Origin of the sequence: Psychroflexus torquis ATCC 700755 (assembly GCF_000153485.2) — a bacterium.
GTDB classification, from domain to species: domain Bacteria; phylum Bacteroidota; class Bacteroidia; order Flavobacteriales; family Flavobacteriaceae; genus Psychroflexus; species Psychroflexus torquis.
Map to the genome: position 1 here is coordinate 2,998,351 of NC_018721.1, position 57,671 is coordinate 3,056,021.

Genomic DNA, 57,671 nt, shown 5'->3' on the forward strand with positions numbered 1-57,671 from the left:
GGGTTTTGGTGGTGAATTGAAAGTTTGGAGTAATTAATAAAAATAGCTAAACCAAAGGTTTAGCTAAGTGCTAATTTGAAAGTTCAGAACTTTGAAATCCTGCACTACGCATAGCCAAACGTTGTGCTTCATTGAATCCAAGTTCGATTGTCGAATTAATCGACTCTACCTTCAATATTCACCCTATAGACGCACTTATTGTAAAAATAGATAGTTTTAAATCTATTTAATTTGTGTATATTTGCTATATTAAGATGAAAATATGGCAATGCTAAACCTTATTCCGACAGAAAAGATTATTGAACGTCTTCGATATGAAAATCCATGGTGGATCACCAAAGAGATACCGAACACATATAGCTCAATGTCCAAGAGACTATATTTTGATCTCTTTTATCCATTCGTCCTTGAAAGGAGCATTAAAAGAGCTTTAGTTCTCATGGGTCCTAGAAGGGTTGGTAAAACAGTAATGCTATTTCATTGCATTGAAAACTTACTGAAAGAAGGAACAAATCCTCATAAACTATTCTTTATCGGAATTGACAACCCTATTTACGTCAATTTAAGCTTAGAGGACGTTTTAACTCTATGCAAAGATTCTTTAAACCTTGAAAACCTTAATGGTTGTTATGTCTTTTTTGATGAAATACAATACTTGAAAGATTGGGAAAGACATTTAAAAATATTAGTTGACTCATACCCTGAAACTAAATTCATTGTTTCTGGCTCAGCAGCCGCAGCTTTGAAATGGCACAGTACGGAAAGCGGAGCGGGTAGATTTACTGACTTCTTGTTACCTCCATTAACATTTCAAGAATATATCCATTTGAAAAAATTAGACCATTTAATTTTTGAAGGTGATATTCAATATGGAGACAAGGATATAAAGTATTGCTTAACTCATGATTCAAAAGTATTAAATAAAGAATTTCTCCATTATTTAAATTTTGGAGGATACCCAGAGGTTGTATTATCTGAAAAAATACAAGGCGATATGGGTAGATATGTGAAAAACGATATTGTAGACAAAGTTCTTCTTAGAGATTTGCCAAGCTTGTATGGAATCAAAGATGTTCAAGAGTTAAACAGGTTTTTCACATACATAGCGTATAATACTGGAAACGAATTCTCATATGAGACAATGTCTAGAGAGAGTGGAATTCAAAAAGATACATTAAAAAAATATCTAGAATATTTAGAAGCGGCATTCCTAATTAAGGTATTAAATAAGGTTGGAGTCAATGCAAAAAGATTAAAAAGAATAACAAGCTTCAAAGTATATCTTACCAACCCATCACTTCGCACTGCTTTATTTTCCCCGATAAGTGGAACAGACCAAGAAATGGGAAATATGGTAGAAACAGCAATTCTTTCACAATGGATGCATCGAGAGCAACTAGATTTAACATATGCTAGATGGAAAGACGGGAGAAATGAAGGTGAGGTAGATCTTGTTTTAGTAGATGATAAAAATTATAAACCTGTTTGGGGAGTGGAAATTAAATGGAGTAACCGATATTTTGATAAACCTCAAGAATTGAAAAGTTTAATTAAATTTTGTGAAGCAAATAAATTCGAAGCTGCTGTTGTCACTTCAATTGATAAAATTGGAATGAAAGAAATACAAGGTTTGAAATTCACTTTTCTTCCTGCTTCGATATATGCTTACAATATTGGAGAAATCACACTAAAAATGAAAACTAATAATTAAAAAAAAAACGAAAGCACAACAAAGTACTGTGGCAAAAAACAAGTAAAAACTCATTAATTTTTCACTAGAGTACCTCGATAGGTAGCATTGTACATCAAACCTGATTTAGCACTAGCAAAGGCTTGTTTTAATAACTTATTACAGACTGCTTTTTGCTCTTTCATTTAGCTACATTCTGCTCACAAATATCCCTACAAGCCTTGTTTTACCAGCCTGCTGGTAGGTTTACAGGCGTTAAAACTACACATGAATACTAAATCATGCAGTTTTTGATTTCCTATTTTACTGATACAGCTACGTCCATTTTACACTGCTTCCGCTTTTTCTAATCACTGGTGTTAGACCTGTATAACTCACTTCCACTTGTAAAACGGTCAAAGCCATCTGTCAAGACAACCAACATTACAGTTATTTTATTCCCGATCTCTGGTATCGTTTTTAAGCGTGTTAAAACATTATAATACTCTTGTTTGACTACTACTAATAATTTAGTTTTCTAAGGTTTTTATCTCCTTTTAAACTTGTTTTAAACTGCTTTCTAAATAGGGGAGTACCTGTATTCCTCTCATTATTTTTGAAAATAAATAGTGTCCCTAAAAATAATTACGGAAATTAAGATGACAAAAACCTGTGTTTCCCCTTTAATACCAAATTAAACCTATAATGTCCCAATAAATCGTTTCTTTTTCGCCTACTTTTTATTAAAAATAATTACCGTAGCTAAGGCTATGCTAATTATTTTTAACTTCAATCAATCAAAAAATAATTCAATTTATTTATGTGACATTATAAATTTAATTTGGCATGAGGAAAAAGATAAACGAGAGTGTTGGCAAACCTTCGGTGCATTAGAATCTTGATTGCAGCATTAGTAGTGGTTAATTTAAAGTCTCTTGGATAAAATGTATGAAAGTGTTAACTTAGATTAATAAAACTACCTAAATAGATATATACCCTATATTGAAGATTTTAATAGGGTTTATAAGGATGTTAGGCAACATTAAAAAAAACACCTTAAATTCAAGTAGTTAACTATGGGATTTTTAGATTTTTTAAGATCAAAACCTACAGATGAGAAACTGACAAAAAAATTAGTGAATTTTGTTTATAACAGTATTCAAGCTGAAAAAGAAGTTCGAGTAGAAGATGCGATATGTTTAATTTCAACAATTATTGCCGAAAGATGTATTGTGTTTACGAATGAATTTTCAATAAACGATCACGAATTTGAACCTGGTTCGGCAGTTTTTTCAGAGAAAATTAATGAATTACTTGTTGGACAAATCGCTGTCGAAAATTGGAAAGAATTGCCGAAAGAATGTGTTTTTTCGAAAATTAAAAGCAAAATTGATTCTCACTATGACACTAGTTCTTTCCCTTCTCTAACCGGAATTTTTGAAAAATATGCGGAAAATATTGGAAAAACGGAATGGGGAAGCCTGAATTTGTCTATTCCAGAAGATAACAAACCATCCTTTTTGCCTTTACAAGTTGGACATGAAACGAGAAAATTCATTGACAAAAACATAAATCTAGAAAATAACGAAAAGACATTGCAAATAGCTATTAACTCTATTTGCGAAATACTGATTGAAACTAAAATGGCTTTAGATCCATCAATTGCTTTGGTTATGACATTTGAAATTATAAACGGAATGTCTAAAACAGCAACGATGACTGACGAAAAAATGGCTGAATTAAAAACAGCGGAAAAATAAAAACGTTGCCTAAAAATCTGTATAGTTAATGGCTAGATAATGTTAAATTTGAAGTTCAGTTATTTCAATAAAGTTCTATAATAAACTGAAAAATTTGGCTCTTTAAAATGCCACTAATCATAGTGTGCCAAGAATCAACCATGGCAATACATAAAATGGTTGAATGCTGTGAATAGTGTCTGGTTGGAAATACAGCAAAATCAAAAATGTTTTTTTTTTTGCGATTTTTGTCTTTAATTTTAATCGCCCGATGCTATGGCATCACCTCATAAAATACAAAAATAAATCTCATCAAAAATAATTCATTTTATAAAATCTGCCTATTTCCAACCAGTCACTAGTTACGGAACTTGGGAATCTGCTTATGGATGATAGACTTGTGTAAGGCTACCGCATTAGGATTCGCTACAAGTCAAAGGGAAATATTCAATCGAAACAAGCGAGAGATAGTCCCGATAGGTATCGGGAGAAGTTGAAAGCAGAGGCGGACTCATTCGTAGTAGTGTTGATCCCGAAACTTCGGGAGTGTAATGGAACTGGAGTAAAGGGATGGGCTAATTTTTATTTACAATTTGCCAACTTGAAAAAGGATGAGCTTATATTTGTATACTAAATTAGAAGAGCCCTCGACAAAAACGGGGCAGGCTGTGTGAGGGGAGACTTTCAAGCACGGCGGTGTACTGAGCCTGCCTGTCGCGCCTTGGCAGGAAGACCTGTCGAAGTTTTCTGTGAGAGGCTTGGGGTGAAATTCCCCTTGTCTACTTGACCAGTAACCGTTGTGCTTCAGTTTGAAAAAAAATCGTGATTGAATTTTATAGTATCTTTATACTATGAAAAAAATTGAGCAGGGATTTATAATTGATAGGCTGACGGATTCAATTCTGAATACAATTTCTGGCGACAGTTTTCAAACAGAAATATCGACCCTAAAAAAGTCGGATTTGAAGAATATTCTCAAGAAAAACGGATGGAATTTTGATTGGAAAACCGAATTTAACGACCTGAAAAAAGAGATTTATAAATTGACAATTGTTAACAATCCCGATATTATTCAAGGACTTTTGAGTGTCACAATTGAGAGCGACCATATTTATATGGATTTGCTAGAAAGCGCACCATTTAATATTGGGAAAGAAAAACTTTATGAAGGTGTTGCGGGAAATTTAGTAGCGTATGCGTGCAAAACTTCTTTCCAAAAAGGGTACGAAGGATTTGTAGTATTTACGGCTAAATCACGACTAATCAAACATTATGAAGAAACTTTGGGAGCATATCATTTTAAAAACCAACGAATGATAATCGACACAGAACTAGCCAAATTTTTAATGACTAAATATTTTAAAACAAGATAAAATGGGACATATAGCAGAACCAAAAGGAGTTGATTTTTTGATTAAAAGTACGCCTTTGACCGACAAAGAAAGAGAAGAATTAAGCGAACATATAAAAAAGCGCAAAATTGAACTCGGAAAGAAGTCTGAGCCGAAACTAAGACCTCTCACAAAAGAAAGCCGAAAGCATAACAACGTATAAAAATAATAGGGTAATTGTCGCTTAACCCAAAGGTAAATCTACATTTGCGAGGACGCCAAATTTTTAATTTTGGCTTATTGATTAGAAAAGATAATAAGAAAAATTTAAAAATTCGGCTTGTGTATAATACGAAAAGTTAGTGTCTATTTACACGCTACGTTTCATAGTGTACCAAGAATCAGTCATGGCAATAAATAAAATGGTTGAATGCTGTGTATAGTGTCTGGTCGGAAATACAGCAAAATTAAAAATGTTTCTTTTTGCGATTTTCATCTTAAATTTTAATCGCCTGATGCTAATGCATCACCTCATAAAATAAAAAACAAATCTCATCAAAAATAATTCATTTTATAAAATCTGTCTATTTCCAACCAGTCACTAGTTAAGATGATGGTAGACCCATCAGAGTCATTGTACAGGCGATAGCTCTAAACCATCTAAAGTTGCTTTGATTAATAGTCTTGGTATTGAGCGTTTAGTAGAATCTAGTCCTAGGGATTAGCAGTTAGGAATAAAGGAGTTGAACCTGCCTATGCTGGCAGGCAGGCTAAAGTGAACCATTGAAGAGGTGTCCGCGAAAAATGGGGCAGGCAGAGAAGTATGAACCTCCAGTCAAAAGCTAGAGGACGAAGCGTTAATAAAATGTTCTGAGGGCATTTTTAGCGAACGAGCCAGCTGGCGTGAGGCATACGGAGTGAAAAGTAATGTTAGCAATAACATTACTTACAGAGATAACCTATTTATTTTCTGTAAAGTCCCGATATCTATCGGGATCATTCAGGTGGCAAAGCCTGCCCCGTTTTTTTCGGGGAACTTTACTTGGGCTTGGCTAGTGTCTGGTTGGAAATACAGCAAAATCAAAAATGTTTTTTTTTGCGATTTTTGTCTTTAATTTTAATCGCCTGATGCTATGGCATCACCTCATAAAATACAAAAACAAATCTCATCAAAAATAATTCATTTTATAAAATCTGTCTATTTCCAACCAGTCACTAGTTACGGAACTTGGGAATCTGCTTATGGATAATAGACTTGTGTAAGGCTACCGCATTAGGATTCGCTACAAGTCAAAGGGAAATATTCAATCGAAACAAGCGAGAGATAGTCCCGATAGGAATCGGGAGAAGTTGAAAGCAGAGGCGGACTCATTCGTAGTAGTGTTGATCCAGATAGCTGCTGGGAGTGTAATGGAACTGGAGCAAAGGGATGGGCTAATTTTTATTTACAATTTGCCAACTTGCAAAAGGAAGAGCTTATTTTCGTAAATTAAATTAGAAGAGCCCCAGACAAAAACGGGGCAGGCTGTGTGAGGGGAGACTTTCAAGCACGGTGGTGTACTGAGCCTGTCTGTCGTGCCTTGGCAGGCAGACCTGCCGAAGTGTTCTGCGAGAGGCTTGGGGTGAAATTCCCCTTGTCTACTCGACCAGTAACCGTTGTGCTGCATCCTAACAGACAGTTGCAACTCAATGAAATAAATGGATAAAAGAAAAAACATATTTGCAATTTTAATATCACCTGTGATTGGAGAAATATCATTTTTGATTTTGTTTTTTATAATTACACTAGTTGATAATGTTTTTCCGAAAGAAATGGATGGACCAATGATTGGAGATAGAATTTTGTATTATTTCTTCTTTCCAATTTTATTCGTTGGAGCATTGATTTTTCAAATAATTATTCTTGAACCAATATTTCGTAGATATAGAAAAAGGAATGAATTGAATAAATCATTAATAAAAAAGATATGTATAATTAGCATACTTAGTTTTTCAATTCTTTTTAGTTTACCTATGACCTTTGCATCAATATTTGGCAATGTTCAGTTTGAAGTTGTTGGAATTATGACTGAGTTTTTTGTGGCACTTGCTATTTGGTCATCTTATTTTATACCGAATATGTTATCATATTATTTATTTTATATTAAACAAACTGAAATGATAAAAAGAGATTGAAAATGCCAAAATCGAAATTAATATATCAAGCAAATCAAGAAGTTATAGGTAAACATTTGCAATCAAAAGAATGGGTGATGTATTCTGGTAAATTGACTATTTACGATAGAAAAACTAATCCCGTTATTCTTAGACTTAAAAGTGAAATATACGAGACTTTTATAGGTGAATTTATGGAAGAAAAAAAAGAATTTAAAGGAAATAATGTGTCTGATGTATATGGCAAGTTGGCAAAATGGTATTATAATAATGGAATAATTTTTCAAAATTAGAGAAAAAATAAAAGTAAGACAGCACCATGATACATATAGTTTATGGCAAGTGAAGTGCTAAATATGAGTGATTTAACAATAAATAAACATTGGTGTGAGTTGAAAGATTTGTGTTTCAAAACCGCCACAAAACCATTTACTTAATGTTAGCCATAAGTAAAACAGTACGTGTGAAATATTATTATTAAACATGTATTTTATTTATTTTACTACCTCCGTGAAAATAATTCGTTATGAATACTAAATTAACATTAACAATAGAAAGGGAAATCATTGAAAGAGCAAAAAAATATGCGAAAGAAAAAAATCGTAGCCTCTCTGATTTAATTGAAAACTATCTAAAAATATTAACCAAGGAAGAACACATACAAAAAGAGAAAATGCTTAATCCAGTTGTGAAATCTCTAAAAGGATCTTTTAAAACGTCTAAAAAATTAGATTACAAAAAAGAACTTAACAATAGGTTAGAAGAAAAATATTTATAAATGGATAATGTTTTAATTGATACTGATGTCATATTGGATTTTTTCTTTGATCGCAAACCATTTTCTGACTTTGCTACTCAAGTTCTTAATCTCTGTGAGGAAAAAAAATTAAATGGGTTTGCAACGCCTGTTATAATCTCAAATGTCTATTATTTACTTCGAAAAATTGGAAAACACGAAATTATAGTTGAAAAGATTAAGCAGCTGTTGACAATTATTGACATCCTAGAAATGGATAAAAATGTTGTTCTAAATGCTCTCAATTCTGATTTTAAAGATTTCGAAGATGCATTGCAAAATTTCTCCACAATTGAAAATGGAAGAGCTCAGATTATATTAACCAGAAACATAAAAGACTTTAAAAAAAGTAAACTGGCTATAATGACACCAGAAACTTATTTGAAAGGCACTGCCTGTAGCTAACAAAGCATATTAAAAATACGGCTATATTTTAACTTGCATTAAGTTTCGTACAAATAATTAACTTTCTTTAATTCTGAATAATCTGAACTCGCTTTCCTTGCTGCCCGCCCGCCAGAATGAATTGTCGGGTAGGTACAGAAAGCCAGCCCGACAAGTCATTCTGGCGGGGTACGTTCGGGTGGGTTCGCAGACGACTCAGTTATTTGGAGGAAAGAAGATATTGTTCGCATTCGCCGCTTCAAGCCGCACGGCTCCGCCAAGCCCTACTTTTCATTAACAAACTCATTACCATACATTACATTTAATTATGAAACTAACTTAAAAATAAATAACAAGAAAAGTCTATAACTGAATAACGAATGACTAAATCTAAAACATAACCTTTGATCGGAAAAAGAATAATTGCAGGTTTAGTAGATTATACATTTATTTATGGATTTCTATTTATTTACATTTATGCTTTTAGAGAACCGAATGAATCAGGTGGTTATAGTGTGAATGGAATTCCAAGCCTAGTCCCGATTTTATTTTGGGCGATAATGACAATTGGAATTGAACAATTAATGGGCAAAACGCTTGGGAATTCACTTTTTGATTTAAAACCGATTCCATTCAAAAAACCTCAAATTCAACTTTTAAGGGATCGAATAAAAACCTGTCATTTGGGCAATCTTTCAAAAGACATTTACTTGCTCCGATTGATATGTTTCTCTTTGGTCTAATTGGAATTTTAACGATTAAGAACTCTGAGAAAAACCAAAGACTAGGGGATATGTGGGCGAAAACTAGTGTTGTAAAAAACATCTGAATTCAAAAAAGCTGAATAGAAAAAACGTACGGTGACATTGCAAAAAAACAACGGTGGAACTATGTGTTGGCAAATAGTCGTTGCATTAGAATCTTGAATGCAGCATTTTTGGTGGCTAAATAAAAGTCCCTTGGGTAAAGTATACAAAAGTGTTAGTTTAGTTGAAAATAAAACAATGCCTTTAATAGATTTATCCTATGCTGAATATTTGAATAGGGTTTATAATGATATTGGCGTTAATTTTGCCTATACTAATCTAAAATAGAATAAAATTGAGAAAATTACTACTTGTACTACTAACGATCGGAATAATAAGTTGCAACTCGACTAAAAAAGAATCTAATTCAAAAGGAGAATACTCTGATATAAAAATTGTTGGAGCAATGAAAAGCGTAATGTGGAAAGGTGAATTAGGGAGTAAAATTGAATTAGACGCCATTTTGAACAAGAATGGACTCTATGGAATTGGACCTGTAAGCTATTTGGCGGGTGAATTACTAATAAACGACGGACAGAGTTACATATCGAAAGTAACTTCTGATTCTACAATGACAGTTGAGAAAAGTTTTGACATATCTGCACCTTTCTTTGTATATGCCAATGTAGGTGAATGGAACGAATTTGAATTACCATCAAATATTATATCAGTCCAAGATTTGGAAAAATTTATCGACGAAAAAACGACGAAACGCAAGCGACCATTTGTTTTTAAATTAAAAGGAGAAGTTTCAACAGCTATTATTCATTCTCAAAACTTACCAGAAGGAACCAAGGTCTCTTCACCAGACGATGCACATCAGGGACAAGTTAATTATAATTTGACCGAAGAAGAGTCTGAAATAGTTGGATTTTTCTCAACAGAGCATCAAGGAGTTTTTACACATCACGACTCATTTGTCCATATGCATTTAATAACTAAGGATGAAGATAAGATGGGGCATTTAGACGAATTGGAAATTGGTAATATGAAACTATATCTGCCTAAAAAATAAAAACTACCGCCAATAACTAAAGATTCATGTGGTCGGTAGAGCTTGTGCCAAATTTTTAGTAACTCAACATGAATGCCCAGATCAATCGGGGTCGACTGAACCGATTGTCTGTCGATTATTCTTTGGGGATTAGTGGGTTTTCGGGATGGTTTATCTGGGTAATACCAAATTAAACCAATAATGTCGCAATAAATCGTTTTACCGATACGAATTCGGCACAGGCTTTTTTCGCCTGCTTTTCATCAAAAATAATTACCGTAGCTAAGGCTATGCTAGTTATTTTTGATTTCAATCAATCAAAAAACCTGTGCTGAGCAACGTCGTAGCATAATTCAATTTATTCATACGGCATTATAAATATAATTTGGTATAAGACGAGTACTTGTTTCTTTATTGTGTAGTTCATGACCACTTAAGCTTATTCAAATTTAATTTGGTAGAAGTAGACTAGGCATCAAACTTTGTTCTGGTCAGGCTGTTGCTAATAGTGCAAAAAAAGTGGCATTAAACCAAAAAAAAAGCCTCTTGGATAAATTATACAAAAGTGTTAGTTTAGTTGAAAATATAAAAAACAGCTCCCTAAATAGAAATATATTCTATACTGAAGATTCAAATAGGGGTTATGCGGTTGTTAGCTATCATTTAAAATAAACATTCGTGAAAAAATTTAAAGTAAAAAATTGGAAAAAGCGTGGGTTTGAATTTCTATCAATTTTTATTGCTGTAATTTCTGCTTTTGCACTAAACAGCTGGAATGAAGATAGACGAGACGATAATTCTGGAAATAAAATTTTAATAGAAATAGCAAATGGACTAGAGAAAGACATTGAGGATATTAACCATAATATAGGTGGACACAAATATGGAATTTCAGCTTGTGTATATTTCAGAGACTTATTGCTTGATAAAGAAATTAACAGCGATTCTTTAATGTACCATTATTTAAATTTGACAAGAGATTTTGTTTCTATACAAAATGTAGCTGGTTACGAAACTTTGAAATCGCAAGGATTGGAGTTGATAAAAAATGATAGTTTGCGTCTTAAAATAATTTCTCTTTATGAATATGACTTTAATACTTTGAGAAAATTAGAAGAAGAATATTCAGAAATGCAATTCCAAGAAAGTTATTTTAAAGAAATCAATAATGATTTTGCACCAAATTTTAAGTTCAATGAAAATGGGAACATTACTGGAATTGATCTGCCAATTAAAATCTCGGAGGATAGAAAGAAAATTTTACTGCTGTATTTATGGAAAATTCAAACGAATAGAATTTTCATTTTAAAATATTATTCTGACATTGAAAGAAAAATAATAGCAATTCAAAAACATATTATGGCAGAAAAACGATAGCCATCAAAGAACTGAAGCAAATAATAATACTTTTCTTCATTATTTTTTGACACTATTTATCTAGGCTTGCAGATGTATAAACTGGATCTGTAAGTTTTTTTTGCTTATCATTCAATTACTTAACCACAAGAACTGAAACTATGTTTTATCATTGGGCAGGGCTGTTTTACTATAGCAAATGTTTGTTTTAACGGCTTATTTTAGTCCGCCATTAGTACAAGTTTTTTCCTTTGGTATAAAACGTACTTAAAGCTCTACAAGCTTTTAGATATTTACTGGTGTTAAACCTACATATGAATAATAAATTTTGTAGGTTTTGATTTCTTATTATACTGATGCGGCTACGTCCATTTACACTGTTTTTTCTTTCTCTAATAACAGGTCCCCTAGACCTTCATAACTCATTTCCAGTTGTAAAACGGTTAAAGCCATCTGTTGGATACTTCAGTTCGTTTTAGGCCAGTGATATCGGAGTCTTTGTGCCTGACATTTCGGATCAAAGCTAATACTTACGGTTTGATCTGTGCCAGTTGCTCTTGTGTTGGCGTTAAAGCGTATGGTTTTGTAACAGTGGTAAGGTTTTGATGCTCTTGTTTGATAATTATTAATAGGATGTTTTTTAAGGTTTTTATCTCCTTTTGAATATGTTTCAAACTGCTTTCCAAATAGGGGAGTGCCTTAATTCTACTCGTTATTTTTGAAAATAATTATTAACATGAAGATGATCAAAACCCGCGTTTGATTTATAATGAAAAAGAATAAGCCAATAGTGTTGGCAAACAATCGTCGCATTATAATCTTAAATGCAGCAATTTTAGTGGTGAATTAAAAGTCTCTTGGATAAAGTATACAAAAGTGTTAGTTTAGTTGACAGTAAAAACAAAACCTTTAATAGACACATATCTTATACTGAAGATTTAAATAGGGGTAATACGGATGATGTAAACAATTTGACAAAATGAAATCAAGAATACTATTTTTACTATCATTAACAATCCTTTTTTCTTGTTCTACAACCAAGGAAATTAAAGAAAATGGAACTAGTGTAAGTCAACTAAACGGAATTACAAAAGAATTCTATGAAAATGGAGATTTAAAAGTTAATTGGAACTACAAAAACAACCAATTGAATGGAATTTCAGAAGAATATCACAAAAACGGAACTTACTCTAAATGGAATTATGAGAAGGGACAAATTATTGAAGGAAAATCCTATTTTAAAAGTGGTAAACTCCTTCAAGAATACACTTTTAAAAACGGAACAAGAGACGGAACGGCAATCAGATATTATGAAACTGGAGAAAAAGAAACGATCTGGGAATTCGAAAATGACATTCTAATCAGCGGAATCGCATATTATCCTACTGGAGAAAAATGGACTGACTTTGAATATAAGAATGGAATTCCAGCAGGAATATCTACTGAATATTATAAAAGCGGGAAAAAGAAAATTGAGTGGAATTACAAAAATGGAGAGTTAAGCGGAGAGTCAATTGAATATTTTGAAAATGGGATTGTAAAAAAAATTCTCAACTATTAAAAACTAGTTACAGCATGGTTTATAATTGATTTGGCAAGTACTTATCTGTAAAATTTCTTCGGAATTCTCTCTTGTCAATATTTGTTTACTTATCCATATAACCGACAATACAAACTACTTTACTTACAATTATGAAAAAGATTTTAATTTTATTAATAATTTTATTCTCATTAGAAAATTATGGTCAAAACCATGCTTTTTATAATGACTACAGAAGTCATAAAAACATCATAGAGGGAACTTACTCCCAAAAAAGTACTTTAAAAACATATTTAGATTTGAAATTGCCAATTATTGATAATAATTCAAAATCTATAGAAATCAACAAAGATTTTGACTTTATCAAAATCAGCAAAAGTTCTGTAGTACTTTTTGATAGTCATAATGTTGAGATAATGAAACCTATTGGAAAAATTGAGAGAACAACTCAAGTGAAAATTGACTCAACTTTTTTTAAAGAAATCTATCGAGATTATTCAAAACCTTGGAGTACTTCATTCAATGTCTGGAATAAAATCACAATAAATGGAAAATCATATTATACCGATTATGACATTCACGATTCACAAGATATTGAAGACATTAAACAATTAAATCAGAAAGTTTTAATTGTTGGACAAAATACTGGTTATGATTATTTATATCACATGGGTTATCCTGAATATTACTTTCTTTTATTTTTAGATAAGAGTAATGAAGTCATTTTTGAAAGTGAAATTTTGGATATAAGAATTGGCGATGAATTTGCAATGAAAGAGGACTTTTTAAAAACAAATTGGAATGAAAAAACTGAAAATTTTGAAATTACTTTTTTCAAACAACTTGAAGCCGAAAGAAAGGAATTAGAAATTCATTGGAATGGAAAAGAAATAAAAATAGAAACTACCGCCAATAACTAAAGATTCATATGGTCGGTTCAGCTTGTGCTTTATTTTCGATAACTCAACATGAATGCCCAGATCAATCGGGGTCGACTGAACTGATTGTCTGTCGATGATTCTTTGGAAATTAGTTGATTTTTGGGATGGTTTTTCTGGGTAAGACCAGTACTTGTTTCTTTATTGTGTAGTTCATTACCACTTAAGCTTATTCAAATTTAATTTGGAAGAAGTAGATTAGGCGTCAAACTTTGTTCTGTTCAGGCTGTCGTTAGTATTGAAAAAAAAATGGCATTAAACCAAAAAAAGCCACTTGGATAAAGCATACAAAAGTGTTAGTTTAGTTGAAAATAAAAATGCACCTTTAATAGATATATACCCCATACTGAAGATTTGTATAGGGTTTATAGAGATGTTAGCAATAATTTAAAAAAAAGCATCCCACACTAGCTGGATTCAAGCTATAAATAAAATAGGATTGAAATATAAAATAGAAAAATAATGAAAAAGATTACTATTCTGACTTTAAGCCTAATTCTTACAATTCAACTATTCGGTCAAGATTCTCAAAATGTGTTTAAATCATTTACCGAATTTACAGAAATGGAACCTTCACAGAAGTTTGATTTTCAATTCAAGCAAAGAACTTCTGGAAATATATTTATGTCAGGTGGAATTAAAAATTATAGGATTGAGAAAGTAAAACCTTCCACATCTCTTGACTATTTGACAAAAGAAGCCTGGGGAGTTTTTGAAAAGGATTCTATTTTTATTAATAGCTATCCATACTCTAAATTGATTGGGTACAATAAAATTTCAGGAATAGGATACTATTCGTATTTTATTGGAGAGCCAGCGAAATTAAAGGAAGAACAATTGAAACTGGGGATAATTAATGAAGGAGAATCACAAAAAGGAGTTTGTTGTAAGACAAGTTTCGTGATATTACCAAATGGCATGGTAAAATGGTTGACTCCATCTTATTTGAAAGAACTAATATCTGATAATGCGGAATTGGTAGATGAATTGGAATCCCAGAAACTAACACCTGATAATGTCTATGACATGTTTACTATTCTAGATAAATACAATAAGACGAAGGAGAAATAACTATTGCCAATACGTAATATAGCAAAAAGTGGAGAAGCGTTTAATTGAAGCTGTTTTAGCCCGTTTCATCTTCATCTCGGTTTGATAGTGAATTGCTCGTAATCTATTTTATATTTCTAAAGTTATTCACGATTTAAAACCGAAATTATCAAAAATGAAAAATCTTCTTCCTTTTATCATTTCTTTCTTTTTGCCAGGAGTTGGACAGTTTATTCTGAAAGATTTTAGAAAAGGTGGAATTATTTTATTGTCACATATAGTTTCCACTTGTCTTATCTTAAATTTAGATTTCTTGAATTTACTTCCTTTTTGGTTTCCCCATATAATTACTATGATTTGGGCAATTTTTGATATTTATGACAAAATTGAAGAACGAGATGGGAAAAAATCCGCAACCAGATATCTTGCTTTTAGTTTACTTATTGTAATTATTTTATTTCCATTAACTCTTACTCTTTTAGCGGTTGGACTTTTTAAAGGAGCAGAGTTTTTTACGAATGAATATCTTAACGAAGACAGAACTAAAACAGAGATGAATAAAATTTCAACTGAATTAAGTCTTTATAAAAATCACTACGAAGTTTATCCAAAAAATTATGAATCATTTATCAGACAAAAACCTATTTGGGGAAGTTGGAAAGCAGACAGTTGGAAAAACCCATATAAATACGAATTAATTGATTCTATAAATTATAAATTAATTTCTGCTGGAAAAGATGGAATTTATTTGAATGAAGATGATATTATAAGAAAAAACTGAAAAACAAATTGCCTAGTAAAAAACTGAGTTAAAAAAAGCAGCACTTTTTTTCAATTAATTTTTGACACTATTTATTTAGGCCTTTTGATTTATAAACTAGATTTTTAAGCTTTTTTTTTGCTTATCAGTCTATTATTTTACCACAAGAACCGAAACTATATTTCATCATAGGGCAGGCCTGTTTTGCCATAGCAAATGTTTGTTTTAACGGCTTTTTTTAGTCCGCCATTAGTACAAGTTTTTTCCTTTAGCTACCATCCGCTCATAAACATCCCTACAAGCATTGTAGTAACTGCCTGCCGGCATGCAAGTTTATAAGCATTAAAGGCATATAAGAAGAGTAGGTTGCTCAGTTTTTAATTTCCTATTTTACCGATGTAGCTACGTCCATTTAACCTGCTTCCATTTTTTCTAATCACAGATGCTAGACCTACATAATTTCATAACTCACTTCCACTTGTAAAATAGTCAAAGCCATCTAATAGCCACTTAATTTCGTTTTAGGCCAGTGATATCTGAGTCTTCGTGTCAGGTATTTCGAATCAAATTGTGTCAATACTTACGGTTTGATGTGTGCCAGTCGCACTTGTGTTGGCGTTAAGGCGTTTCGTTTTGTACCAGTGGTAAAGTTTTGATGCTCTTGTTTGACTAATACTTATAGGTTGTCTTCTAAAGTTTTTATCTTCTTTTGAATATGTTTCAAATAGCTCACAAGACTACCGTGTTTATTGCTTTAACCCCATACCAAGTTATTTAAAGAAAAAAGTTAGAAGCTAGCAAAGACTAGAGAAATATGCCTTTTGGAATATGTTTTTTTACTTAACCGTTATAAAGTAGATAAAAATAACTCAGATAAAATGTATCCTTTATCGTGTTTATAAGTCTCCTTGGTGAACTTTAAAACTTAATATCATGAATAATTGTAAATGCACTAATTGTGATTGTACCAAATGTAATTGTGGAAATTGTTTGGAAAGCAATTGTCCTTGTACTAAATGTGAATGCAACAAATGCAGTTGTTGCTAAACCTAATAAAGGTTAGTGTAACAACTAATCTTTATTTATTTTTATAGCATGGAAACTCAAACGATTTGGGATAATTTTAATGAAGAACTCTATTTTTTTATCCTTAAAAAGGTTAAAAATAAAGACACTACAAATGATATTTTCCAAAATACATTCTTGAAAATTCATAAAAATTTATTCAAGCTTGAAAAAGAAGAAAAAGCGAGAGCTTGGATTTTCCAAATTGCTCGTAATGAAATAGTTAATTACTTTAATGAAGAATCTATTTACGTAGGGAAGTTGGATATAAATAAAGAAAATTCTTTACCAGAATACCAACATATATGCTGCTTTGATAAATTCATAAATGATTTGCCAGAAATCTACAGACAAGTCATTGAACTGATTTATATAAAAGGACAAAAACAAAAAGACAGTGCAAAAGAACTAGAAATAAGTCTTGAAAATGTTAAAGCAAGAATTAAAAGAGCCAAAGATATTTTAAAGAAAAAATTTAACGAATGTTGTAAATATGAGTTTGATAAAAATGGCAAGTTGATTGGTGAGTCTAATTGCTCTTCGTGTAACGGTATAATAAAATAGCTACTTGACAATTAATAAAGTAAAAGACAGCACTTTTACTTTATTAATTTTTGACACTATTTATCTAGGCTTTTGGATTTATAAATTGAATCTGTAAGTTATCTTTTTGGTTAGTATTCAATTATTCTACCCCAAGAATCGAGACATACGTTTTATCATATTCATTTTGAAAAAGCTGAACGATATTGTTTTATGTGGTAGGTTCTGATTTGCGTATGGTATATATTTAATCAATTTTAAAAAGATTTATGTATTCATTGAATACATATAATTTGTTTCGTTGTGCACCTGAAACTTCTTTTAAGACTTCTATTTCTTCTAAAGTATTAAGCAGCTTATAGGCTGTGACGTTGGATTTTTGAATAATTTTCCCCACTCGACTTACCTCTATAACAGGCTGTGTATACAAGTAATCAATAACTTTTTTCGCATCTCCACTTCGGTTTCCTAAACCTTTAATTTTAAGCTCCAATGTTTTTTGTAGCTGCATAATACCATCAAAAGTAGTTACTCCTTTTTTAGCCGTTTCAATGATGCCTGTAAGGAAAAACTTAAGCCATTGATTGATGTCATTGTTTGATCTCACACGCATCAAATTATCATAGTACAACAGTCTGTTTCGCTCAAAGAAATCAGAAAGGTAAAGTATGGGTTGTTTAAGAATACCTTTATTGACCAGATAAAGCGTAATCAAAAGTCTTCCTACTCTTCCATTTCCGTCTAAAAAGGGATGAATGGTTTCAAATTGATAATGAATGATGGCAATTTTAAGCAAATCTGGCAGATGATTTAATTCGTTATTGGCAAAATGCTCGAGGTCGGACATGATTTCTCCAATGGAAGTATGTACTGGAGGAATGAACATAGCATCATTAATAGAAGCACCACCAATCCAGTTTTGCGATATTCGAAATTCACCAGGAAGTTTGTTTGCTCCGCGCACGCCTTGTAATAGTATTTTATGCGTTTGTTTTATTAATCGAGAAGAAAATGGTGAAGTGTACAACAATTTTACCGCTTCGTTCATGGCTTGTATATAGTTCTGTACTTCTTCCCAGTCGTCTCTTTTATCTAAAGAAACCTCCTCTCTGCTTAAAAAAGCATCTTCCATATTGGTTTGTGTGCCCTCTATTTTGGATGACTGTGTTGCTTCTTTGGCGATGTGCATGCGAATAAACAAATCTATATTAACATATTCAGAATACATATCCAGTCGCCCTAACTGTCTATCAGCTTTACTCAATAAGCTTATGACTTCCATGCTAGAGATGCCCCGATCTCGATTTATTGGATTGGGTTGAAAGCTTTTATAGTAGCCTTGTTTGTGATGTATTTACCCGCAACAAATTTTTCCATCTTGCTTATTTACTTAAAAAATATACCCTTATTTAAGTTAAACGCATAAAAACTTAAATAACAAATTTATAAATTAAGCTGAATTGGTTTTTTATTAATTAAAAGTCCCTTAGATAAAGTATTCAAAAGTGTTGGTTTAGTTAATATTATAAATAACCTCCTATAATAGATAGATACCCATACTGAAGATTTGAATAGGGGTTATATGGATGTTGGTGTTCGTTTAAAATAAAATTGTACAAATTGTACAATTTTTTGTATCTTTGAATTGCAATGACTATGAAAATTTTAGAAGTTAAAACCAATTTAGAGACTAAATCCATAATCTCTTTGGTTACTAAAAATAAAGCAAAATTACCATCTATAAACGATGGGTGGAGATTTAATTTCAGTAAGCACTCGACAGGAAAAGATTACGAAACCTATATTCTCAAAACAGATAAGACACCTGAAATAATTGAAGGATGTTTAATCATAAATACTAAAACCCCATTTCAAGTCTATATGGCGTTTGTGGAAGTTGCCCCGCATAATAAAGGAAATGAGAAAAAATATGATAGAGTTGCTGGTTGTCTAATTGCCTTTGCTTGCAGACAAAGTTTTATTAATGACAAAGAAGGTTATTTAGCCTTCGATGTATTAGAAGACAAAAAAGAAAATGAATTACGATTAATGAAATTATACAGTCAAAAATACAATGGGGTAAGACTTGACAATTCTACAACAATGATTATTTTACCAAAGGGAAGTGAAAAATTGATAAACGAATTTTTAAAATAAAAGGTTATGAAAAAGACAGAAATCTTGCCTAAAGACATTTGGAATGATGAAAAACTCAATAATGTAAATGAGTTTATCAAGAATCATTCTGACAATCAATCTAAAGAAAGAAAAATCAAAAATAAACTTCTTTCTATTCAATATAAATTGGAAGATTATATAGAAAGAGATGATATCGAAGAAAATGAAGTGCTCGATATATTGGATTTTGTGAAAATGTATTTAAAAGCATTGGATATAACAAAATTGGATTTGGCAAACTACTTTGGAATGAGGGATAGTAATCTACATAAATATTTGACAGGAAAGAGAAAATTAAATCCAGAAATTGTATTAAAAATCAGTTCATTTTCTCACACCAAACCTGAATATTGGTATAGAGTACAAGTGAAGAATGAGCTTATGAAATTAAAAAAAGAAAGCGCAAAGGATTACGAAAAATACGATTATAAAAAATTATTATCATTATAAAAAACGCTTACTAACAAAAAAACTGAAGTAAAAAAAATACTCTTTTTGACTAATTTTTAGACGATATTTATCTAGGCTTTTGGATTTATAAACTGGATCTGTAAGCTCTCTTTTTTGTTATGCTTTAATTTCTATTGGGTTTAATTCCCCGAGGCTTGCCTCGAGTTTTGAGGAAAGTTTGAAAACGGATGGTTTTCATCAATCAAAAAAAAGCCCTCTAAATGCCTCGTGGGCTTGCCCCGAGGATTCTTTACTAGGGGAGCATCATTATTAAAGTACCTATTTTTCGAAAATAAATAGTATCCCTGAAAATAATTATGAATACGAAGATGACGAAAACCTGCGTTTGATCTATAAGGAAAAGATAGGTGAATAGTGCTGGCAGACAATTCGTTGGTTTAAAACCTTGAGTTCAACATTTTTAGTGGTGAATCAAAAATCCCTTGGATAAAGTATACAAAAGTGTTAGTTTAGTTAATATTATAAATAACCTCTTATAATAGATAGATACCCATACTGAAGATTTAATAGGGTTTATATGGATGTTAGGTGAAATTTGACAAAACATAAATAATTAATGAAAATATTTATTTTACATTCCTCTAAAAACGCTAATTACGGAAATGCACTTGTAAACCTTTTAACAGGAATTGGAATTAGTGGAGACCAAATAATTTTCACGAGTAATGATGCTTATGGAATCCCAATAGGACAAAACATATTTGATTGGCTGAAAAATCAGATAGTTGAAAAACCTTATGTTTTATATCTTCTTTCATCCGAATATTATAAAAGTGTCGCCTGTTTAAATGAAATGGGAGCAGCTTGGGTTATAGAAAATAAACATACTATGATTTTCACTCCAAATTTCAAATTAGATAGTTATGAATTTCAAAATGGAGCTATTGACCCAAGAGAAATCGGATTTTACATTAACAATAATGACAAATTAATTGCATTTATAGATTCATTAAGAACTGATTATAATGTGACAACAAATCCAGTTTTAATAAATCAAAAAATAAGAGAGTTTTTAGATGTAATTGGAAATTTTAATACAACCGCAACAACAGAAATAAAAAATGAAACATTAAAAAAGTCAGTAATCGCTGATGCAATTTTTCAAGGAAAGAAAGAAACAAAACTGACTGAAAAAAGTAATAATTCACCAAAAAAATACGTTGGAAAATCTCGGTTTTTTAACGATCTAATGTGTGGTAAATTGAAAGATGAAGAAGTAATTTTAACACATTATATAATAGACACAGCTAGATTTAGATTATTCACAGGTTGGCAAGAAAGTCAAGAATTAGATAAAATTAAAGCTTGGGAAGATGTGAATGGAATCAATAGTACGTTATCTGACAATTACGAGAGTGCATTGAGAAGGTTTGAAATGAAAAAGTTAATTTCTGTTTCCGCTGTGACAAGTGGTGGAAAAACTAAAGAGTTGCAGATAATTGAAGAGCTTCAAGATGAATTATTGGATTTGCCAACAGAGGTAGGTGAAAAAATAAATGAAATAGTTGATAACAATCTAAAAACAGAATCGGAACAGTTTAATCCAGACAACTGGAATTAAAAACTGCACCCAGCAAAGAACTGTGTTAAAAAAAACAACACTTTTTTTTTATTAATTTTTGACACTATTTATCTAGGCTTTATTGTGTATAAGCCTTAAAACTACACATGAATAATAAATTATGCTGTTTTTGATTTCCTATTTTACTGATGTGGTTACGTCCATTTACCCTGCTTCCATTTTTTCTAATCACTGGTGTTATACCTGCATAACTACAACGCTGTGATGCAGATTCAAACTTCGAAAACCCGTCTGTAAAGACAACCAACATTACAGCTGCTATATTCCCAATTCCTGGTGTCGTTTTTAGCCGCGTTAACACGTCTTGATGCTCTTGTTTTGTCTATGAGTTTATTGAATTTCTTTTCCCAAGTGGTTAGCGGCTTATTTTTATAGGCCTTTTTTAAAATATGATTTTTAAAATTTCGTTTTTTTAAAACCTCAGCATTTTTCTTTGATTGATAACCTTTATCTACTTTTAAAAGAATGTCTTCTGGTAAATCTGCACTGTCTAATACCTCTTCTAAATTTGCTATTTCATTGGTGCTTGCCTTTTGGTTAACACCGCTAAAACCAAACCTTCATTATCTGTAACGTTATGTTTTTAGCCAAACCTGTATTTCCCACCTTTCTTTAACCAAGCTGCATCTTTATCTACACTATCTCCTTACTCTTTAGTAAGTTTAACTTGCTGCTCATCTGTTCTATCCTCTGTAACTTTATGATTGGTTTTGCCTTTAGGTTTTAATAATGTGTCAATTATTTGACTCACTTTTTCCCAATCTAAAAGAAAGTTGATTTGTGTAAAGACTATTTTTTAAATGTTTCTTGTGCATAAATCACAAATACTGTCTGCTAAAGTGGAATTATAATATGTTTTTATGAAGGAAATACGAAGAATTAAATCACTGATGAACAATACTATAAAGCTAAAAAAAATAATTTATTTATGGCTTTTTATCTTGCCATGGTCTTTATTCTTATCTTGTATTTTTTGTATTAAAATCAACCAATCTACATTAAATAATCACCTATTTCATTAATACTTTTAGGAATGCACTAAAAAGAATTAATTTCATTAAATCATGAATGAAAAAAAACCATCCAAAAATAAAGGGAACTTATCAGAAAGGGATATTTGCACCAAATTTATAAACCCTGCAATTGAAAAAGCAGGATGGAACATGAGGACACAAGTGAGAGAAGAAGTTTCTTTTACAGATGGACGTATTATTGTTCAAGGTAAATTGTACACCAGAGGGAAAAGTAAAAGAGCCGATTATATCCTGTACTATAAATCGAACATTCCAATTGCAATTATCGAGGCTAAAGACAATAAAAAAGCGGTTGGCCATGGCATGCAACAAGCCTTAGAATACTCAGAGATACTGCAAATACCATTTGTATTTACTTCTAATGGAGATTCATTTGTCTTTCATGATAAAACAAGAACTGATGGAATTCTAGAAGAAGAGCTCACTTTAGATAACTTTCCTTCTCCTGAGACCTTGTGGAAGACCTATCTAAAGCATACCAATATTGAAACTCCAGAGGCGAAAGAAATCGTGGAGAAAGATTATAATGTGGATGATAGCGGAATGAGTCCAAGGTACTATCAACAAAATGCAGTGAATAGAACCTTAGAAGCAATTGCGAAAAAGCAAGAACGAATTATTTTGGTGATGGCAACTGGTACTGGAAAAACCTATACGGCGTTTAACATCATCTGGCGTTTGTGGAAAACAGGAATCAAGAAACGCATCTTATTCCTTGCCGATAGAACTGCGCTACTAACACAAACAAAGAATGGTGATTTCTCTCCTTTTGGAAATGACATCATGCATATTATTAAAAACAGAAAGATTGATAAATCCTATCAAATCTATTTTGCATTGTACCAAGGTTTAACCAGTACGGATGAAGATAAAAATGCCTACAAAGAATTTAGTCCAGAATTTTTTGATTTAATCGTAATTGACGAATGCCATAGAGGAAGTGCTTCTGAGGCTTCAGCTTGGCGAGCCGTATTAGATTATTTTTCTTCAGCAACACAAATTGGACTTACAGCTACACCAAAAGAAACCAAAGATGTTTCCAATATGGAATACTTTGGAGAACCTGTTTACACCTATTCTTTAAAACAAGGTATTGATGACGGCTTTTTAGCCCCTTATAAAGTGGTAAGAATTACTACTAATGTAGACGAAGGCTGGAGGCCTACGGCTGGTTTGCGAGATAAGTATGGCAATGAGGTTGAAGACCGTGTCTATAATTTAAAAGATTACGATAGAACATTAGCTATTGATGAACGCACTGAACTTATAGCAAAAAAAATTACTGAATATCTAAAAGCAACTGATCGCTACGCAAAAACCATTGTTTTTTGTGTAGATATAGATCATGCCAATAGAATGCGACAAGCATTGGTTAATGAAAATGCAGATCTAGTGGCTAAAAACTGGAACTATTGTGTAAAAATTACGGGGGACGATGAGGTTGGAAAACAGGAGTTGGATAATTTTACAGACGTTGAAGAACGTTTTCCGGTGATTGCAACTACTTCAAAAATGTTGACCACAGGAATAGATACTAAAATGGTAAAATTAATTGTTTTAGAATCTAATATCAACTCTGTTACCGAGTTTAAACAAATTATAGGAAGAGGGACACGAATTAGAGAAGCAGAAGGTAAAGTGTTTTTCACGATAATGGATTTTAGAAAAGCCACCAATATTTTTGCAAGACCAGATTTTGATGGTGATCCTGTACAAATTTATGAACCAGAACCAGATGAACCAGTAGTGCCACCAGATGAAGGTGACATTCCCCAGCCAGGTGAAAGCAATCCAAATGATCCGGAATCAGCTCTACCTTCAACACCAGATATATCCATCGATGGACAGCCTGAAAAGGTAAAAAAATATTTTATCAATCAGATTCCTGTTACTGTAGTTAACGAGCGCGTGCAGTATTATGGAAAAGACGGTAAGCTTATTACAGAATCTTTAAAGGATTACTCTAGAAAAAATATTGAAAAAGAGTTTGCTTCACTGGATGATTTTATTCAAAAATGGAATGACTCAGAGAAGAAAGAAGAATTGATCAAAGAGCTTGCAGAACATGGCGTATTGTTGGAAGCACTTAAGGAAGAGGTTGGCCAAGATTTAGACGATTTTGATCTCATATGCCACATTGCTTTTGATCAACCAGCCTTGACCAGACAGGAACGTGCTAATAATGTGCGCAAGCGTAATTATTTCACCAAGTACAGTGAAACGGCACAAAAGGTATTGAATAGCTTGCTGGATAAATATGAGCAAGAAGGGATCGGGTCCATAGAACAAGGTTCTATATTGAATGTACAACCCTTGAGCCAGATGGGTTCTGTAGTCGAGTTGGTTAGAGCTTTTGGAAAACGAAAAGATTTTGAACTAGCCATTAAAGAATTAGAAAACGAAATATATAATATTGCATAATTGAATATTTTAACCAAAATACAACAACCTGAGGGCAGGCGTCTTGAATTTAAAGAAGTACCACCCACAAATGCCGAGTTAGCAAGAACGATTGTTTCTTTTGCTAATGATGCTGGAGGCGAATTGTTTGTTGGAATAAAAAACAACCCAAGAGAAATTACGGGTTTACCGCAGCACCAACTAGATACTATAGAAAACCGAATAAGTAACATTGTAAACGATCAATGTACAATCATTGTTTTACCAGAAATTACCTTTATAGACCAAAAAACGATAGGGACCAGTATCTCTTTACAACCAGAAGAGGCTTACCAATTTGTATTGCGTCATATTTCACAAGGAACAGAGGACTACAAAGGGGTTTATAGAAATGACCGCTGGGAGTATCCTTTAATCGCCATTAGAGAAGTTATTAGAAATGCTGTAATTCATAGAGACTATTCACTTACCGGGAAAGATATTAAAATTGCCATTTTTGATGATAAATTAGAAATAACAAGTCCAGGGAAATTACTGCCTACTGTAGATTTTAATGATATGGACGCAGGACAATCAGACGTGAGAAACAAAGTGCTGGCACCCGTTTTTAAACGATTGGGTATTATAGAACAATGGGGAAATGGTTTACAGTTAATCGCAGACGATTTAAACGCATATCCAGAAATAGAATTGGCCTGGAAAGAAGCTGGAATCGCCTTTAGAGTCTCCTTTATTAAGAAAAACTATCAGGCGCAGCTAGAGTCACAGCTAGAGTTAAGGCACGAGTTAGAGCACGAGTTACAGCACGAGTCTTTATTCTCAAAAACACTACAAATTGTAGCAACAAAGACAAGTGCTACCAAAGAGATAGCACTAGCTTTGGGGCAAAAAAACATATCAGGATACCTAAAGAAAGTTATAGGGAAATTACTAGAACAACAACTTATAGAATGGACCATCCCTGAAACTCCTAAAAGCTCCAAACAACAATATAAAATAACAAAAAGAGGTGTTGCATTTTTGCAACTCCTCCATAAAAAAAACGAATGAGTAACATAGTAATCAACATAAAAGGAATACGCGATATCATGCGTAAGGACACAGGAGTAGATGGAGATGCACAACGCATCTCACAAATGGTATGGATGCTTTTTATGAAAATATTTGCCGACAAAGAAGAAGAATGGGAAATTACCATAGACAACTATGAATCTCCTATTCCCGAAAACTTAAAATGGCAAAATTGGGCGGCAGACGATGAAGGCTTAACAGGTGATGCCTTAATGGACTTTATAGAAACCGATTTGTTTCCAGCCTTAAAAAATTTAGATATTACGATTAGCCCTCAAGCAAGAATTATACGTGCCGTTTTTGATGACACCTATAATTACATGAAAAACGGGACACTCTTCCGTCAAGTGATTAATGTGATCAATGAAATCGATTTTAACAACTCTACAGACAGTCATTTGTTTAACGATCTCTATGAAACCATTTTAAAAGAACTGCAAAGTGCTGGTTCTTCAGGTGAGTATTATACACCTAGAGCAGTCACACAGTTTATGGTAGATATGGTAAATCCACAATTGGGAGAAAGTGTATTAGATCCTGCTTGTGGTACTGGTGGTTTTTTAACCTGTACTATCGATCATGTAAGAGCACAAGTAAAAGATGCTACCGACAGAGATGTATTGCAAAAGTCCATCCGTGGTATTGAGAAAAAACCATTGCCGCATTTACTGTGTACCACTAATTTAATGTTGCATGGTTTTGATTTGCCTGTAGTGCGCAGGGATAATTTATTGAGTAAACCCTATGCCGATTGGGGTACAAAAGACAAGCTGGATATCATACTCTCCAATCCACCTTTTGGCGGTGTAGAAGAAGATGGAACCGAAACCAATTTCCCTGCTAAATTTAGAACCAAAGAAACAGCCGATTTATTTTTAGCCTTAATCATTAAACTCTTAAAAAATAAAGGACGTTGTGCGATTGTATTGCCAGACGGTACTTTGTTTGGCGAAGGCATGAAAACACGACTTAAAGAAGAACTCTTAGATAAATGCAACCTACATACCATTGTACGATTGCCTAATGGTGTTTTTAACCCCTACACAGGCATTAAAACCAACCTGTTGTTTTTTGAAAAAGGAACCCCTACTAAAGAAGTTTGGTATTATGAACATCCGTATCCTAAAGGAGCCGTAAGCTATAATAAAACCAAACCCATACATATTAAAGAATTTGATGTAGAAAAAGCCTGGTGGAACAATCGTGAAGATGAAAAATTCTCTAAAAATGCATGGAAAGTTTCTATTGAAGAGATTAAGAAAAGAGGTTATAATCTGGACATTAAAAATCCACACCAAGAAGTAGATACCTTGGCAAGTCCAGAAGTATTGTTAGAGAAATATACCGCTACAGAACAAAAAATTTCCACGATACAAGATAAGATTATAAACGTATTAACCGAAGCTCTAAAGTAACCCAATTCCTGCGAAAGCAGGAATCTTAAACACGCTATGCAACTACTACAACACTTTAAAGAACTTACGGTCCAGCCTAAAAATGCTCAAGAATTAAAAGGCTTGATTTTGCAATTGGCCATTCAAGGTAAATTGACGGCTAATTGGAGGGAAGAAAACCCAGAAGTTGAGCCTGCTTCTGTTTTAATGAAGCGCATACAGAAAGAAAAGGCGGAACTTGTTAAGGATAAGAAAATTAATAAGGAAAAGCCCTTATTAGAAATTAGTAAAGATGAACAAGCCTACGATCTACCTAATGGTTGGATCTGGAGTAGAGTTAGAGACTCTGGGTTTACGCAAACAGGAAGTACTCCTCCAAAAAAGAATCCTGAAAATTATGGTAATTATATTCCATTTATAGGGCCTGGAGATATTTCTAATAAATTGATGAGGTATCCAACTGAAGGTCTCTCAGAATTAGGAATTTCTGTTGGAAGATTAATTCCTGAAGATTCTTTGATGATGGTTTGCATTGGAGGAAGTATTGGTAAATGCAACATAAATGAGATTGATGTTAGTTGTAATCAGCAAATAAATACTATTACTCCAATATTAATACCAACGATTTATATCAAAGCAGTTTGTCAATCACCTTTTTTTCAATCTAACGTGTTAGATAAATCATCTGGCTCGGCCACACCAATAATCAATAAAGGTAAATGGGAATCTTTACCGATTCCAATTCCACCACTCGAAGAACAAAAGGAAATCGTAAAAGTTGTAGAAATCCTATTTAAAGAAATAGAACAATTAGAGCAATTAACTTCGGAACGTATTGCTTTAAAAGAAGATTTTGTAACTTCTGTATTGAACCAACTGAGTACCAATACCACTAAAGAAAACTGGACTTATTTACAAGCCCATTTTAAACCTTTCTTTAATGAAACTACTAACATTAAAAAATTACGAGAAACGGTATTGCAATTGGCTGTTCAAGGGAAGTTAACAGCAGACTGGCGCACTTGCCATCCTGAGCTTGCCGAAGGATCTCATCATGCAAGTGAACTCTTAAAACGCATACAAGAAGAGAAAGCACAGCTTGTTAAGGATAAAAAGATAAAGAAAGAAAAAGTATTGCCAGCGATTACTGAAGATGAGATTCCTTATGAATTGCCTGTTGGGTGGGTTTGGTGTAGGTTGGGAGATGCCAGTAAGCAGATTACAGATGGCGAACATCAAACACCTCCGAGAATTGCATCAGGTAGAAAATTACTTTCAGCCAAGAATGTAAGAGACGGGTTTATTAATTATGAAAACTGTGATTATATAAGCGAAATACATTATCAAAAATCGATTAAAAGGTGTAACCCCGAAATTGGAGATTTACTGATTGTTTCGGTCGGGGGAACTATTGGAAGGGTTTCAATGGTAACCAAAAATATATCATTTGCTTTAGTTAGAAGTGTTGCAATGGTAAAGAATCAAGGATTAGAACCAGATTATTTAAGATGGGTAATGAATTCTCCATTATTAAAGGATATCATTGAATCGAAGAAACGAGGTGGTGCCCAGCCTTGTTTATATTTAGGTGAGATAAAAGATTTTACTTTTCCAATTGCACCACTAGAAGAGCAAAAAGCCATTGTTGAGAAAGTAAACGCTTTAATGGAGTTGTGCGATGGGTTAGAGCAAGAAGTGCGACATAGTCAGGAGCAAAGTGAGTTATTGATGAAGAGCTGTTTGCGGGAAGTTTTTGAGGGGAAAATTAAAACTGTATTATGATTAATAAATATAATTTTTATAAAGAACTCTATTACCATGAGTTTCAGCGAAAGGATGGTATAGATAGTTCGATAGGGTTTCCAGTGACTTTATTTACATTAATGGTAGCAGGAAGCTTTTTTCTGATTGAAAAAATAGATTTTAAAAATGCTTTTTTCGGTTTAGGAATACTAAATTACATAATCACTACATTAATGATTTTGTTTATCATAAGCTTAATTATAGCTATGTTCTATCTCTCAAAAACGTATTTAAATATGTTAGGAAAATACAATTATCTGCCATTTGCATCAGAATTACAGAATAGGGAAATTGAGCTAGAGGAGTATTACAAAGAATTTTATGAAGAACAAGAATACAGCGATAAAAAGAAACGTAACAAAATACATATAAGTAAAGAGAAAGCTTTCATAGATGATTTAGTTGGATACTATGTAGATTATTCAACTCATAATCAAGAAATTAATGATAAGCGATTAAAATATCATTACCGTACGCGACAGTTTCTTGTTATTTCTTTAGGTATTCTATTATTATTAACTGTATCAATTTTAATCAAATTATGAGCAATCAAAAACCGCCATCGCCACCGCCACCACCACCAGGTAGACAAGTTAGAAGCATTCCATTACAACCAGGGAGACCAGCAAATCCGCCGAGACCAGCACCGCCTAGTCCGAAGAAGTAGATTGAGTTATTGAGGATCAAGAAAATCGAATATGAATTATATTCAATTCAATACCTCATGCTTAAAGGAAAAACAATTCATAGAAGGTGCTTAAAGTGAGCTTAAAAACAGAAAGGTATAGCCCTTAGGCTGAGAATTAGTTTTACTAAAAATGGAAAACTATGGAATTAAAATTTTACATTCCTTTTAAAGTAACTTCATCCGTAAGTGGTTATGAGTCACTGTTGAGATTACAAAACGATCTTGCTGGTTATCATAATAAAACAATTCAATTGAGTTTCAAAAATGTAACGTGGCTGGAAGCTAATTTAACGGCTATAGTTGGCGCTGTGATAGAAGATTTAGAGAACAGAAAGAACAAAGTTAAATTGATTGATTGCGAAATTTTCCATAATAAAAATGACATTTTAAGTCGAAATGGGTTTTTTCCATATTATGGTGTGGAATTGAATCACAATAGATACGGTAGTACTCAGATTACCTATAAAAAATTCAAAGAAAAGCAGTCTCATGAATATAATGATTTCATTCAAAGAGAACTTATGAACAATTCTGAATTCCCAAGACATAGCAAGCGATTGGGAGATAAAATAAAGGAAAATATATATGAGTTATTTGAAAATGCTCGTACACATGGTAAATGCAAACACATTCATACTTGTGGCCAGTTCTATCCAAATAAGAAAAAGCTGCACATTACTATTGTTGATACAGGTCATACTATTGTTAATAATGTCCATCACTATTTAAAAAAGACATTGCCTCCATCAGCTTGTATTGATTGGGCCATGAAAACTGGTAATACGACTAAAGAAGGTAATATACCTGGAGGTTTAGGGCTTGGATTAATTTTTGATTTTATAAATGTAAATAGGGGCAAAATTCAAATAGTATCTTCAAATGGTTATTGGGAATTGCGTGAAGGTCGAATAACTAAAGAAGACCTCAATTTTAGCTTTAATGGAACAATTGCTAATTTGGAGTTTGATTTATCCGATAATAATACGTATCTTATAATTGATGAAGTAGTAGATTTAGATAATATTTTTTAATTTTGCAATACTTTAAAAACCTATGAATTACATAAAAGTTTCTGACACTATATCTGGCAGTTTTGCAGTAGCTACTGAAGATGGACAAAAGATATTTGATTTGTTAGAGAGGTCACTTTCTGATAAGCTAAAAGTTGATTTAGATTTTGAGGGTATCCATGTTATGACCACAGCTTTTCTAAATGCAGCTATAGGACAGTTATATTCTAAATTTACTACAGTTGAAATAAAGCCTTATTTGCATCTAATCCATGTTGCAGATGATGATAAAATTCTTTTCAAGATTGTAACAAGTCGAGCAAAAGAATATTTTGCTCAAAGAGAGATATCTGATAGTAAATCTGATGAAGCGTTATATGGCAAAGATTAATATTGATGACTTTACACCTAAAGTAACACAATCTTACTTTTTAGATACCAATGTTTGGCTTTTGCTTTATGGAGATATAGCAAACTTCCAAAGAAGAGAACAGGCAAAGTATTCTAAAGTACTAAAAACTTTTATTGATAGAGATTGCTCTGTTTTTTTGACTTCAAATATTATTTCTGAATTTTCTAATGTTCTTCTTCAAAAAAGCTTCAAAGAATGGAAGTCAAAAAGTGAAAATGTAGGAAGGAGATTTAAAGATGATTTTGTTAGGACTTCTGTTTATGCAGATCAAGTTGAATTAATAACAACCCTAGTTCTTAAAATCACTAAATTGCCTTGTGTTCAACGTATTCCTGATGACTTTAATGCAGTTGATTTAAATTTAATTTTGGAAAAGTTTAAAATTATAGATTTCAATGATGCTTACATTGCTGAAATTTGTAAGCGTAAATCATTGAAACTTATTACTAATGATAGAGACTTTTTTAGCTTAGAAAGTGAAATAGACATTGTCTCAGCTCTTGCATAATTTTTACCACTCAAATTTATTTACGAAAATTTAAAACCAATTATATTGGATTGAATACTCAATAATAAACAGCATACTTATCTTCTTAAATGAGATAGTTTCTCTTCCAGATTTCTTCTTTTCATTTAAATTTAGTGAGGGAATAAAGAAGCCTTTGATTGAGAGACTTAAAGTAATTGATAAATAAGGAAGTATTAGAGCATCCTCGATAGCTTGGGATTTAAATATGCCTAACAAAACAAAGGAAAGACATATGAACCTTTTAAACGATATGTGTGCTGCAGATTATATAGGCTCTATTATAACTGGTGGTGATGAAATAAATAAAGAGTTGAGTAAATATATTAATTGAGTAGTATAGAATTAAAAAAGAACCATTGGCGTGGGAAGATCTATCAGATATAAAGAAAACAATTAATCATGCCAATCTGTTGTACAAATTTTATTTGTGCTAATTAGAAGAAGCAGTTATTTAATAACAACTGCTATAAAATTATCAATAATCAAATTTTAAGGAGAAGATTCAAAACTTTAGAAAAATTTAAAATAACCAAACCTCAAATCATACAAATATTCTAACCAGCCGTTTCACAAAACAGTCTTTGAGAAGCAGAAATAACTAAGATCTTGGAGTGTTAGATCAAGCCTAAATAAGTATACCTCCCGCCCAAATCTTTCAATAGACAGAGCTTCTTTTATCTAAAATTCTACTGAGTTTTCCACCTTGACTTCTTGGAATTGAAAGGTGTGGTTTTAAGTCTATATCCATCGTAATACCAATGGTATTTTTCATTTTCATCCCTATGGCTTTTATAAAATCAAGATTGTCTTTTTCCATACCTGGAGCAGTCTCTACTTCAAGAGTAACACAATCCATAGCTCCTTTTTTATCCACTACCAATCTGTAATTTGGACTAAGTCCTTCGATCTGATAAATCACTTCTTCAACTTGAGTATGGAATAAATTCACTCCTCTTATGATAAGCATATCATCAGATCTTCCTTTAATAGCTGACATTTTAATGTGAGTGCGTTTTGCATTTTTATCATAATTGATAGAGCAAATATCGTTTGTCCAATAGCGTAATAAAGGAAAGGCTTCTTTGGTTAATGTGGTAATCACTAATACGCCCTCTTCACCATAAGGGAGCGGGACTCCCGTATCTCTATCGACTACTTCGGGATAAAAATGATCTTCCCAGATGTAACAACCTGTTCCTCTTTCTTCCACATCCTCCTGAGAAACACCAGGACCTATAATTTCACTTAAACCATAAATATTAGTTGCTTTGACGTCTAGCCCATCTTCAACCTGATTCCGAATAACCTCAGTCCAAGGTTCAGCTCCTAGAACAGCATATTTTAAAGCTAGATCTTTTGGGTTAATCCCATTTTTTATAAGCTCATCCGATAAAGTTTGGGCATAAGAGGGGGTGCAGCAGATCACTTCAGGTTTAAAATCTTGTAAAATTGTCAATTGTCTTTCAGTTATTCCTCCAGAAACAGGGATTACTGCCATACCTAATTTAGTTGCTCCTCCGTGAATTCCAAGTCCTCCCGTAAACAGCCCGTATCCATAAGCATTATGCAATTTCATCCCTTTCCTAGCTCCACCACAATACAGCGATCGTGCAGTGACTTCGTCGAAAATATCTAAATCGTTCTGAGTATAGCCTACCACAGTAGATTTACCAGTTGTTCCACTTGAGGCATGAATCCGACGTATCTGATCCATGGGTTTTGCGAACATTTTGAAGGGATAGTTAGCTCTTAAGTCTGCTTTCTTAGTGAATGGTATTAAATATAAGTCATCAACTGATTTGATATCATTATGACTCAGACCTATATTATCAAATTGATTTTTATAAAAAGGGACATCGCTATACAAACGTTTAACCATAGAAGAAAGACGAGCATTTTGTAAGTCTCGAAGTTTTTCTAAAGGCATATTTTCAATTTCTGAATTATACATTTTGAAATAATTATAAATTTAAAATTTGGCCATAAGTAATTGCTGAAAGATAGAGCTTATTGGACTTAACTGTTTTCAATAATCATATCTGCTGCCTTTTCTCCAATCATAATTGTGGGAGCATTGGTGTTACCAGAAGTCACAGAAGGCATGATGGAGGCATCGGCAACTCTTAGCCCTGAAATACCGTGTACTTTTAATTCAGGATCAACCACAGACATGCTATCTATCCCCATTTTGCAAGTTCCTACCATATGGTGGTAAGTTCCGCAAGAATTTCTTATATACTCTTCAATTTCTTTTTCTGAAGCATTTTTACCAGGGAAAACCTCTTCTTTAGTCCACTCTTTCATAGCGTCTGTGTATCCTAATTTCTGACATAGTTTTACAGCTTCGTAAAGCGCATCATAATCTGCTTTTTCACCTAGATAATTTGGATCAAGATAAGGGGTGTCCTCTGGATTGTTTGAATTTAATTTAACCTCTCCACGGCTCACAGGTCTGATTAATCCAGCGCAAAGTGTAAACGCGTTTTCAGGTCCTTCAAATCCTGGACTGTAATAGGGTAGGCCCATAAAAAGCGGCTGTAAATCGGGGACTAACATATGTTCTCTACTCTTCCAGAAAAGTTGAGCTTCAAGTAAATTGGCTTGTGGAGGAGGGATTTGTTGTTTTGCTTCAAATATGACACTTACCAATAAGTGATCATGCAAGTTTTGCCCTACACCTGGTATATCTGCTATGCAATCTATATCATACTCTTTTAAATGATCTGAATTTCCAATCCCAGATAGCATCAATAGCTGGGGTGAACCGATGGTCCCAGCAGAAAGAATGACTTCTTTAGAGGCATTTGCTATACTTAGTTTTTCATCTTTTTTATAAGTAACACCTGTGCATTTCTTTCCTTCAAAATTTAGCTTTTGAGCATTTGCATTTGTGATGATAGTTAGGTTTTCTCTATCTAGTATAGGCACTAAAAAGGCTTTAGCAGTAGAACAACGCTCACCTTCAGGAGTTACCGTGATATGATTCATACCAGCTCCCCAAATTTCTTTGCTGAAGTCATCTGTAGTTGGTAATCCCATTTCTTTACAGGCTTCAATAGCTACATAAGAGATCGGATTTGGTTTTTTTATAGAGGTCACGTGCAGAGGACCTTGATCTCCGTGAAAATCATCAGCACCATCTTCAAATCTTTCTGACTTTTTGAAATAAGGAAGTACACTTTCATAATCCCAACCTTGGCAACCTTGATAGGCCCAATTATCATAGTCGGTATGATGACCTCTAATATAGATCATACCGTTTATACTGCTACTTCCTCCTAAGGTCTTACCTCTTGGCCAGTATCTCGGGGTATTACCAGCATTTTTTTGAGGGATCGTCATATATGCCCAATCGCTTTCAGTTTGCCATGTAGCTGGCCATCCTGATGGAGCATGAATATTTGGATCCTTATCAGGACTTCCAGATTCTAATAATAGAACTTTCGTTTTTGGATCTGCAGTGAGTCGATTTGCTATCACGCAACCTGCGGAACCAGCGCCAATAATGATGTAATCAAAATTCATTTTTATTTTTTTTAGAGTTAGACAACTACTATTTTTTTTAAACTAGAACAGGCTTCTTTATGCTAATAACCTGAGGACGTGTAACAGCTTTTAGGCCTTCAATACCAAATTCTACCCCGTAACCTGAATCCTTAATTCCACCGAAGGGAACCATGGGATGTATAGCACCATGTTGATTTATCCATACAGTTCCTGCTTGTATTTTTGAAGCTACTTTGGCCGCTTGGTCCAAATCATCTCCCCAAACAGAACCTCCTAAGCCCGTTTTAGTATCATTAGCTTTTTGAATTGCTTCTTCAACTATTTTATATTTAATTATTGGAAGTACTGGGCCAAACTGCTCCTCATCAACAATTCTGTGTCCGTTATCTACATTTCCTAAAAGTGTTATTGGATAAAAGTAGCCTGGACCACCCAGTGGACTTCCACCACAAATAACTTCGGCACCCTTAGACTTAGCATCCTTAACGAGGTCATTTACTTTGTCAAATTGCATTTTATTTTGAATTGGGCCCAAAACAATACCGTCTTCCATTCCATTGCCCATAGGCATTTTTGAAGCTAAATCACTAAGAACCTCAACTACAGCATCATAATCATTTTCATGAACGTATAATCGTTTTGCACAGGCACAGGTTTGCCCCATATTGATAAAAGCTCCCCAAAATAAATCTTCTGCTTTAGACTTCATATCAGTGCCTGGGAGTATTATAGCTGCGTCATTTCCACCACACTCAAGGGTTAACCTAGCCATATTACCTTTTGAGCTTTCTATGATTCTTCGTGCAGTAGAAGCACTTCCAGTAAACATAATCTTATCAACATCTTTATGTTCTACCAAACTTGCACCTATGTCTCCGCCTCCAGACACCGTATTTAGAACTCCTGGAGGTAAAACAGTATTAATAAGTCTTACCATTTCCAAAGTTCCAATAGTCGTGTATTCAGACGGTTTTAAAACAACTGTATTACCCGCCCTAATAGCAGGAATGATTTGCCAAATAGCAATCATCAAAGGCCAGTTCCATGGAGCAATTGCTCCAATAACACCTACGGGTTTACGATGTAATTCATCTTTTCTTGTATCATCCTCAAAAATCGCTTCTACAGGCAAGTCTAATGAAGCAGGGACTTGCGTCCACCCAACACAAGCTTGCATTTCAAACATGGAGCCCGGTCCAGCCATGGGCTTACCTTGTTCTTCTGTGATCCATTTGGCCAAATAGGCGGTATTCTCCGCTAGAATATCTGCTACCTTATTCACAGTGGATTTTCGTTCTTCATCAGATTTTGCAGCCCAAGAGGGTTGTGCCGCTTTTGCAGCAGCAACAGCTTGAGAGACATGGTCCTTATTAGACATGGAAGCTGAGCCAATTAAATCTCCCGTGGCGGGATTTTTTACATCAAAGGTTTTTTCTGTTGAGATGGATTTCCCATTTATAGTAAAAGCATAATTTTTCATAGGTGTAAATTTTATCCTTATTAATTACTAGCAATCTATTGAAGGATATCTGAAATTATTTACAGTATATTTCATTAATGCTTAATTTTATTACGCTCAAACTTAGAATATCATATTTTATGTCTATTTTAGAATTATTAATAATGAATCTGTGAAATATTTTAAATCATGCAAGACAAGTTTATAGAAAGGGCAACTCACTACCCACTTAAGCATGGGAGGCTGTCTTTATTTGAAACTAATTGTTCATGTAAGGATATTCAATTTCACTTCAAACAGTATGTGATGACATTGATGCTTTCAGGACATAAAACAATTGAAAGTGAAAATTTGAAGTTTGAGTTTTTTCCAGGCACATTTTTTATTCCTGAAAAAGAGAAAATTAATCAAGTTTCAATCCCCAATGCATCATTTACAAACCCAACCCAATGTCTTGTCTTAGAATTAAACCCTTCTTTTCTGAAGAGAGTTTATGAAGATATATTATACGCTGAAGGAACTGAAAAGTTACTTCAAAATCTTAGCAAGGTAGAAGCTAAACATCATTTTTTATCAAATGATCATTTATTAATAAATGCCTTTAAAAGGCTTTATGATATTCAACTTAATGATAACGCTGACTGTAAACCTTTGATTGATGAACTAGTGGTTAAAGAAATAATTTACCGATTATTTAGCACAGAAGGAATGGCTCTCCTCAAGCATAACTTTAAAAAAAGTATTGAAGATGATTGTATTCGTAGAGTTATCAACTACATAAGTCTAAATATAAGTCAGAAAATAACCATCGAAGAATTGACAAAGTTAGCAGGTATAGGGCAGACTACTTTTTTTAAACTATTTAAAAAGGCAACGGGGGCCACTCCTGTTGAATACATCTTAAAAGAAAGAATTAGGCAAGCAAAAATCATGATTCAGAAAGGAAGATTTAGCCTAAAGGAGATTGCTTATAAAAGTGGTTTTAATTCCTACGAATATTTTTGTAGTAGCTTTAAAAAGATCGAAGGCTTAAATCCTTCTCAATTAAAGGGTGAAATAGAAGTTTCGGTTTAATTTTAAAGTTATGTAATTTTAAGATTGATTTTAATAAAATCAGTTTCTAAGATTATTGGTAAAGTTCCAGCGTTTTGATGAGATACTTTGTTTAGCACTCATAGTTATCGTCTGCTGCTGATATTGGATTTTTGCATAGAGCGGACATTCGCCATTCTTTTTGGTCTTATCAGATTTAATAAAAAAGATAATTTGTAACATTTTTTTGTGTTTTTAAATTCATGCTAAACTGATTTAAAAACATCTTGAAACCCCTATTTTCACAGCGAATTCGGAGCGAATTCTTTTATTCTAGTTACCCCTTTTTAGGGAATCGAACCTAAATTAAAATAGGGTAACTAATAGGGTTACTAAACTTTGATATACTATGTGCCTTTTGAAGTTATCGAAAAAAGAAAAAACCCTTTAAAGACTGACTTTAAAGGGTTTTGTGGTTAATTAAGTTTCGTTTGAAACCTAGTATGGCGGAGAAAGAGGGATTCGAACCCCCGGAGGTGTGACCCTCAACAGTTTTCAAGACTGCCGCATTCGACCGCTCTGCCATTTCTCCGTTTGTTTAGAGCATTCGACATCCCGATTACTATCGGGGCTGCCATTTCTCCAATGGTCTAAAGAATTCAACATCCCGATTACTATCGGGGTTGCCATTTATCTAAATTCCTTTTCAGGATTTCTTTTCAGGATTTCTTTTCAGGATTTCTTTAGCAATTGCAAATATAGTAAGCTTTTTGATTTATCAAAACTATTCTAACTGGAATTATGATATTTTTTCTCTTCGACATTTCAAAAGTAGAATTCTGTATTTTTTTTGATTTTGAAGTATATCCAGTACCAAATTAAATTTATAATGTTGTATAGATAAATTGAATTATACTACGACGTAGCTCAGCACTGGTTTTTTGATGGATTGAAGTAAAAAATAATTAGGATAGCCTCAGTTACTGTAATTATTTTTGATAAAAGGCAGGCGAAAGAAGCCTGTGCCGAATTCGTTTCGGTAAAACGATTTATTGCGACATTATAGGTTTAATTAGGTATAAAAGCATTAAACTCTTATTTTAGCGCTAAACAATGAACCCATGAGAAAAATAATATTACCATTATTCTTAGCGATAAGCTTAGTAGGATGTAAAACACAAATGAAAGATGTGACTGAAGTTGATCCAAATCAATTTTCAAAAACCATCACATCTTCAGAATTGAGTGATTACCTGTATACCTTTAGTTCAGATGAATTTCAAGGAAGGGACACAGGTGAGCCCGGTCAAAAGAAAGCTGCCGAGTACCTAAAGGATTATTATACTAGTTTAAATATTCAAGGAGGCTCTTTTGAAGAGGAAGACTCTTATTTCCAAACCATTCCTTCAGCCTATTTTAATGACAAGTATAAAGCTAGTGAGAATGTAATTTCTATTATTAAAGGAAGCGTATTACCAGAAGAATATCTTGTGATTACTTCACATTATGATCACGTAGGGATGAAAGATGGGGAAATTTATAATGGAGCAGATGACGATGGTTCTGGAACTGTAGCCATCATGGAAATTGCTGAAGCTTTTCAAAAAGCAGTCTCCGAAGGGTATAGACCTAAGCGTTCAATTGTATTTCTTCATGTGACAGCAGAAGAAAAAGGCCTGTTGGGGTCTAAGTACTATTCTGAAAATCCAATTTATCCTCTAGAAAATACTGTTGCCAACCTTAATATTGATATGATTGGGAGGATTGATGAAGCCCATCAAGACGATCCTAACTATGTCTACCTTATAGGAAGTGATAAATTAAGCACAGACTTACATGAAATTTCTGAAAAGGCTAACTCTACTTACACCAATCTAAATTTAGATTATACCTATAACGATGAGAACGATCCAAACCGTTTCTATTACAGAAGTGATCACTACAACTTTGCTAAATTTGATATTCCGATCATCTTTTATTTTAACGGTGTTCACGAAGACTACCATCAACCAACGGATACTCCAGAAAAAATAGAATATGACCTTTTAGAAAAAAGAGCTAGACTTGTATTTTTTACGGCTTGGGAAATCGCTAATAGAGACGAAAGACCTTTTGTAGATAAACCGACCCTATAATAAAATATAAGCTTTAAAACAAAAAGCGGGGCATCTCAAGATGTCCCGCTTTTTGTTTTTAATCAATTTGTTTTAAATATCTGCTGACCCTTTACCCTGTCTAATGAGCTTTGGTTCGGTTTCTGTTAAATCAAATACTGTAGAGGCAACATTGTCCCCAAAGCCCCCATCGATGACAACGTCGACCAGTTTACCCCATTTTTCTGCAATAAGCTCTGGATCAGTTGTGTATTCTATAACATCATCTTCATCCCTTATGGAAGTAGAAATTATTGGGTTTCCTAGATGTTGGACCAAAAGTTGGACAATTTTATTATTAGGAACTCTTATACCAACCGTTTTCTTTTTCTTGAAGACAGAAGGCAATTTGTTATTTCCAGGAAGGATAAAAGTATAGGGACCAGGCAAGTTCCGTTTTAATATTTTGAAGGTTGTCGAGTCCAATTGTGCAACATATTCAGATAGATTGCTCAAATCCTGGCACACAAATGAAAAGTTTGCCTTTTCGAGTTTAATCCCCTTTATCCTCGCTATTTTTTCAAGTGCTTTTGTATTATTGATGTCACAACCAAGCCCGTAAACAGTATCTGTAGGATAGATCACTAAGCCACCTTTTTTTAAAATCTTAACGATGCGTTTTAATTCTTTTTCTGAAGGATTTTCTTCGTAAATTCTTATGAGTTCTGCCATGGTCTTAAAATATTAAATACAAAATTAAATTTACAAAAAAATTAATCAAGAGATGATTTCCTCTTGATGGTATTCACTCTATCTGTTATATAGGATACGATAGCGCCGAAGATGGCAATACCATTCAAAATCAAGATACTTGCCGTTAGTTTTCCAAGATCGGTGACAGGATAATAATCACCATACCCAACAGTAGTTATTGTGATATAACTCCACCACAGAGCATCTTCAGCAGTTTTAATATTACCTACATCTTTTTCAAAGTATAAGACCAATGTAGAGCTTAAAACCAAGATAACAGTAGAAACAAAAACAATGAAACCGTATAGACTTGCTTTTTTATGAGTTATTACAAATTTATAAAGGAGATGAAAGGATTTCATAATCCTAAAGATCCTAAAGATCCTCAATACCCTTATATATCTAAATTCTGAAACAACGGGAATAGATGATAACAGGTCTAACCACCCGTAAGTGAAGAAATAGCGCCACCTCTTTTTTCGTTTCCTCAATTGACTGATAAAATCGTATAAGAAGACTGCACACAAACCAAAATCATAGTAATTAATAAGCTTATTAATTTCAGAATCTTGTGGAATAAAATAGCTTACAGAGAGAAGTAGTATACTAAATATAGAGAGTAAAGCAATAATAAGGTTTGAGACCGAGAGCATCTAAGAGAGTATTTTCAATTTTGCAAATTTCAGAATTAGATTTTTCACACCTCCATTTTCAAACTTAATCTCTGCTTTCTTATCCATCCCCGCTCCTTCCACATTTAGGACCTCTCCTTTACCAAATCGAGTATGCTCTACCATTTGACCCACATCCAACTGTATAGGTTTTGCTTTTTGGGTAGGAGTAGAGTCTCCTTCTGGTTTAATCTTTCTAAGTCGTTTTAGTTGCTGTTCGGTTGGTTTATGACTTGGAGGAGGGGTCCCGTTTTCTGGTTTAGTTTGCCTTAACTTGGATTTATCTACTTCGTCAAATATATCTTTGTCGATAAGAGGTTTGTATCTATAATCGTCTTTTGGAATCATATAGTCTAGATACTTCTCATCGATTTCTTCGATAAACCGACTTGGTTCAGCATCAATCAATTTCCCCCAGCGGTATCTTGAAACAACATAGGTAAGGTAAGCTTCTTTTTCTGCTCTAGTCAAGGCTACATAAAACAATCGTCGCTCTTCTTCAAGTTCAGATCTAGTACTCAGGCTCATAGCAGAAGGGAATAAATCTTCCTCAAGGCCTACTATGAAGACGTAAGGAAACTCAAGTCCTTTGGCCAAGTGAATCGTCATCAAAGCAACGCGATCTTCATCGGCTGTTTCTTTGTCTAATGATGTCGCTAAAGCGATATCTTCCAAAAATTCTGTAAGCGATCCCTTAGCATCCACCAGTTCTTTTTGGCCTTCTACAAAATCGCTAATACCATTAAGTAGCTCTTCAATATTCTCTATTCTAGCAATTCCTTCTGGGGTGCCATCTTTTTTAAACTCCTGGAGAAGTCCTGTCTTTTTGGATACAATTTCTGTAATTTGAAAAGCATTCAAGGAGTCATTCTGAACTTTAAAACTCTTGATCATATTAACAAAGTTCACCAATTTTGTCTTAGTGCCTTTATTAATACTTAAGTCGAGTTTATTTATATTTTCGATAATTTCAAAAATTGTCCTTTTATAATGATTGGCCGCCAGTATCAGTTTGTCAATCGTAGTCTGACCTATGCCTCTTGAGGGATTGTTAATAACCCTTTTTAGAGCTTCCTCATCTTTTGGATTTACAATCAACCTTAAATAAGCTATAATATCTTTGACTTCTTTTCTTTGATAAAAGGATAGACCGCCATAAATACGGTAGGGGATATCCTTGCGTCTTAGGGCATCCTCAATAGATCTACTCTGGGCATTTGTACGGTACAATACAGCAAATTCTCCATTTTTGGCACCTTCTTGCATGCACTTCTCTGTAACAGAGTTGGCAACAAACCGGCCTTCTTCAGCATCATTCACCAGCCGATTTACATGAATTTTAGAACCCTCAAGGTTTTCCGTCCATACCACTTTGTCGAGCTTGGTTTTGTTTTTTTCAATAATGGAATTGGCAGCATCAACGATGTTTTTAGTAGACCTATAGTTTTGCTCTAGTCTAAAAGATTTTACATCGCTATAATCTTTTTGGAAATTTAAAATATTATTGATGTTGGCTCCACGGAAGCCATAGATACTTTGTGCATCGTCTCCCACCACACATATATTTTGATACCTATCACTTAAAGCTCTTACGATTAGATATTGAGAGTGATTCGTATCTTGATACTCGTCTACTAAGATGTATTTAAATTTTTGTTGGTACTTAGCCAATACCTCGGGAAACCGAGTGAGAAGCTCATTGGTTCTCAACAATAAATCATCAAAATCCATAGCTCCAGACTTGAAACAACGATCCACATATTCTTGATAGATTTCTCCTAGTCTAGGTCGCTTAGCCATTGCATCTGCTTCTTGTAATTCAGGGTTTTTTAAATAGGCATTTACCGTGATCAAACTGTTTTTAAAAGAAGAGATTCTCGATAAGATTTGTTTGTATTTATAGATGTCCTTATCAAGATTTTTTTCTTTAATAATAGATCTAATCAATTGTTGGGAATCGTTGGAATCGTATATCGTAAAGTTGGAAGGAAAACCGAGTTTACCCCCTTCAAACCTCAATATTTTAGCAAATACGGAGTGAAAAGTTCCCATCCATAAATTTTTGGCTTCTGCTCCAACAATTTTAGATATTCTATTCTTCATCTCCTTAGCTGCCTTGTTGGTAAATGTTAAGGCAAGGATATTGAAAGAGTCTACACCCTCACTCATCAAATAAGCAATTCTATAGGTTAACACTCTTGTTTTGCCAGAACCTGCTCCCGCGATCACAATCATTGGTCCGTCCTTCTGTAAAACAGCTTCGCGTTGAGCTTCATTAAGTTGTTTAATATAATCTTGCAAGATTCTAATTTTAAGTCATGTGGTTATTCGTTCAAAATTAATCAATTTACACCCAATCTTTAAGTCTTCCAGTTTTTAATTTATAGTCTAAAAAGCTAAAGTTGATCATAATATCTATATTTGAATCAAAATTAAGCAATGCAGTCAGCTTCAGAACTTTTAGGCTATTTATCTTATTTAATACCATCGATAATAGTAGGGTTGATAGCCTTTTATTTCTTTAAAACCTTTGTAGATCATCAAAAGGAAATGCACTATATGGAGCTTAGAAAAGAGAATAGGAGTGAAGTCTTACCCCTAAGATTACAAGCTTTTGAACGACTGGTCTTGTTTCTTGAACGCATTTCACCCGGCCAATTGCTTTCTCGGATAAAACCTGTTGGAGAAAATAAATACGATTATGAAACCTTACTTATATCATCAATAGAACAAGAGTTTGAGCATAATTTGGTTCAGCAAGTTTATGTAAGTCAAAAATGTTGGGATGCTATTAAGGCTTCCAAAAATTCGACGATTTCATTACTCCGAAAAACAGCTATGAGTGATAAAATCACCTCTGCTCAAAAATTAAGAGAAGTAGTGTTAACAGAGTTATTCGAAAGATCTTCACCAAGTGATACAGGTATTGCTTTTTTAAAAAATGAAATCCGGCAATTGTTTTAATATCGATTATTGAAAAAGGTCTTTTCTCGGATACTAAAATTTTGAGCTAGTTTATTAAGGACTTTAGAATGTTTTTCAGAGTTCATCAAGGTATCCATAAGTTCTCTGCAAAATTTTTTGAATTGCCACACAGGATGAAAAACGCCTTCCATTAAATCCTTATAATTTTCTTTTGAGAAGGTATCAATTTGGTATAAATATCCAAAAGCATTCTCTCTCACTTGGTACGGATAGCCTGCTTGAGTATGCTCGCTTAACTCACCATAAACAGAAAGCTTTTTATCAGGCTGATAATCTGGTGTAGCTAAGTTGAGAGTAAGCCAAAGGAGTTTTATATTTTTATTTTGAAAACCAACAGAAGCTTTCGTGGCCTCCAAATAGGTATGTCTATCTTCAGGGAAGGCTCTCCAGAGGTTGAATAATGCTTTTTCCACAGTAGCATAAGAATCATCCTTAAGCAGGCTTTCGTAGTCTGCTTTAAGTTCTGAGGGAATAGAGGTTAAAGAATTTGCAATGGCTTGCCTTACATATAAATTATTGGTTTTAAAGGCCTTCTTATAGAGTGGAATCGAGAGGTCAAAGTCTCCACCATTAAGCTGATGTACAGCTTCTTGTCCTAAGTAATCATTTACGGGGAAATCAAGAGCATCACTAATTCTATCTGTTTTAAGATTCAGCCGGGTTTCTCTAAAAGCAGCCAGTTTTAAGTAGTTTTGAATAAACTTCTGCTTTTTTAAAAGCATTAAGGTTTCTTTAGACTGAAATGCTTTTTGGTTAAGCCATCGCTCTTTAAAATTAGTGAGAGGTCGACCGTAATGAAACTCAACCTCAGTCATAAAATCTTCCGTGGTGACGTTCTTGTAAGCATATTTATTTAAATAACTTTCAATAGCTTTTTGAAACACAGCCTCCCCAACAGTATTTTTTAGAATAATAAGCGCCCAAGCCCCTTTTTCGTAGTAAGTTAAAGAGCTTCCCCCAACGCTTACGAGTACTTGTCCTTTTCCAGAATCACTTTTAGCTTTAAGTTCTTCTGCGGTTTTAAAAAGTTTAAAATAATAATACTCCTCCCCAAATACTTCCTTTTCTACCTCCAAAGCATAATAGGTGGCAAAGCCTTCGTGAAGCCAATGGTGTTTAGATGAAGTTTCGGTCACTAAATTGCCAAACCACTGGTGAGCCAATTCGTGCGCCTGTACATTTACAAAACTCCTGTCATTTGCTCCAATACTATCAACGACAAATTCTTCAGAAAAGGTATTGAGGGTTGTATTCTCCATACCAGCGTACAAAAAATCTCGGACAGGGACTTGTTTAAAATTTTGCCAAGGATAATTTATATTGATTTTGTTTTCTAGACTATTAAAGATTTCGACATGGTCTTTATAAGTGTAATCCATTTTGTCCAGATGTCTGGTTTCAAGATAGATTTGAAGTGGAATACCTTTTTTACTTTTTGCAGACGTTCGCCTGAAGTCTCCCATCACAAAACCTACTAAGTAGCTACTCATCAGTTTTTGCATTTCATAGTGCCAAGATTTATGGTTCAATCTAGACCTTGTCTTGTTTAGGTTGCCATTAGCAATCACTTCATAATTTTCAGGAGCTTCGTAAGTAATACTAAAGATCACTTTATCATTCATATCATCAAGACTTGGCAACCAGTGGGAAGTGTATTTGCCTTGTCCTTGGGTCCAGACTTGAGAGGGATAAGCTTTCAAAGTTGAATTGAAACCCACAAAGTAAAGCGCTTGTTTAGGTTCGCATTCATATGAAAAAGTAGCCGAATAGCTTTTATCTTTTTTAAAATTACTGGTCATCCAAATTTTATCGTCTGTAGTAACAATCTTAAGAGTATTTGATTCTGAAGGTTTAATGCGCATATCGACGGCGTCTAAATAAACAGAATCGATATCTTTTAGGATCTTAAAACTGACTTCTACCTGTCCCTTTACTTCAAAATTGAGGGTATCGATAGTCACTGTAGCATTTAGTTCTAGAAAGTCAACCTTTTCAGTTTGTTGCCCAAAGAGTAAAGAGGAGGTCAGAAGCAAGAATACTATAATTTTAATCATTTTACAAAGTTAGGGTTTTGCAACAAAAAAAGCTGCTAGATTTCTCTAGCAGCTTTCGTAAATAGTATAATAAATGAATGTTTAATTCACATCCCAGAATAATCTAGTTTGTTGAGAATCACCACCTATTGCTTGAGAAGCTTCATTGTAATTTACTTCATTCAAGTTTTGTTCATTAATAGGGTAAGTATATCTTAATGGTACTGGATTTCCAGTTGACCCTGGAAGGTTGAGAGTTGGTTCATCATATTTTCTCCAAACAGACCATCCTTCTATAGGGTTATCAAACATAGCTATCCAGAATTGTGTTCCTATCAAAGCATTAGAATTTGCAGAATCATAAGAAACATCTGGTCGACTCAAATAGTCATCTATTGCAACTTGATCATCAATTCCTGCGTAATTCATAGAAGCTGTTACACCATTTTCATAGTGAGTTAAAACATCTCCAAATACAGCATAATTAAGATCTGAGGAAGTTGCAGTTGCTAAATGAAATGAAACCTCTGCAAAATCCATTAAAATTCCTGGGTGGGTTGGGTCTAAAAAGCTTTCTCCCACATGAGTTGAACTAGAATAAGGATTTTGAGAGCCGTAGATACCGCCTTCATAAACTCCAGCTCCAAGATTTTCATCAAAATAATACATACGTCTTGGATCTTCCAAACCGTTCATTATATCAACAAGTGTATTGGCTGCGACATAGTCAGAACGACCACTTTGTACTAAGTCCTCCCATAATGGATTTGTATTAGGGGGTGAACTTTGATAGACAATAATGGCATTATCTTGATTACCAGTAAAGACACCATTGCTTGCTGCATCCTCAGCAGCACTCTTGGATAAACTAGAATTACTATCAGAAATTCTCATCGCCAACCTTAACTGTAATGAGTTACTGAATTTATTCCACTTACTCATGTCCCCACCAAATATGACATCTGCTCCAGCAAAGCCTTGTCCTGAGCTTAACAATGTTCTTGCATTTTGTAGTCTTTGTATAAGATCTACATAAATGGTTCCTGCATCGTCATAAGCTGGTAATGTAATAGTTTCAGCTTGTAAAGCTTCTGTATAAGGAATATCAGAAAAAGTGTCCACTAGAACTTGCCAAGCATAAACTTGTAACACTTCTATTTGACCTAAGCGAGCATCTTTCTCTCCTTGAGAAAGATCGCTGTTTTCATTGATATAATCTTTGGCATCATCTAAGTCCAACAATACATCTCTATATATTTCAGACCATTGAGATTGTGGAACGTTACGATTAGTCAAATCATAATTTGGCTCATCGACATAAGTTGTAGCCGTAAGGTACTGACTTATAAATCTAAATACATTAATATTTACATTTGGACTAGCCATAAAGTCCCCTAAACTTATTGTAGCAGATGTAAACAAAAATTCTTCTGAAGCTTCTGTTGGGTTTTTAGGGTCTTGATTTAGCCTCTCATATTTTTCATCATCGGAGCACGATGTGAAGAGGCAAACCATTATAAAAGTTATTAAATATTTTTTCATTTTGTTTTTGTTTAAAAATTAAACTTAAGATTCATACCATACTGCTGCATAGCTGGGTAAGCACCAGATTGGTAGCCTTGGATATTTCCAGAACTTAATCCAGCTTCAGGATCTGAATATGGCATATTCTTATCAATTATCCATAAGTTTCTACCAATAATTGAAAGCGAAGCACCAGTGAATGGTAATTTTTCTAAAACTTTATCACCAAAACTATACGTTAAGTTCAATTCTCTCAATTTAATGTACGATGCATCATAAACATGCCCTTTATTAGCGTCACGAGCATAACCGTAAGGATTTGCATAAGTGTCGAAAGGAACTCTTGTTTGGTTTTGAGAACCATCAGCATTAACGCCTGGTAAAATTATACCACCACTATCAGCTCCACTTGTTAAAGGGGCTCTCATCTCGTTGCCTAAGTCATTTATACCAGCTGTTCTATCATAAACACCAGTAGCCATTCCATACCAAGTATCGAGAGAGAAGATATCTCCGCCTTCTTGTATATCGATCAAAAAGCTAAATCTGAAATTCTTGTAAGTAAAAGTGTTAGTAATACCTGCATTCCAGTCTGGCTGTATGTTTCCAATTATTTCATTATTTGATGACGTCGTTTCGTAATAACCACTGCTATTAACAGTTTTACTACCACTAGCATCATATACATAATCAGTTCCTCTTATGGTCCCATATGGTTCACCTGGTGCAGCATTTATAGAGATACCTCCTTGAAGGCTTGCCAATTGAAGGTTGTCTATACCATCTGTTAGACTTATTACTTTATTTCTATTTCTAGACCAGTTTACACTAACATTCCAACTAAAGGCATCCAGTTCCAGAGGTGTTGCGCTAAGTAAAACCTCAAGACCTTTGTTTTCAATTTCACCTGCATTAAGTAATTTTCTTGTGTATCCAGTAGCATTAGACACAGGAACCGGTGTAATTTGGTCTTCTGTTCGTGTTCTATAATACGTAAAATCTAAATTCAGCCTATTATCTAAAAAGCTTGCTTCTAGACCAACTTCAAAAGACTTTGAAGTTTCAGACTTCAATTCAAGATTATTCAGTGTACTATTCAAACTTGCTATACCTTGACCATTAAATGGTGTAGATATTACATAGGTGTTGAAAACATCATAAGGGTCTGTCGCACTACCTACCTGAGCATAGTTTGCTCTCAATTTTGCAAAACTTAACCAGTCTTTCTCTATAATGTTTGAAAGTAAAACACTAGTTGAGATTGAAGGATAAAAATATGTATTATCTGCCTTTGGGAGTGTAGATGAACGATCTCTCCTCACAGTGGCTTCCAAATAGTAAGTGTCTTTATAACCTAAACTTCCTCTGGCAAATAAACCATCAACCATCTGGTCCGCTTCGTATTCAAGTGGTGGTTGTAGAGGGTCTTTACTGTTGCTCAGAGCATAAAAACCAGCAGCATTTAAACCCCCGTTGGTAGATGCTCTAATAAAAGTTTGTTCGTTTCTTCTAAGGTTGAAACCAATATTACCGTCAAGATTTAAATCATCATTTAAATCTTTATTGAAATTTAATATTAAATCGTAATTATATTCAGCAACTCTGTTGTCAAATCTCGAGTATCTAGAGACACCAACCGATCCTACATTCTTACGCTCTTCTTGTAACTCGCTATAAGTATCGAAGGTAAAACGACCTAATACACTAAACACATCATTGATTTCATAATTTAAATTAACGTTACCAAAATAACGATTACGAGTATCGGTCTGAAAATTTTCGTATCTTGTAAAGTACGGGTTATCAGTATATATAGGTGTTAAGTTATCAGGTCCATTAGGATTCCAGGTTATATTTCTTCCTGTTTCAAAATAGGCATCACGTTGCTTATAAAGGTCAACATTAGATTGATTCCATTGTCTAAAGGATTGCATGACATTCAAATCATCATAACCTGTTCCATATCTACCTTTACCATCAGTTTTAATGAAATTAACATTAGAAGCTACCTTGAGTTTGTCTGATAAATCATGAGATCCAGAAAATTTAATATTGTTTCTCTTAATACTACTATTCGGAAGGCTACCTTCTTGATCTAGGTTAGTAAAACCGACTCTGTAAGTACTTTTGTCAGTTCCCCCATCTAAAGCCACGGAATTAATCATAGTGTACCCTGTCTCCCATATGTCATTTGGAGTCTTATCTGCAGCTACCCATGGAGATGCTTGCTGGTAAGTATCCAATCCTGGATATATAGAATTCCACTGGTAGATCATTCGATCTGGGTCGAATGCTGCACCAAAAGAGGCGTCCTCTGTGAAAGGAGTTGTTTCATCTAAAACACCATCGCCGTTGATATCACTCAAATTGAAATAGCCATCCTCAGATTGATAATATGGACCATAACCTGCACCATATTTTTGTTGATACTTTGGTAATGTACTTTCGTCTGCATTTGAAAACATAACAGAAGATCTAATACTTACTCCAAGACCTTTGTTTTTCGATCCCCTTTTAGTTTCAATAATTATGACACCATTCGCAGCACGCTCTCCATATAAGGCTGATGCAGCTGCACCACGTAAAACATTAATAGATTTGATGTCATCAGGATTGATATCAGATGCTGCATTACCATAATCAAAACCTCCTTGTCCTGATCTCTGTCCACCAGTGTTTGAATTTTGGTTAATGATAGGTGTCCCATCTACAACAAATAAAGCCTGGTTGCTACCCGTTAAAGAGGCATTACCTCTTATGACAACGTTAGTTGAACCACCCATAGTTCCAGATGATTTTACTTGAAGCCCAGCGACTTTTCCAGATAGAGCATTCGTAAAATTCTGTGTTGCTACATCAGATACTTCATCTCCATCGAGTTCTTGAGTTGCATAACCCAAAGATTTTTTCTCTCTTTTGATGCCTAAAGCAGTTACAACCACTTCATCAAGTTGTCCAGTATCATTCTGTAATGTTACTTGAAAAGAAGATTGACTACCTACAGCCACCCTCTGTTCCTTCATTCCTAAATAAGAAAACACAAGAACAGCCTCTTGTCCCACTTCGATAGAGAAATTTCCATCAAAATTAGTTTGAGTACCATTACTTGTTCCATCTTCTATTACGTTTACGCCTGGTAGGGGTAAACCACTGTTGTCTACAACAGTTCCTGTCACTTCTTGACTTTGCGCAAAACCTACATGTGAGATTAAAGCGAAAAGGAATAAGAAGATCCAATTTACATTTTGTTTCATTTGTTAATAATTTTTATTTGTTAGAATTAGCCGCGACGAAACTAAGGGTTAACCAAAAACTTAACAAATTGATAACGTTAAATTTGCATAATTTTATAAAATAAAGTCTGAAAATTGAGTCATTACTCTGTAAGTTAATGACTTACACTCTTACCTGAATACGGACTATTCTAGTTTTAAAGAAAAAAAATTGGAATATAAGGCAAAGCTTTGGTATTCAATATCGGTAAGGGCGTAGCCAATTTGAAAACCTTTATACCAAAATCCTACTTCAATTAAGCTGGAAACCAATGTTAATTATCTCATCAATAATTGATTAGAGTTTTTGAAAATTACTGACGCCACCTCTTAAGTAAACAAAATTTATATAGTCAACTTCAAAATCGAAACCAAAACCATAACCGGGGTAGCACTTATAGATTCAGAGGAAATAATATCATTGGTTTCTGCAAAGCGAAAGTCCATATTAAATGACATAGTAAGATCCAAATCTTTGTGAATACTGTTGGTTTTAGAAATTCCAAGTTGAAGTTTTGGCAGTCTGATTTCAGTTGTCTCAGCTGTGGTTTGGTTCATCAATGGCGCCTTGGATAATGGCCAACTCAGTATCATCAAAAGTCCAAATTGGTCAGATTCAATTTCTTCGACTACTTAAAGCTTAAAAGAAAGCGAGTAATCTTTTTTGAGTACGTTTTACATGCTTATTCTTTACTGATGCTCGTATTACATTTATATTTTAATGTATCGCTATGATAGGACGTGACGATTTTAAACATAAAAAAGCTGCTAGGTTTACTAGCAGCTTTTGTTTTTATGATAATCAACTATTGAATTGGGAAAACCCAAATATCATCGTCTAACAAATGACCTCCTTGTGCTTGAATTGCTTCCTCATAAGCATCTGGATTAGATTGTCTTTCCGTTATAGGATAGAGCAATCTTCTTGGTACTATTCCAGACGGATTATTTCCGTTTACACCATTAGGATCTGGAGTCAACGCTGGAAATCCTGTTCTTCTGAAATCATTCCATACTTGAATAGGAGCTTGACCATACATAGCTTTATATTTTTCAATTATAATAGTTTCAATACCATTATAAGTAATATTTGCAATGTATGCATCTATATCAGGAGTTGGTATTGAAAGATATTCCATATTTGTTCTAATGGCTTCTTTCATTATAGATTCTCCGTTTCCGTTTCTCTCTGTGGCCTCAGCTTCAATAAACTTTACTTCAGCATAACTAATCACAGGCGATGCACTATTTAATTTACTCCAAACCAAATTAGGATCATCATCACTAAAGTAAAGAAAATTACCCCCGTCATCTTCAACCATATACAATGGCTGTCTGGGGTCGTTCGTCATTAAATCAGCAAAAAAATCACCGATGATCATCGTATTTGGTCTTTGAAATCCAAATAGAGAAAGTGGGTGTCCTCCATTTTGTGAATTTTCAAAAAGGAAGTTGAGTTGACCATCATTACTACTCATAGCAAGATTAATTTCTGTCAATGCATTTTGAGCTGCTGAATTAGATTTACTAGTTAATTGAATGTAGAATCTTGCCTTCAAGGCATGAGCAGTAGCAATCCATTGGGTGGGACTAGCGTCAATTAAATCTCCTTGAATTCCAACTGGATCATTGGCCTCAAGGTCATTTATAGCTTCGTCTAATAAATCTAAAATTATAGTATATAATTCTTCTTGGTCATCATATTTGGGTGATAAATTTTCTGCACCTAAAAAAGCTTCTGTGTACGGAACGTTTCCCCATGCGTTTGTAGCTATACCAAGATTAATTGCAAGGTATACTTTTGCAACTCCTCTTGTATTAAAATTTTCTTGAGTTGTAGCTCTTTCAATTATATCTACAGCATCTCGCATAGATCCCGTGTACAATCCAAAATCCCAAGGATTGCTGGTGTCATTTTCTCCAATTACATATGAAGTATAACCTAATTGTTGAGCATCTACTCCTTTCCACTGCTGCGTAAGGATACCACCGTACCGTCCTAAAACAGCACCTATGTTTCTATGAGTCTGTGTTTGCATTGCAGGAACTATTGCAACTAATGGCACATTTTCTCCACCTGGTCTTGATGGGTCATTATTGGTAGAGTCATACTCACAAGCAGTAAGTATCACAACTAAAATTAGTGTGAGTTTTGTTATATGTCTTTTAAAGTATTTCATGATTATAATATTATTAAAAATTAAGTCTAACAGTTACTGCGTAACCCTTAGTGTTAGGTTGGTTGAAATAATCTAATCCAATACCATTCGAAGCTCCTGTTAAATTTGTTTCAGGATCAATACCTGGATAATCAGTAATTAAGAAAAGATTTCTTCCTGTAACAGTTAAAGAACCACCTGTAAGAAAAGTTTTATCAAGAAACTTATTTGGTAATGAATAAGTAAGAGAGGCTTCTCTAAGTCTTACCCACGAAGAATCATAAATATAATCTTCAGAGACTCCTCCAAACCCATATCTGACCCATCTATTAGCTCCAAGACCATTTGCAGGGTCAGCTAAAGCGACTTCTGTAGAGTTGGTTTGTCCTGTGGTTTGATTTACTCCATTGAAAACAAAATCAGTAATACCTCTCTGCTCTGCTGTTGTTTGAGATGAACCAAAATAATCAATTATACCACAAGTTCCACACCATACATCTCCACCCTGTCTAATGTCAAGTAAGGCTGATAACGTAAAGTCCTTGTAAGAAAATGTATTTCTAATCCCCATTGTAAAGTCAGGTATTGGATCTCCTACAATTCCATTCTCAGGATCTACAACTGGAAATCCGCTGTCGTCTATTAAGACTTCTCCATTATCATTCCTTAAAAATTTTGATCCAAATATCGCCCCGTACGATTCACCAGCAATCACCCTACTAGAGGTTGATGTGAATCCTGCTAAGAGAATAGACTCTACACCTGGAGCCAACTCTTTCACAGTATTTTCAAAGGTAGTCCAGTTAAGATCAATATTCCAATTAAAATTATCTCCGACTATCGGCTTTAAAGATGAAGTAATCTCCCACCCTATATTCTCTATAATTCCTGCATTTACAGTTCTATTTGTGAAACCAGTAACTGCAGGTTGGTCGACTTGAATTATTTGATCTTCTGTAGTTTTATTATAATAAGTCAGATCAATTTTTATTCGAGAATCATAAAAGTTGAATTCAGCACCTACTTCAAATTCTTCAGTTGTTTCAGGAGTTATATTATTATTACCCAACAAAGATCCTCTTTCAAAAGCTACTGTTGAAAAAATAGGAAATTGATTGTCATCTATAAATCCGTCACCTCCTGAAGCTGCAGCGTTGTAATAGGTTAGTGTAGAAAATATAGGAGCATCATTACCAGTTTTACCGTAAGAGCCTCTTAATTTACCATAATTCATATTTCCACTGTCAAAAAGTTCTGTAAAAACAAAACTAGAACCAAAACTATAAGATTGAAATGAATTATCGTTTTCAGGCAGAGTTGATGACCAGTCATTTCTTAATGTACCGTTTATAAAGAAAGTGTTATCATAAGAAAATCTAGCATCTGCTAATACCGCATCAAGTTGTCTCCTACCTACAGATTCTGAAACAGCTTGTGTAGCTGTGTTCGATATTATAAAAAATCCCGGAATTGTCATTCCTAATCCAGTGACAGCATCGAATTGAGTTTCAGTTTTAAAACCGTCATAACCTAAGACACCATTGAAATCCCATTTTTCATTTATTTTTTTCTCTGTAATAAATAAAAGCTGAGTGTTAATGTCCTCATTAAATATAGTTTGGTTGAAAACTTGGCCTTGAGGGTTACCAGCTGAATTAATATTTACCCCTTGCTTCCTCTTATCTGCGTATTGGTCATAACCTAAGGTTCCTTGAATTGTTGCCCATTCAAATGGCTTGTATTCAAAAGATAATTTACCAATAAATCGTTTTACATCGTCAAACGAAGGGTTTTGAGAAACTGTCCAATACGGGTTATCATAAACGCCATTTCTATAACTTCTCTGAGTACCATCAGGGAATAAGTATGTTGAAGGGGTATCAGCAGCATCTCTACTTGTTAATCCATTACCATTATCAAATGTAGGAGTAGTTCTTGCCAAACCAAGCATTATTCCTGAGACGTTTGAGCCTCTTTGAACTCTTCGACCCCCAGAATTAATATAATTGGCATTAGCTGAAATTTTGAAATTATCTCTTAAATTGGCTGAAATATTAGTCCTAAAAGATGTTCTTGAAAATTGCTCTTTAGGAGAAACTCCTGTTTGATCTAATTGTGCCCCAGAAATATAATACTTGATTTTTTCAGTTCCACCTCTCACGGATACGCTATTATCTTTTAATACACCAGTAGTGAAAAAATCGTATTGATCATAAGCATTTGCAGATTGTCCGTTTCCATCTCCTCGTGGTACTAATCTACCATTTCTATCGAAAGGATATGAGCTATCACCATCAAATTCTAATGATGAAATTTTTGGACCCCAACTAAAGCCATCTTGGGTTTCTGGACCTCTATAAGTATTAACACCTCCTACTGGTCGACCTTGTGCAAATTCGCTTTGTAAATCAGGAAGCTGATTCACATTACTAAATTGATAGGAAGAAGATACGGTCACTCTCGGAGCACCAACTTTGCCTTTTTTAGTAGTAATAAGCACTACTCCATTAGCTGCTCTAAGCCCATAAAGTGTTTGAGCTGCAGTTCCTTTCAAAATTTCTAAAGATTCAATATCCGATTGATTAATATCGATAGCTCTGTTTGAAGAGTCAACGCCACCGGTTCCGTTACCACTACTTGAATTGTCTATAGGAACTCCATCGATTATAAAAAGAGGAGAATTCGACCTACCTATAGAGGTGTTTCCTCGAATACGAATATTGGAAGATGCCCCAACAGAACCTGAAGAACTTACAACACTAACACCTGCAGCTTTAGATGATAGAGAATTTACTAAGTTTGTCTCCCCAGTGTTCTCAATATCCTCTGATGTTACAGTTTCCGCTGCATAAGTTAGAGACCTAGGATTGGATTTAATGCCCAAAGCAGTTATCACTACCTCGTCGAGCTGCCCAGTATCATTCATTAATGTTACTTCAATAGAAGATTGACTACTTACTGCCACCCTTTGTTCCTTCATTCCTAAATAAGAAAACACTAAAATGGCACCTTGTTCAACTTCGATAGAAAAATTTCCATCAAAATCAGTTTGAGTACCATTACTAGTTCCGTCTTCGATTACGTTTACTCCTGGTAAGGGTAAACCACTGTTGTCTACAACAGTTCCTGTTACTTCTTGACTTTGCGCAAAACCTATATGAGAGATTAAAGCGAAAAGGAATAAAAAGATCAAATTTACATTTTGTTTCATTTCTTAATAATTTTTATTTGAATTAGCCAAGAACTAAACTAAAATTTAAACTTTTTATTTAAAGGTTAAATTTTGTTAAATTATAACTAATTTTACAAAATTTATTAAAATATTTTATTGTTGTCCGTTAAAAACATGTGGTTATTGTCTTCAATGTCAATAAAACCGTATTAACATCTTGAAAACATAAAAGTAAGCCCCGTATTATTTATTATATTGAAACTCAAATTTTTATTGAGAATCATCTGGGTTTCCTTTATTTTTAACAAATTATTTAGCATAAAAATCTACATTGTTGAAAAAGTCTTCGAAATTCATATAACTAAAAAGGTACTTTTGTAATAAACTGACTAAATTTGAAAAACTTCAATATTTAGTTAGCCTCTTTTCTCATACTTGTAATAAGTAGCAAGGCAATAAGTGTATACCTAATTTGTATCTGTATTGTATTTCTATTATCACCGTAAAAATACTGTAGTGGGAAGTTTTGTTTTATTAAATGGTAACTCTACTTCCTATCGTTTTTTATAAAGTAGAGCTATTCGTTCCGCAGTCAAATCAAATAGATTGGACAGGAAATAGTAAACCTTATTTTTTCTTCGTTATAAAACGATACTAATCGCAGCTCAGCCTTCTTTTCTTTCCCTTTATAATCCTTATATTTAAGGGCAATTTTAGCATCTCTTAAGATATTATCTGGAGTGGCTTCTTGGAGGTCAAACTCTTCTAAAAGTGTTTCTTTATCGTTGTTTTTTAATCGGTTAACAAAAAGATTCCTTCCTCATTCTAGGTCTCAAAGAGCGCATAGTTATTGTACGCTTTTTCAAACGATGCTACTTCGCCTTTATTCATTGCTCTTTCTTTTTGTATAAGCAAAGAGTAGTACTCACGTGCATTACTATGGTATACTCCTACAGGTATTCCTGGTTGAATATCTAATTTTTGATGACTTTTCATTCCTCATTTTCGTTTTCCATTATTAGGATTACGCCCTACACACTCAAAAATTGGCTGAAAAAGAGCTATTGTGGTAGAGTCTATGGCATATACTTTTTTGTCGATTACCAACTGCTTGTGGCTGTCCAATAAATCTGGGAGATACTCGGTTACTAAATCACGATAAATATCTTCAAAGACAATACAGTCTCTTCTTTTGTTATCATCAGAGCTTGTACTTCTCTTTGGAGAATAATCAAACTTACAATGCGGAATTTTATCACCATAGTTTAGAATACCACCACACAGTTCACGAAGAGAGTTGCATCCTGAGGTCAC

General features: G+C 33.7%; 49 protein-coding genes, 1 tRNA gene and 1 pseudogene (1 of these 51 running past the window's edge). 32 read left to right on the forward strand and 19 right to left on the reverse strand.

The window, feature by feature from the left end:
• Positions 1-268 precede the first annotated feature (268 nt).
• The 17 genes from P700755_RS12880 (at position 269) to P700755_RS12960 (ending at position 17,146) form a co-directional block, all read left to right on the forward strand.
• Positions 269-1,711: an ATP-binding protein gene (locus P700755_RS12880; protein WP_157609299.1), complete on the forward strand. Its 1,443-nt coding sequence runs from the start codon at positions 269-271 to the stop codon at positions 1,709-1,711.
• A 1,034-nt stretch (positions 1,712-2,745) separates the two neighbouring features.
• Complete coding sequence (locus tag P700755_RS12890; RefSeq protein ID WP_015025090.1) at positions 2,746-3,429, forward strand: hypothetical protein; 684 nt, start codon at positions 2,746-2,748, stop codon at positions 3,427-3,429.
• A gap of 830 nt (positions 3,430-4,259) precedes the next feature.
• Positions 4,260-4,781 carry a hypothetical protein gene (locus P700755_RS12895; RefSeq protein ID WP_015025091.1) on the forward strand — a complete coding sequence of 174 codons (522 nt, stop codon included), beginning with the start codon at positions 4,260-4,262 and terminating at the stop codon, positions 4,779-4,781.
• A gap of 1 nt (position 4,782) precedes the next feature.
• On the forward strand, positions 4,783-4,962 hold the full coding sequence (locus tag P700755_RS12900; RefSeq protein WP_015025092.1) for a hypothetical protein: 180 nt from the start codon (positions 4,783-4,785) through the stop codon (positions 4,960-4,962).
• A 1,475-nt stretch (positions 4,963-6,437) separates the two neighbouring features.
• Complete coding sequence (locus P700755_RS12905; protein ID WP_015025093.1) at positions 6,438-6,914, forward strand: hypothetical protein; 477 nt, start codon at positions 6,438-6,440, stop codon at positions 6,912-6,914.
• Between the two features lie 2 nt (positions 6,915-6,916).
• Positions 6,917-7,186, forward strand: a complete 270-nt coding sequence (locus P700755_RS12910) for a hypothetical protein (RefSeq protein WP_015025094.1) — start codon at positions 6,917-6,919, stop codon at positions 7,184-7,186.
• A 233-nt stretch (positions 7,187-7,419) separates the two neighbouring features.
• Positions 7,420-7,671 (forward strand): DUF6364 family protein, encoded by a 252-nt coding sequence (locus tag P700755_RS12915; protein WP_015025095.1) that lies wholly within the window; start codon positions 7,420-7,422, stop codon positions 7,669-7,671.
• A complete protein-coding gene (locus P700755_RS12920) occupies positions 7,672-8,094 on the forward strand; it encodes a type II toxin-antitoxin system VapC family toxin (protein ID WP_015025096.1) in 423 nt (140 codons plus the stop codon).
• Between the two features lie 383 nt (positions 8,095-8,477).
• The gene (locus P700755_RS12925; protein ID WP_015025097.1) at positions 8,478-8,816 is read left to right on the forward strand and encodes an RDD family protein; all 339 of its coding nucleotides are present in this window, start codon (positions 8,478-8,480) and stop codon (positions 8,814-8,816) included.
• On the forward strand, positions 8,798-8,902 hold the full coding sequence (locus tag P700755_RS21020) for an RDD family protein (RefSeq protein ID WP_281013643.1): 105 nt from the start codon (positions 8,798-8,800) through the stop codon (positions 8,900-8,902). The genes P700755_RS12925 and P700755_RS21020 overlap by 19 nt, the downstream gene beginning before the upstream one ends.
• 272 nt (positions 8,903-9,174) lie before the next feature.
• Complete coding sequence (locus P700755_RS12930; RefSeq protein WP_015025099.1) at positions 9,175-9,894, forward strand: acetolactate decarboxylase; 720 nt, start codon at positions 9,175-9,177, stop codon at positions 9,892-9,894.
• Between the two features lie 657 nt (positions 9,895-10,551).
• Entirely contained in the window at positions 10,552-11,250 is a 699-nt protein-coding gene (locus P700755_RS12935) for a hypothetical protein (protein ID WP_015025100.1), read from the forward strand.
• Positions 11,251-12,208: 958 nt separating this feature from the next.
• Positions 12,209-12,790 carry a toxin-antitoxin system YwqK family antitoxin gene (locus tag P700755_RS12940; protein WP_015025101.1) on the forward strand — a complete coding sequence of 194 codons (582 nt, stop codon included), beginning with the start codon at positions 12,209-12,211 and terminating at the stop codon, positions 12,788-12,790.
• 131 nt (positions 12,791-12,921) lie between these two features.
• Complete coding sequence (locus tag P700755_RS12945) at positions 12,922-13,689, forward strand: hypothetical protein (RefSeq protein ID WP_015025102.1); 768 nt, start codon at positions 12,922-12,924, stop codon at positions 13,687-13,689.
• 480 nt (positions 13,690-14,169) lie between these two features.
• On the forward strand, positions 14,170-14,778 hold the full coding sequence (locus tag P700755_RS12950) for a DUF6563 family protein (protein ID WP_015025103.1): 609 nt from the start codon (positions 14,170-14,172) through the stop codon (positions 14,776-14,778).
• A 154-nt stretch (positions 14,779-14,932) separates the two neighbouring features.
• Positions 14,933-15,538: a hypothetical protein gene (locus tag P700755_RS12955; protein ID WP_015025104.1), complete on the forward strand. Its 606-nt coding sequence runs from the start codon at positions 14,933-14,935 to the stop codon at positions 15,536-15,538.
• A 1,074-nt stretch (positions 15,539-16,612) separates the two neighbouring features.
• Positions 16,613-17,146 carry a sigma-70 family RNA polymerase sigma factor gene (locus P700755_RS12960; RefSeq protein WP_015025106.1) on the forward strand — a complete coding sequence of 178 codons (534 nt, stop codon included), beginning with the start codon at positions 16,613-16,615 and terminating at the stop codon, positions 17,144-17,146.
• Between the two features lie 226 nt (positions 17,147-17,372).
• On the opposite strand, the gene P700755_RS12965 is transcribed toward P700755_RS12960, so the two are convergent.
• On the reverse strand, positions 17,373-18,407 hold the full coding sequence (locus tag P700755_RS12965; RefSeq protein ID WP_015025107.1) for a Fic family protein: 1,035 nt from the start codon (positions 18,405-18,407) through the stop codon (positions 17,373-17,375).
• A 374-nt stretch (positions 18,408-18,781) separates the two neighbouring features.
• Here P700755_RS12965 and P700755_RS12970 point away from each other — a divergent pair, with 374 nt between their 5' ends.
• The 3 genes from P700755_RS12970 to P700755_RS20305 all read left to right on the forward strand — a co-directional run bounded on the left by P700755_RS12970 (position 18,782) and on the right by P700755_RS20305 (position 21,335).
• Positions 18,782-19,282 carry a hypothetical protein gene (locus P700755_RS12970; RefSeq protein WP_245535940.1) on the forward strand — a complete coding sequence of 167 codons (501 nt, stop codon included), beginning with the start codon at positions 18,782-18,784 and terminating at the stop codon, positions 19,280-19,282.
• Between the two features lie 6 nt (positions 19,283-19,288).
• On the forward strand, positions 19,289-19,753 hold the full coding sequence (locus tag P700755_RS12975; RefSeq protein ID WP_015025109.1) for a helix-turn-helix transcriptional regulator: 465 nt from the start codon (positions 19,289-19,291) through the stop codon (positions 19,751-19,753).
• A gap of 577 nt (positions 19,754-20,330) precedes the next feature.
• Entirely contained in the window at positions 20,331-21,335 is a 1,005-nt protein-coding gene (locus tag P700755_RS20305) for a toll/interleukin-1 receptor domain-containing protein (RefSeq protein WP_015025110.1), read from the forward strand.
• A gap of 91 nt (positions 21,336-21,426) precedes the next feature.
• Here P700755_RS20305 and P700755_RS19445 read toward each other — a convergent pair.
• A pseudogene (locus P700755_RS19445) lies at positions 21,427-21,675 on the reverse strand (transposase); the annotation flags it as partial.
• Complete coding sequence (locus P700755_RS21350; RefSeq protein WP_157609407.1) at positions 21,569-21,871, reverse strand: transposase; 303 nt, start codon at positions 21,869-21,871, stop codon at positions 21,569-21,571. The gene P700755_RS21350 and the pseudogene P700755_RS19445, both read right to left, overlap by 107 nt.
• 549 nt (positions 21,872-22,420) lie before the next feature.
• Here P700755_RS21350 and hsdR point away from each other — a divergent pair.
• The 9 genes from hsdR to P700755_RS21025 all read left to right on the forward strand — a co-directional run bounded on the left by hsdR (position 22,421) and on the right by P700755_RS21025 (position 32,028).
• Positions 22,421-24,811, forward strand: coding sequence for an EcoAI/FtnUII family type I restriction enzme subunit R (gene hsdR, locus P700755_RS12985; protein WP_015025111.1), 2,391 nt, complete (start codon positions 22,421-22,423; stop codon positions 24,809-24,811).
• On the forward strand, positions 24,812-25,840 hold the full coding sequence (locus tag P700755_RS12990; protein WP_015025112.1) for an ATP-binding protein: 1,029 nt from the start codon (positions 24,812-24,814) through the stop codon (positions 25,838-25,840).
• On the forward strand, positions 25,837-27,276 hold the full coding sequence (locus tag P700755_RS12995) for a class I SAM-dependent DNA methyltransferase (RefSeq protein WP_041758370.1): 1,440 nt from the start codon (positions 25,837-25,839) through the stop codon (positions 27,274-27,276). Before P700755_RS12990 ends, P700755_RS12995 begins: the two co-directional genes overlap by 4 nt.
• Before the next feature lie 36 nt (positions 27,277-27,312).
• Entirely contained in the window at positions 27,313-29,037 is a 1,725-nt protein-coding gene (locus tag P700755_RS13000) for a restriction endonuclease subunit S (RefSeq protein WP_015025114.1), read from the forward strand.
• On the forward strand, positions 29,034-29,603 hold the full coding sequence (locus P700755_RS13005) for a hypothetical protein (protein ID WP_015025115.1): 570 nt from the start codon (positions 29,034-29,036) through the stop codon (positions 29,601-29,603). The genes P700755_RS13000 and P700755_RS13005 overlap by 4 nt, the downstream gene beginning before the upstream one ends.
• 283 nt (positions 29,604-29,886) lie before the next feature.
• Entirely contained in the window at positions 29,887-30,777 is an 891-nt protein-coding gene (locus tag P700755_RS13010) for a hypothetical protein (RefSeq protein WP_015025117.1), read from the forward strand.
• Positions 30,778-30,799: 22 nt separating this feature from the next.
• Positions 30,800-31,147 carry an STAS-like domain-containing protein gene (locus tag P700755_RS13015; protein ID WP_015025118.1) on the forward strand — a complete coding sequence of 116 codons (348 nt, stop codon included), beginning with the start codon at positions 30,800-30,802 and terminating at the stop codon, positions 31,145-31,147.
• Positions 31,134-31,676 (forward strand): PIN domain-containing protein, encoded by a 543-nt coding sequence (locus P700755_RS13020; protein WP_157609300.1) that lies wholly within the window; start codon positions 31,134-31,136, stop codon positions 31,674-31,676. The genes P700755_RS13015 and P700755_RS13020 overlap by 14 nt, the downstream gene beginning before the upstream one ends.
• A 226-nt stretch (positions 31,677-31,902) precedes the next feature.
• Positions 31,903-32,028, forward strand: a complete 126-nt coding sequence (locus P700755_RS21025) for a hypothetical protein (protein WP_015025120.1) — start codon at positions 31,903-31,905, stop codon at positions 32,026-32,028.
• Between the two features lie 324 nt (positions 32,029-32,352).
• Here P700755_RS21025 and P700755_RS13025 read toward each other — a convergent pair whose 3' ends face one another.
• The 3 genes from P700755_RS13025 to P700755_RS13035 form a co-directional block, all read right to left on the reverse strand.
• The gene (locus P700755_RS13025; RefSeq protein ID WP_015025121.1) at positions 32,353-33,648 is read right to left on the reverse strand and encodes a phenylacetate--CoA ligase family protein; all 1,296 of its coding nucleotides are present in this window, start codon (positions 33,646-33,648) and stop codon (positions 32,353-32,355) included.
• 65 nt (positions 33,649-33,713) lie between these two features.
• Complete coding sequence (locus tag P700755_RS13030; RefSeq protein ID WP_015025122.1) at positions 33,714-35,222, reverse strand: GMC family oxidoreductase; 1,509 nt, start codon at positions 35,220-35,222, stop codon at positions 33,714-33,716.
• A 37-nt stretch (positions 35,223-35,259) separates the two neighbouring features.
• Positions 35,260-36,684 (reverse strand): aldehyde dehydrogenase family protein, encoded by a 1,425-nt coding sequence (locus P700755_RS13035; protein WP_015025123.1) that lies wholly within the window; start codon positions 36,682-36,684, stop codon positions 35,260-35,262.
• A 168-nt stretch (positions 36,685-36,852) separates the two neighbouring features.
• Here P700755_RS13035 and P700755_RS13040 point away from each other — a divergent pair, with 168 nt between their 5' ends.
• Entirely contained in the window at positions 36,853-37,737 is an 885-nt protein-coding gene (locus P700755_RS13040; RefSeq protein ID WP_015025124.1) for a helix-turn-helix domain-containing protein, read from the forward strand.
• Positions 37,738-37,776: 39 nt separating this feature from the next.
• Here the strand turns inward: P700755_RS13040 and P700755_RS21355 are convergent, their stop codons facing one another.
• Positions 37,777-37,938: a hypothetical protein gene (locus P700755_RS21355; RefSeq protein ID WP_083858515.1), complete on the reverse strand. Its 162-nt coding sequence runs from the start codon at positions 37,936-37,938 to the stop codon at positions 37,777-37,779.
• Between the two features lie 261 nt (positions 37,939-38,199).
• A tRNA-Ser gene (locus P700755_RS13045) sits at positions 38,200-38,287 on the reverse strand.
• Positions 38,288-38,816: 529 nt separating this feature from the next.
• Here P700755_RS13045 and P700755_RS13050 point away from each other — a divergent pair.
• Entirely contained in the window at positions 38,817-39,830 is a 1,014-nt protein-coding gene (locus P700755_RS13050) for a M28 family metallopeptidase (protein ID WP_015025125.1), read from the forward strand.
• Positions 39,831-39,902: 72 nt separating this feature from the next.
• Here the strand turns inward: P700755_RS13050 and P700755_RS13055 are convergent, their stop codons facing one another.
• The 3 genes from P700755_RS13055 to P700755_RS13065 are packed head-to-tail and all read right to left on the reverse strand — an operon-like array spanning position 39,903 to position 43,513.
• Positions 39,903-40,520 (reverse strand): L-threonylcarbamoyladenylate synthase, encoded by a 618-nt coding sequence (locus P700755_RS13055; RefSeq protein WP_015025126.1) that lies wholly within the window; start codon positions 40,518-40,520, stop codon positions 39,903-39,905.
• 41 nt (positions 40,521-40,561) lie between these two features.
• Entirely contained in the window at positions 40,562-41,194 is a 633-nt protein-coding gene (locus P700755_RS13060; protein WP_015025127.1) for a potassium channel family protein, read from the reverse strand.
• Positions 41,195-43,513, reverse strand: coding sequence for an ATP-dependent helicase (locus tag P700755_RS13065; protein WP_015025128.1), 2,319 nt, complete (start codon positions 43,511-43,513; stop codon positions 41,195-41,197).
• Between the two features lie 138 nt (positions 43,514-43,651).
• On the opposite strand from P700755_RS13065, the gene P700755_RS13070 reads away from it, so the two are divergent.
• Positions 43,652-44,176, forward strand: a complete 525-nt coding sequence (locus P700755_RS13070) for a DUF7935 family protein (protein ID WP_015025129.1) — start codon at positions 43,652-43,654, stop codon at positions 44,174-44,176.
• On the opposite strand, the gene P700755_RS13075 is transcribed toward P700755_RS13070, so the two are convergent.
• The 8 genes from P700755_RS13075 to P700755_RS13105 all read right to left on the reverse strand — a co-directional run.
• The gene (locus P700755_RS13075) at positions 44,173-46,251 is read right to left on the reverse strand and encodes a M1 family metallopeptidase (RefSeq protein WP_015025130.1); all 2,079 of its coding nucleotides are present in this window, start codon (positions 46,249-46,251) and stop codon (positions 44,173-44,175) included. The two genes, P700755_RS13070 and P700755_RS13075, sit on opposite strands and share 4 nt — an antisense overlap.
• 81 nt (positions 46,252-46,332) lie before the next feature.
• A complete protein-coding gene (locus tag P700755_RS13080) occupies positions 46,333-47,772 on the reverse strand; it encodes a SusD/RagB family nutrient-binding outer membrane lipoprotein (RefSeq protein WP_015025131.1) in 1,440 nt (479 codons plus the stop codon).
• Between the two features lie 11 nt (positions 47,773-47,783).
• Complete coding sequence (locus P700755_RS13085) at positions 47,784-51,008, reverse strand: SusC/RagA family TonB-linked outer membrane protein (RefSeq protein WP_015025132.1); 3,225 nt, start codon at positions 51,006-51,008, stop codon at positions 47,784-47,786.
• Positions 51,009-51,371: 363 nt separating this feature from the next.
• Complete coding sequence (locus P700755_RS20825) at positions 51,372-51,620, reverse strand: hypothetical protein (protein WP_245535942.1); 249 nt, start codon at positions 51,618-51,620, stop codon at positions 51,372-51,374.
• A 212-nt stretch (positions 51,621-51,832) separates the two neighbouring features.
• On the reverse strand, positions 51,833-53,206 hold the full coding sequence (locus tag P700755_RS13095) for a SusD/RagB family nutrient-binding outer membrane lipoprotein (protein ID WP_015025133.1): 1,374 nt from the start codon (positions 53,204-53,206) through the stop codon (positions 51,833-51,835).
• Between the two features lie 13 nt (positions 53,207-53,219).
• The gene (locus tag P700755_RS13100) at positions 53,220-56,396 is read right to left on the reverse strand and encodes a SusC/RagA family TonB-linked outer membrane protein (protein WP_015025134.1); all 3,177 of its coding nucleotides are present in this window, start codon (positions 56,394-56,396) and stop codon (positions 53,220-53,222) included.
• A gap of 786 nt (positions 56,397-57,182) precedes the next feature.
• Positions 57,183-57,353 carry a hypothetical protein gene (locus P700755_RS20050; RefSeq protein WP_157609301.1) on the reverse strand — a complete coding sequence of 57 codons (171 nt, stop codon included), beginning with the start codon at positions 57,351-57,353 and terminating at the stop codon, positions 57,183-57,185.
• A 3-nt stretch (positions 57,354-57,356) separates the two neighbouring features.
• On the reverse strand, positions 57,357-57,671 hold the 3' portion of the coding sequence (locus P700755_RS13105; RefSeq protein WP_083858516.1) for a DUF4372 domain-containing protein. 126 nt of this gene lie beyond the right edge of the window; the window shows 315 of its 441 coding nt (coding positions 127-441); the start codon falls outside the window, past its right edge; the stop codon is at positions 57,357-57,359.

Bases quoted from the DNA above. Each gene is read 5' to 3' on its own strand.
- P700755_RS12880 (WP_157609299.1), top strand. From the start codon at position 269: ATGCTAAACCTTATTCCGACAGAAAAGATTATTGAACGTCTTCGATAT.
- P700755_RS12890 (WP_015025090.1), top strand. From the start codon at position 2,746: ATGGGATTTTTAGATTTTTTAAGATCAAAACCTACAGATGAGAAACTG.
- P700755_RS12895 (WP_015025091.1), top strand. From the start codon at position 4,260: ATGAAAAAAATTGAGCAGGGATTTATAATTGATAGGCTGACGGATTCA.
- P700755_RS12900 (WP_015025092.1), top strand. From the start codon at position 4,783: ATGGGACATATAGCAGAACCAAAAGGAGTTGATTTTTTGATTAAAAGT.
- P700755_RS12905 (WP_015025093.1), top strand. From the start codon at position 6,438: ATGGATAAAAGAAAAAACATATTTGCAATTTTAATATCACCTGTGATT.
- P700755_RS12910 (WP_015025094.1), top strand. From the start codon at position 6,917: ATGCCAAAATCGAAATTAATATATCAAGCAAATCAAGAAGTTATAGGT.
- P700755_RS12915 (WP_015025095.1), top strand. From the start codon at position 7,420: ATGAATACTAAATTAACATTAACAATAGAAAGGGAAATCATTGAAAGA.
- P700755_RS12920 (WP_015025096.1), top strand. From the start codon at position 7,672: ATGGATAATGTTTTAATTGATACTGATGTCATATTGGATTTTTTCTTT.
- P700755_RS21020 (WP_281013643.1), top strand. From the start codon at position 8,798: ATGTTTCTCTTTGGTCTAATTGGAATTTTAACGATTAAGAACTCTGAG.
- P700755_RS12940 (WP_015025101.1), top strand. From the start codon at position 12,209: ATGAAATCAAGAATACTATTTTTACTATCATTAACAATCCTTTTTTCT.
- P700755_RS12945 (WP_015025102.1), top strand. From the start codon at position 12,922: ATGAAAAAGATTTTAATTTTATTAATAATTTTATTCTCATTAGAAAAT.
- P700755_RS12950 (WP_015025103.1), top strand. From the start codon at position 14,170: ATGAAAAAGATTACTATTCTGACTTTAAGCCTAATTCTTACAATTCAA.
- P700755_RS12955 (WP_015025104.1), top strand. From the start codon at position 14,933: ATGAAAAATCTTCTTCCTTTTATCATTTCTTTCTTTTTGCCAGGAGTT.
- P700755_RS12960 (WP_015025106.1), top strand. From the start codon at position 16,613: ATGGAAACTCAAACGATTTGGGATAATTTTAATGAAGAACTCTATTTT.
- P700755_RS12965 (WP_015025107.1), bottom strand. From the start codon at position 18,407: ATGGAAGTCATAAGCTTATTGAGTAAAGCTGATAGACAGTTAGGGCGA.
- P700755_RS12970 (WP_245535940.1), top strand. From the start codon at position 18,782: ATGAAAATTTTAGAAGTTAAAACCAATTTAGAGACTAAATCCATAATC.
- P700755_RS12975 (WP_015025109.1), top strand. From the start codon at position 19,289: ATGAAAAAGACAGAAATCTTGCCTAAAGACATTTGGAATGATGAAAAA.
- P700755_RS20305 (WP_015025110.1), top strand. From the start codon at position 20,331: ATGAAAATATTTATTTTACATTCCTCTAAAAACGCTAATTACGGAAAT.
- hsdR (WP_015025111.1), top strand. From the start codon at position 22,421: ATGAATGAAAAAAAACCATCCAAAAATAAAGGGAACTTATCAGAAAGG.
- P700755_RS12995 (WP_041758370.1), top strand. From the start codon at position 25,837: ATGAGTAACATAGTAATCAACATAAAAGGAATACGCGATATCATGCGT.
- P700755_RS13000 (WP_015025114.1), top strand. From the start codon at position 27,313: ATGCAACTACTACAACACTTTAAAGAACTTACGGTCCAGCCTAAAAAT.
- P700755_RS13005 (WP_015025115.1), top strand. From the start codon at position 29,034: ATGATTAATAAATATAATTTTTATAAAGAACTCTATTACCATGAGTTT.
- P700755_RS13010 (WP_015025117.1), top strand. From the start codon at position 29,887: ATGGAATTAAAATTTTACATTCCTTTTAAAGTAACTTCATCCGTAAGT.
- P700755_RS13015 (WP_015025118.1), top strand. From the start codon at position 30,800: ATGAATTACATAAAAGTTTCTGACACTATATCTGGCAGTTTTGCAGTA.
- P700755_RS13020 (WP_157609300.1), top strand. From the start codon at position 31,134: ATGGCAAAGATTAATATTGATGACTTTACACCTAAAGTAACACAATCT.
- P700755_RS21025 (WP_015025120.1), top strand. From the start codon at position 31,903: ATGCCTAACAAAACAAAGGAAAGACATATGAACCTTTTAAACGATATG.
- P700755_RS13025 (WP_015025121.1), bottom strand. From the start codon at position 33,648: ATGTATAATTCAGAAATTGAAAATATGCCTTTAGAAAAACTTCGAGAC.
- P700755_RS13030 (WP_015025122.1), bottom strand. From the start codon at position 35,222: ATGAATTTTGATTACATCATTATTGGCGCTGGTTCCGCAGGTTGCGTG.
- P700755_RS13035 (WP_015025123.1), bottom strand. From the start codon at position 36,684: ATGAAAAATTATGCTTTTACTATAAATGGGAAATCCATCTCAACAGAA.
- P700755_RS13040 (WP_015025124.1), top strand. From the start codon at position 36,853: ATGCAAGACAAGTTTATAGAAAGGGCAACTCACTACCCACTTAAGCAT.
- P700755_RS21355 (WP_083858515.1), bottom strand. From the start codon at position 37,938: ATGTTACAAATTATCTTTTTTATTAAATCTGATAAGACCAAAAAGAAT.
- P700755_RS13050 (WP_015025125.1), top strand. From the start codon at position 38,817: ATGAGAAAAATAATATTACCATTATTCTTAGCGATAAGCTTAGTAGGA.
- P700755_RS13055 (WP_015025126.1), bottom strand. From the start codon at position 40,520: ATGGCAGAACTCATAAGAATTTACGAAGAAAATCCTTCAGAAAAAGAA.
- P700755_RS13060 (WP_015025127.1), bottom strand. From the start codon at position 41,194: ATGCTCTCGGTCTCAAACCTTATTATTGCTTTACTCTCTATATTTAGT.
- P700755_RS13070 (WP_015025129.1), top strand. From the start codon at position 43,652: ATGCAGTCAGCTTCAGAACTTTTAGGCTATTTATCTTATTTAATACCA.
- P700755_RS13075 (WP_015025130.1), bottom strand. From the start codon at position 46,251: ATGATTAAAATTATAGTATTCTTGCTTCTGACCTCCTCTTTACTCTTT.
- P700755_RS13080 (WP_015025131.1), bottom strand. From the start codon at position 47,772: ATGAAAAAATATTTAATAACTTTTATAATGGTTTGCCTCTTCACATCG.
- P700755_RS13085 (WP_015025132.1), bottom strand. From the start codon at position 51,008: ATGAAACAAAATGTAAATTGGATCTTCTTATTCCTTTTCGCTTTAATC.
- P700755_RS20825 (WP_245535942.1), bottom strand. From the start codon at position 51,620: ATGATACTGAGTTGGCCATTATCCAAGGCGCCATTGATGAACCAAACC.
- P700755_RS13095 (WP_015025133.1), bottom strand. From the start codon at position 53,206: ATGAAATACTTTAAAAGACATATAACAAAACTCACACTAATTTTAGTT.
- P700755_RS13100 (WP_015025134.1), bottom strand. From the start codon at position 56,396: ATGAAACAAAATGTAAATTTGATCTTTTTATTCCTTTTCGCTTTAATC.
- P700755_RS20050 (WP_157609301.1), bottom strand. From the start codon at position 57,353: ATGAAAAGTCATCAAAAATTAGATATTCAACCAGGAATACCTGTAGGA.